The following is a 48,474-nucleotide window of genomic DNA, read 5'->3' as shown; positions in this document are numbered from 1 at the left end:
GCTGACCGCCCTACGCGGCGGATTGAGTGACGGCGGGCGTGGCGCTGAAGAGAGGCAGGGCAGTGGCAATCGGCCCCGGGCCGATCGCCGTTCGCGAAAAGGCAACGAACAACAGCCCGCCCAGGACGATTAAGGCCAACATGCACACACACAAAAAGGCGGCCAACCCAACCGCAATCGCAATCGTCGTTCCTCGTGATGACATTATCCAATCTCCAATTCTCTGCGTGAGGCGTCCAACTTCCAACCGCGATTATAGCCCATCCCTTGCCGCCCTCTGGTTCGTATGGTATCATTTGCCCATCCCGTTCTGCGGGAAATTTTCACGCCTCTTAGACTTTGCCAGTCGTGCCGCGTAGGCCACGCGGCTCTGGCCGAGAAAGAAGAGAGGCGGCCGACTAAAACGAAAAAGGAGATTCCTCAATGGCCGTCATTTCTATGAAAGCCCTGCTCGAAACGGGCGTCCACTTCGGCCACCGCACCAAGAAGTGGCACCCTCGGATGAAGCCCTACATCTTCACCGAACGCAACGGCATCCACATTATTGATTTGCAACAGACTCTCGCTTCACTCGACCAGTGCTACAACCTGGTGCGAGACACCGCCGCGCGCGGGGGAACCATTCTCTTCGTGGGCACCAAGCGCCAGGCGCAAGAGGCGGTTGCCAAAGAAGCCGAACGGTGCAACACGCCTCACGTCACCAACCGCTGGCTGGGCGGCATGATCACCAACTGGCGCACCATGAAAGAGCGTCTCGACGAAATGAAGCGGCTCGAGAACAGCCGCGACAAGGGCGACTTTGAGTTGATCACCAAAAAAGAAGGCCTGATGATCACCCGCGAGATCGCCAAGCTTCAGGAGCGGTTGGGCGGCATCAGCATCATGAAAAACGTGCCCGACCTGTTGTTTGTGGTGGACGTGCGCCACGAGCACACCGCCGTGCGCGAAGCCAACATCATGAGCGTGCCGGTCATCGCCCTGGTGGACACGAACTGTGACCCGTCGAACGTGGACTACGTCATCCCGGCCAACGACGACGCCATTCGCGCCATCAAACTCATCGTCGCCAAAATGGCTGATGCCGTCATTGAAGGCCGGGCGGCCTACAAAGAAACTCACGGCGAAGAAACCGACAAAGGCGAAGGCGGCCAGTATGCCGAGATTGAAGAGAAAGATGAATCACTTCTCGGCGCGGCTACTCTGGCCAAGCTGGCTAGCGGCGAACTGGCGTTTGAGGGCGAGGCGGCTGTCGCCGAGGCGGCCGTTGAGAATGAAGCCAACGACAATGTTGAAACGAGCGAGGGCGAGGCTTAACTTATGGCGATCTCTGCGGCTGATGTCAAGAAACTGCGCGAGGCCACCGGCGCGGCCATGCTCGACTGCAAAAATGCGCTGGAACAGAACAACGGCGACTTTGGCAAGGCGATGGAATGGCTCAAAGAAAAAGGCCTGGCCAAAGCCGCCAAGAAGGCCGACCGCCTCACCAAAGACGGGCGGGTGGAAGTCTACGTTCATCCCGGCAACCGGGTGGCGGTGATGGTGGAAGTCAATTGTGAAACCGACTTTGTGGCCAAGACCGAAGCCTTCCAGAACTTCACCCACGAACTGGCTCTGCACATTGCCATGGCCAACCCGAAGTACCTGGATGTCGCCGACGTGCCGCAAGCTGAACTGGAAGCGGTGAAAGCCGAAGGCCGCCCGGCGGAAAAATATTACGAAGAGGTCTGCCTGCTCAAGCAACCGTTCGTCAAAAACGAGTCGATTGCCATCGGCCAGATGCTCACCGAGGCCATCGCCGCCATCGGCGAAAACATGAACATCCGGCGCTTTGCCCGGTATGAGTTGGGGAATTAAAACAGGGACGGGTAACCACAAGTTACCCGTTCTTTATTATCTGCGCTGGCTCTGGAGACCGGAATGGCACTTCCCAAATATAAACGGGTGTTGTTGAAACTTGGCGGCGAGGCCCTCTCCAAACCCGGCGGCCAGGGCATTGACCCGGACGAGGCCGCCTTCCTGGCCGAACGCATCAAGGCCGTGAAGGCCGACGGCATCGAAGTGGCCGTCGTCATTGGCGGCGGCAACCTGTGGCGCGGGCGCGACGGCATCGAGCGCGGCATGGAACAAGCCACCGCTGATCACATGGGCATGATCGCCACCGTGATGAACGCCCTGGCCCTGCAAGACGCGCTGGAGCGGATCGGGGTGATGACGCGGGTGCAAAGCGCAATTGAGATGCGGGCCATCGCCGAGCCTTACATCCGCCGCCGGGCCATCCGTCATTTGGAAAAGGGGCGGGTGGTGATCTTTGCCGGGGGAACCGGCAACCCCTACTTCACCACCGACACTGCCGGGGCGTTGCGGTCAATGGAGATTGACGCCAACGTGATGGTGAAGGCCACTAAAGTGGATGGCGTTTATGACTCCGATCCCAAGACCAACCCCGACGCCGTCAAGTTTGACCACCTCACTTACATTGACGCCCTCAACAAACGGTTGAAGGCGCTGGATAGCACCGCCATTTCGCTGTGCATGGAAAACGACATGCCCATCCTCGTCCTCAACCTTTGGCACCCCGACAGTTTGCGGCGGGCCATGTTCGGCGAGCAAGTGGGCACGATCATTTCCCGGTAGCGCCGGCACAGGCGTCGAATTTGAAGGGTCTTTCCGGTTATTCGGATAGGCGCTTATTCACTTCCAGGAGGAGGAAGCATGTTCAACGAATTCAAGCAATTTGTCATGAGGGGTAATGTGCTTGACCTGGCCGTCGGCGTCGTCATCGGCGGCGCATTCGGCAAGATTGTGTCGTCTTTTGTCAACGACATTGTCATGCCGCCTATCGGCCTTTTGCTCGGCGGCGCGAATTTTAGCGATCTGTTTCTCACGCTCAAGGGCGGGCCGTTTGCAAGCCTGGCCGAGGCGCAGGCCGTTGGCGCGCCCACCCTCAACTACGGCTTGTTTATCAACAACATTATTGACTTTCTGATCATCGCCTTTGTGATCTTCATGGTTGTGCGCGTTGCCAACAGCCTCAAGAAGCAGGAAGAGGTCAAACCGGCCCCGCCGGCCGGGCCGACGAAGGAAGAGCAACTGCTCACCGAGATTCGCGACCTGCTCAAAGATCGACGCTAGAAAATTGTAGAGCGAGTTGTCAACTCGCTCCAACACAAATTAGAAAAGAGGCGGCCACCAGGCCGCCTCTCTGTTTGTGATACACTATCGCCGGGTTTGAAGCTGGCACGGCTTGTCTCGCAAAAATGCCCCTTTTGCGTTATGCTATGGCCTGCACGAAATCCCACTCTTTTATTCACAATTTGGAGAGACTATGGTCAAAGATGCCCTGCGTGAAACTGAAGATCGCATGAAAGGCGCATTGAAGTCGCTGGAAGAATCGCTGGCCACGGTTCGCACCGGGCGGGCCTCGCCGGCGCTGGTGGAAAAACTGCCGGTGGAATATTACGGCACGCCCACGCCTCTGATGCAACTTGCCACCATCTCGGCCCCCGAGCCGCGCCTGCTCACCATCAAACCATTCGACGCCACCTCCATCAAGACCATCGAGAAAGCCATTCTGGCCTCCGACCTGGGCCTCAACCCTTCCAACGATGGCAAGCTCATCCGGCTGGCCATCCCGCCGCTCACCGAAGAGCGCCGCCGTGACCTGATCAAAGTCGTGCATCACCGGCTTGAGGAAGCGCGAGTAGCCGTGCGCAATGTGCGCCGCGATGTGCACAACGACTTGCGCGACTTTGAGAAGGAAAAGATCATCTCCGAAGATGAACTGAAGCGCGGCGAGGAAGACCTGCAGAAGCTCACCGACAAGTATGTCGAGCTGATCGAAGCGACGGGGAAAAAGAAAGAAGAAGAGATCAAACAGATTTAATGGCCGACAAAAACGCCACACCCGTTCTTGAAAACGCCCCGTCTCACGTCGCCATCATCATGGACGGCAACGGGCGCTGGGCCAAACAACGCGGCCTGCCCCGCCAGGCCGGGCACAAAGCCGGAACCGACAACCTGCGCCGGGTGATCGAAGCCTGCGTCGAGTTCGGCATCCGCACCCTCACCATCTACGCCTTCTCCACCGAAAACTGGCGGCGGCCCGCCGAAGAAGTGAGCGGGCTGATGATGATCTTCGAGGAGGTTATTGATCGCGAACTCGATCAATTGAATCGCAATGGCGTCCAACTGCGCCACATCGGCAAGCTGGAAGGCCTCAAGCCCGCCTTTGCCGAAAAAGTGCGCCAGGCTATTAAGCTCACCAGGGGCAACAACCGCCTCGTCCTCAACGTCGCCTTCAACTATGGCGGGCGGAGCGAAATTGTGGAAGCCGTTCGGGCCATCGTCGCCGAGGGCACGCCGCCCGAAGCGGTGACGGAAGAACTGCTCAACAACCATCTCTACACCGCCGGCCAGTCCGACCCCGATCTGATCATCCGCACCAGCGGCGAGATACGCGTCAGCAACTTCCTCATCTGGCAAGGCGCGTATTCCGAATATTATATCGCCCCGGTGTACTGGCCCGATTTCGACAAAGAGCAACTACGACTGGCGCTCGAAGAATTTGCGAAACGCCACCGCCGGTTTGGCGGCCTCTAACGAACGGCCCGTTTCCTTCTTCATGCTTCGACAACGCCTGATTGTCACCCTTCTCCTCATCCCGCCAGGCATCTTTTTTATTTTTCAGGGAGGCTTTCTGTACTTTGGCCTCCTGCTTTGTTTCTTTCTGCCAGCCGCTCACGAGTACGCCCAGATCATGAGACGCGGCGGCTATCGCCCGGCTCAATGGCTGATCGTAGGCGGGACGTTTCTGTTGCTCCTGGCTCAATCGGCCCCCACGTTGTGGCCGGCTCTGGAACCCGAAGCGGCGGTGTTGAGCGGCGGGGCGCTGGCAATTTTACTGGTGGCGGCCACGGCCTGGCACCTGGTTGATTTCGAGCGCGGCGCTCAGGCCTCCGGCGCCGACTGGGCCATCACCGTGGCCGGTATGATCTACCTGGGCTGGATGGGCGGCTACTTTATGCTGGTGCGCGCTCTGCCCGCCGGCCTCTCGTGGACGATGACCATCCTGCCCGCCATCTGGTTCTCGGACTCGGGCGCGTATACCGTCGGCAGCCGCCTCGGCAAGCATCACATGTCGCCGCGCCTCAGCCCCAAGAAAACGTGGGAAGGATTCATCGGCGGCATCCTGTGGGGCGTGTTCTTCGGCGCCCTCTTCGGAGCGCTCGGCAGTTTCCGGGCTGGGCCAGACTCGGCGGTAGGGTTTCGCTCCGGCGCGGTGATCGGTTTGTTCGTATCGCTCGTCGGCACGTTGGGCGACCTGGGCATTTCTATGCTCAAGCGCCAGGTCGGAGTCAAAGACAGTAGCAACCTGCTCGGCGCGCACGGCGGCCTGCTCGACCGGATCGATTCGTGGATCGTCGCCGTGCCGCTTTCGTATTTTCTAATACTTCTATTTTTCCAATAGACGACGGACGAAAGACGATGGACGATAGCTTGTCGTCGGTCGTCTTGCCGCCCGCCGTCATCAGCGGAGCCTCTATGTCCCCGAACGAAGAACCCCAACGCAATCTGGCGCTTGAACTGGTGCGCGTGACCGAAGCGGCGGCCATGGCCGCCGGGCGGTTCATGGGCCGCAACGACAAAATCGGCGGCGACCGCGCCGCGGTCAATGCCATGCGTCTCGTCCTCAACTCGGTTGACATGGACGGCATTGTCGTCATTGGCGAAGGTGAGAAGGATGAAGCCCCGATGCTGTTCAACGGCGAACGGCTGGGCACGGGCCGCGCCCCGGAATTGGATATCGCCGTAGACCCGATTGACGGCACGCGCCTGCTGGCTCTGGGCCGGGCCAACTCGCTCTCTACTGTCGCCATCTCCGACCGGCACACCATGTGGAACCCCGGCCCGTTTGTCTATATGAACAAGATCGCTGTCGGCCCGGCGGGCAAGGGCATGATTGATATTGAGGCGACGCCGACGGTGAACCTGCGCTCAGTCGCCCGGGCCAAAGGTTGCGACGTGAACGACCTGACGGTGATGATCCTCGACCGTGAACGCCACGCCGGCCTGATCGCCGAAGTGCGTAAAGCCGGGGCGCGCATCCGGCTGATCACCGACGGCGACGTGGCCGGGGCGCTGATGACCGCCTGGCCGGACTCAGGCATTGACCTGCTCATGGGTGTGGGCGGCACGCCCGAAGGTGTCATTTCGGCTTGCGCCCTCAAGTGCATGGGCGGCGAGATCCAGGGCAAGATTTACCCGCGCAATCAGGACGAGATTGACCGGGGCGAGGCGCAGGGCTACGACCTGGACAAGGTGTTCACGATGGACGACCTGGTGGCCGGCGACAATGTTTTCTTTGCCGCCACCGGCATCACCGATGGCGAACTCTTCGACGGGGTGAAATATTACGGCTCGGGCGCGCGCACGCACTCGCTGGTCATGCGCTCCAAGTCTGGCACGGTGCGCGAGGTGACGGCCCGCCACCGTCTGGACAAGCTGATGCAGTTCTCGGCAGTAGCATTTGACTAATTGACACAGACCCGCCCTAATGCTACAATCGCCGCCAATCTAGGTAAATTGCTACAGCGTTCACCCCCATTCGCTGTTCGCCCCTCAAAATTTCAAGCAGGTTCTGTTTTTGTGAATTGCGCGTTACTACTCAATTGAGAGTTGAGGACACCAGCCTGATACCTGGCTGGTGCCCTACTTGTTGATTCCTGTTCAGGGCTTTGCCCATTCTTCAAACACACCCCGAGAACAATTTATGCCAGCCAAAGAAGACACAATTGATATTGCCAATCTTGAGAAGAAGACGCTTGACCAACTACGCGGCGTTGCCCGCGACTGGGAGATTACCAACTACAGTCGCCTCAAGAAGGATGACCTCATCATCCGCCTGCTGAGAGCCAACGCCGAAAAGCAAAACCTGGAACTGCGCGGCGGCGTGCTGGAGATTCTTGACGACGGCATTGGCTTTCTGCGCTCCGATCACTTCCTGCCCGGCGACGACGACATTTACGTCAGCCAGTCGCAGATCAGGCGCTTTGGCTTGCGAACGGGCGACATGGTGATCGGCCAGGTGCGCGCCCCCAAAGAGTCCGAAAAGTATTACGGCCTCATCCGGGTGGAGGCCGTCAACGGCGTTGACCCCGAGATTGCCAAACGCCGCCCCTCCTTTGAAAGCCTCACCCCGATCTTTCCGCTGGAACGTTTTGATCTCGAAACCGACCGCCACACCCTCGCCACCCGCTTGCTCAACCTCATCGCCCCCATTGGCAAAGGCCAGCGCGGCCTGATCGTTTCACCGCCCAAAGCCGGCAAGACCACGGTGCTCAAGCAGGTGGCCAATGCCATCTCGCATAACTACCCCGAAGTGCATCTCATGGTCGCCCTCATCGGTGAGCGGCCCGAAGAAGTGACCGACATGGATCGTTCGGTGGACGCCGAAGTAGTGGCCAGCACGTTTGACGACCCGGTGCAGTCGCACGTGCGCGTGGCCGAGATGGCCCTCGAACGCGCCAAACGGCTGGTGGAGGCTGGCCGACACGTCGTCATTTTGCTCGACTCGCTTACCCGCCTGGCCCGCGCCTACAACCTCGTCGTCAACCCGTCGGGCCGCACCCTCTCCGGCGGCCTCGACCCGGCCGCCCTTTACCCGCCCAAGAAATTCTTCGGCGCGGCCCGCAACATCGAAGAAGGCGGCTCGCTCACCATCGTTGCCACCTGCCTGGTGGACACCGGCTCGCGCATGGACGACGTGGTCTACGAAGAATTCAAAGGCACGGGCAACATGGAACTGCACCTCTCGCGCAAACTGCAAGAGCGCCGCATCTTCCCGGCCTTCGATATTGAGCGCTCGTCCACCCGCCGCGAAGAGCTACTGCTTGGCCCCGACATCACGCCCCGTGTCTGGCTCATCCGCCGCATGTTCGGCCAGATGATTGGCACGCCGCCCAACGGCGCCGGCATGGACATCACCAACGCCACCGAAGCCATCATCCAGAACATGGCCCAGACCTCGAACAACGTAGACTTCCTGGAAGGCATTGGCAAGAACGGCTTCTGATACCCGGATAACTTGAGAGGTCTCCGGCCCTGCTTTGAGCGCAAGAATCGGATAGACGACGAAGCGCCTTTGTTTTATGATGACGGTTGACGATGGACGAACGACGACTCCATCGTCAACCGTTTTTTCGTCTGTCGTCGAGCAAAGGTGAACGATGAACGACAATCAACGCTGGCAAGCCGTGCTAAACCGCGACTCTCGCGCCGACGGCAAATTTTTTACGGCAGTGCTGACCACCAAAATCTACTGCCGCCCGTCGTGCCCGGCCAGGCATCCACTGCGAAAGAACGTCGCCTTCTATCTTTCGCCCGCCGAGGCCGAGCGGGCCGGGTTCAGGCCGTGCCGCCGTTGCCGCCCGGACGAGCCGGACTCACAGGCCGAACAGGTTCAGCGGGTGTGCCGCTATATCGAGTCGCATCTTGACGAGCAGTTGACTCTCGACGAGTTGAGCCGGCAGGCTAACCTGAGTCCCTTTCACCTTCAGCGCACGTTCAAGAAGCTGGTCGGCGTCTCGCCCCGAAAATATGCCGAAGCCCAAAGGATGAAACGGCTGAAACAACAGTTGAAAGCCGGGGAAACAGTGGCGGCTTCACTTTATGAGGCGGGCTATCGTTCGAGCAGTCAGCTATACGCCAATAACCATTTGGGCATGACGCCGGGCGATTTCCGGCGAGGAGGAATGGGAATGAAGATCGGTTACACAATTGTCGGCTCGCCGCTGGGGCGAATGATGGTGGCTGCCACCGAGCGCGGCGTGTGTTTTGTGGGCTTCGGCGACTCGGATGAGTCGTTGATGTCGGAGTTGAGGAAGGACTATCCGACGGCGGAAGTTCAACGCAATAAGACCGGTTTCAGCAAGTGGGTGAACGCCATTGTGGAGAATCTCAACGGGCGGCGGCCTCACCTTGATCTGCCGCTTGACGTGCAGGGCACGGCCTTTCAACGGCAGGTGTGGGATGCGTTGCGGGCAATTCCCTACGGCCGCACTCGCACGTATGGCGAAATCGCAAAGTCGCTCGGCAGGCCAAACGCGGCGCGGGCGGTGGGCCGGGCCTGCGCCACCAACCCGGCCTCGATTGTGATCCCGTGTCACCGGGCGGTCGGCTCAAATGGCGACTTGACCGGTTATTACTGGGGCGTGGAGCGAAAGAAGAAACTGCTGGCTAAAGAGGCCGGGCTGGCAAAAAAATAAACGCCTCGTTGATAAAATTTATGGCGGGCAGACACCAAGCGTGCTTCGCAAAACACTTGGTGTCTGCCCGTTGGTTTAGGTTGACGTGACGGATTAGCTTCTTTAAACCTTATCGGGAATAACATTGTGACGCTCCCCAACCGCGCCCTTCGCGAAGCATCCCAGTGAGACGCGGTTGGCCGCCCGCGAGGACGCGGGCTATGAGCTTATTTCCAATAAGGTCTTTTGTTTTGTGATGGTCACCTTGAAAGGAAACGCAATGAATTCAATGAATTTGGGCCGGCGAAAGTCGGCAGGGGGAAACTTGGCTGAGGGACTGGCGGCGCTATTAGCGCCCATCCGCAACAACGGCGGCGTCCTCCTGGCTCTGCTGTCGCTCTAGATCATCTGGGGATCAACTTATCTTGGCATTCGTTTTGCGCTTGAGAGTTTTCCGCCATTTCTCATGGCGGCGATTCGATTTTTGATCGCAGGTGGAAGTTTGTTCTTCTTCCTGCGCTGGCGCGGCGAGCCGATGCCCACTCGCCAGCAATGGCTTGGCTCGGCGATTGTGGGCGCGTTACTGTTGGGCGGCGGCAACGGCGGCGTGACCTTTGCCGAACAGTGGGTGTCATCCGGTTTGGCCGCCGTGTGGATTGCCACCATGCCGCTCTGGGCGGCCCTGTTCTCCGGCCTGCTGGGGCGCTGGCCTACGCGCTGGGAATGGGTTGGGTTGACGCTGGGCTTTGTCGGCGTTGGCCTGCTGAACTTTGAAGGCAACTTGCGCGCCAACCCGATCGGCGCGATCTCTCTCACTGTGGCGACCATTTGCTGGGCGCTCGGCTCGGTGTGGAGCCAGCGACTCTTATTGCCCAAAGGCATGATGGCCAGCGCGGCCCAAATGCTGGCCGGTAGCCTCGTCTTGTTTGCTCTGAGCCTGATCGGCGGCGAACGCCTCGCCAGCCCGCCGACGATTCGATCTGCGTCCGCGCTCCTGTATCTCGTGGGCTTTGGCTCGCTCATCGGCTTCAGTTCGTATGCCTACTTGTTGCGCCGGGTGCGGCCCTCGCTGGCGACAAGTTACGCTTATGTGAATCCAATCGTAGCTGTAGGACTGGGCGTGGTCTTTGCCAAAGAAAGTATCAGCGGCATCGGCCTGCTGGCGATGTTTGTAATTTTGAGCGGGGTGGGGTTGGTGGTGCTAAAGCGACGATAGACTATGGACGACAGACGACCGTCGTCCATAGTCCGTCGTCCGTTGTCTGTCGTCTTATCCAGCAATCCGATTTCGAATCGTCCCCACTCCATCCACCTCACACTCCACCAAGTCGCCCGGTTTGAGGAACTCCGGCGGCGTCCGGGCAAAGCCGACTCCGCTGGGGGTGCCGGTGGCGATTACGTCGCCCGGCTCCAGCGTCATGCCACGCGACAGACTCTCGATCAGCGCCGGTATCTTGAAGATCATTTGCGAGGTGTTCGCCTCCTGCTTGATGACACCGTTCACCCGGCAACGAATGCCCAGAGCGTGAGGGTCGGCCACTTCGTCGGCAGTCACGATCCACGGCCCCATCGGACAAGCCCCGTCCAAACTCTTCCCTTTGAAAAACTGGCTGTGCGCCGATTGCAGGTCGCGGGCGCTCACATCGTTGATGACAGTGTAACCGAAAACGTAATGCATCGCTTCGGCCTGCGAGATGTTTTTGCCACGCCGCCCGATGATCACTCCCAGCTCGGCCTCCCAGTCAATCTGAGTCGAAACTGCCGGATCGAACGGAATGTCGCTGTACGGGCCGTTGACGGCGTGGGTGGCTTTGGTGAAGAACACCGGCACTGCCGGAATCTTTGCCTCGCGCCCGCGCGCCTCCGCTGACTCTTTGGCGTGCTCGACGTAGTTCAGGCCGACACAGATGATGTTGCGCCTCGGGTTTGGAATCGGAGCCAGCAATTGCGCCCCGGCCAGCGGCCCGGCCACCAACGCCCCGGCGGCCTGTGGCAGGGCGCTCAGGTTGGCATGGATGCCTGGCCCGGCGGCGATCAGGTCGAGCATCGAGAGGCCGTGCACGGCAGTGACCGTTTCATCGCGGACGAGGCCCAGAGCGGGCTGGTTATGATGGAGAAAGGTGACGAGGCGCATAGCGACTCCTTGATTGGTGCTACAATCTGCTTGGTAAGGCTATTATAAGACTGTAACCACAGATTACACGGATTTCACGGATTAAGAATCAAATCAGTGTAATCCGTGAAATCTGTGGCTCCTTTTCCATGACCGACTACCAAATCGTCGAATCCAAAACACTCTTCGAGTCTCCCCATGTTTGCGTCGTGATGGACACGCTGGAGCGGAATGGCCGCCGCTGGCCGTACTTTTACCTCGCCAGCCCGGTGGAAGCGGTGACGTGCGTGGCCCTGACAAACGACGGCCAAATCGTTCTCACCAAGCAATACCGCCACCCAATTCGAGCCGTGATTCTTGATCTGCCCGGTGGCGGGGTGGATGATGGCGAGCCGATTGAGGCCGCCGCCGCTCGCGAGTTGGAAGAAGAAACCGGCTTTCGCCCCGGGCGCATTGAACTGCTTTGCCGCTACAATCCCTTCCCCGGCTCGCTACAAGCCACAATGAACATCTTCTTTGCCGCTGACCTCACGCCGACAAAGCAGAATCTGGATCACGGCGAAGAGTTGGAAGTCGTGCTTCTGCCTGCCGCCGAAGTTTTGCAAATGATCGGGCGCGGCGAGTTCATTGACGGCTCGGTGCAGTTGGGGGTGTTGATGGCAGTGCAAAAAGGATTGATGCGTCTGTAGTCGTTGGACGAAAGACGACGGACGAAAGACGACGGCGCTTTCGTCCGCCGACCATCGTCCATCGTCATTTCCATGTGTGGCCGATTTACTCTCACCCTGAATCCTGACGTGTTGCGCGAAGTGTTTGAATTGGACAGTGTGCCAGCCGAGCTTGTCCCGCGCTACAACATTGCCCCGACTCAGCCGGTGGCCGCCGTGTTAGCTGGCGACGGCGGGCGAAAGTTGGAACTGCTCAAGTGGGGCCTGATTCCCTCGTGGGCCAAGGATCCCAAAATTGGCAATAGAATGATCAACGCCCGCGGCGAGACGCTGGCCGAGAAGCCGTCGTTTCGGTCGGCGTTCAAGAAGCGGCGGTGTCTGATCGTGGCCGACGGGTTCTACGAGTGGAAGAAAGAGGGCAAAACGAAAACGCCGATGTTCATCCAACTCAAAGACGGCCGCCCCTTTGCCTTCGCCGGATTGTGGGAAGCGTGGAAGTCGCCGGATGACACGTGGATCAAATCCTGCACCATCATCACCACCGAACCCAATTCGCTCATGGAAAAGATTCACGACCGGATGCCAGTCATCCTGCCGCCCAAAGCTTACGACCTGTTGCTGACGCCCGGCGAACTGCCCGCCGAGAAAACACTGCCGCTTCTCAAGCCGTTCGCCGCTTCGCAGATGAAGGCGGCGGCGGTTTCGACGCTGGTCAACAACCCGGCCTTCGACTCGCCGGAGTGTGTGAGGCCGGATAAAAACTTTCCGCTCTTCGCGCCTTCGCAGTGAATTTGGAGTTGCTATGCGCGCAATACGAGTTCATCAATACGGCGGCCCGGAAGTGTTGAGCCACGAAGAGATTCCAACGCCGCAACCGGGCGCGGGCGAAGCGCTGGTCAAGATAACGGCCATCGGGTTGAATTTCATTGACGTGTACCACCGCACTGGCCGCTACCCCGGCGCACTGCCGTTCACGCCCGGCGTAGAGGCCTCAGGTGTGGTGGAGGCGGTTGCCCCGGATGTGACCGAAGTCAAAGTGGGTGACCGAGTCGTTTACAGCCCGGTCCTGGGCGCATACGCCGAGTACGCCGTCGTGAAAGCCGCCAGCCTGGTCCCGGTGCCGGATTCTGTGGATGACCGGAAGGCGGTGGCGGCGATGGTGCAAGGGATGACAGCGCACTATCTCGCCTTCGACACCTATCCGGTGCAAAAAGGGGACACGGTGCTGGTTCACGCGGCGGCGGGTGGCGTGGGACTCCTGCTCACCCAAGTTACCAAGCGGCTCGGGGCGCGGGTGATCGCCACCGTTTCCACTGAGGCCAAAGCGCAGTTGGCCGGCGAGGCCGGGGCCGACGAGGTGATTCTGTATTCGCAAGCCGACTTTGAGGCCGAAGTGAAGCGCCTGACCGGCGGCAAGGGCGTGGCCTGCGTGTACGACTCGGTAGGCAAGACGACGTTCGAGAAAAGTTTGAATTGTTTGCGCCCGCGCGGTTATATGGTTCTGTACGGCGCGTCGAGCGGGCCAGTGCCGCCGCTCGACCCGATCACGCTGATGAACAAAGGCTCGCTCTTCCTCACCCGGCCCACCATCGGCCACTACAACCCCGACCGCGCCTCACTCCTCAAGCGGGCGAACGAAGTCTTCAACTGGATTGCTTCCGGCGAACTCAAGATTCGCGTCGAGCGGGCGTACCCGCTGGCCGAAGCGGCGCAGGCCCATCGCGATCTTGAGGCGCGATTGACAACGGGGAAGGTGGTGTTGGTACCAGGGTAGTTATGTGGTTTGGGCTTGGCTGTCAAAGGAGTAAGCTTTTCTTGCACGAGTAGCAGACCTCGCGGGTTTCCAAAACCCGCGAGGTCTTTTCATTCTCCCTCAATCATCCGCTCCACTTTCGCTTTGGCTTCGGCCAGACTATTCATCGGCTTCATCAGTCCGAAACTCAACGTCATACGACTTGACGTATTCCACTTCCTTTTTGCTCAACCCGTAAATCATCCCCAACAAGTCGTCAATCTGGTCAATGATGGCTTTGCTCTTGCGCGGGTAAAACTCTTGCAGGGTTATTTCTCCGGTTGGATAGCGACCGCGCCTGAGGGTCGAATGCTTCTTGTAGTCGCGCATCAATGCCTTCGCCAGTTTTTGAAGTTTTTCGTAAACAGGTTTGTGGCCGGCGTTGTGGGCAAACGGGAATGACGCAATCTCTTCGCGCATCAAGTGAAAGTCGTCTGAGTACAAGCTCCAAAACCAGAAGAAGAGCGACGAATTGAGAATGGCGATGATCGCATACTTCAGTTGATTGGATTGGGTCGAAAGCTCGAACAGGGTTGTAGAACGCCCTGCCTCGCCACCTTTGAGATACACAGGCGCAAAGTCGTAAGCCTTTAGCCAGTAGCGGCCAATGCCGTGATAAAAGAAAGGCGAGCCGCCTTCGAGATAATCGCCGATGCGATTCTTCTTTGCCGACAATTTTTGCAGGATCACCCGCCCTGCCTCGTCGCCCAATTTTGGCCAGCCGAGATCGCGCGGCAAATCCCCAATATCGGCGTAAGCGAGATTGGCGATCAGGCGCAGTTCCTGGCCCTCATGCCAGCGGTTGAAACGGGTGGATTTTAGGCTTGTTGAGGGTTGTTCAGAATCCGCCTTTCTCCGGGCAAACAATATCGTCACTCTTTGATCCACGTTCGGGAAAATCTTGGCGGGGCGGATTCCAAAGTTGGCGGCTATAACGTCCGAGAAGTTGTCCTCGACCCATTTGCGGAGTTTGCCCATCCGCTCAGAGCACACGAGCGACAGCGGCACAATGACTCCCAGCCTTCCACCATACGCCATTAATTTGCCGCTGATCTCCAGCATGTAGGCATAAAGGTTGCCAGACGACCCGCAGGCAAACGCTTTCTCATAGTAGCCTTTGGGGGATACGTCCACATAGGGCGGGTTAGAGAGGATGGCGTCGAAGCCCGGATTAGCGCCCCACTGCGAATTAGCCAAATCCACGAAGACTTCGGGAAATTCCAAGTCCCAATGAAAAAAACGTTGTTCAGCGTGGAAGTTGCGCGATTGATGAATAGCCTCGCGATACTGCGGCGATATTTTTGACTCATCCCCCATTACTGCACTTAGAGCGTCCTGGCCATATAACCGCAAAAAGTCTTTGGCATCTTTGACCCCGAATTGATGGCTGAGCCAGATGTCCAATACGCGCTTGTAGGGCAAAATCTCCTTTTCGAACAAAGCATACCTCTCGGCACTCTGCTCAACCTCCTCCAGCGTTGCATCAGTAAGTGTCGCGATATCGCGCATGAATGAGGTGGCGTTCAACATGCCTGAGAATGCGCTGCCAAACAAATGCCCCTGCGACAGCCCTTCGGAAACCCTTTTGCCATTGCGCGCCTTTGCCGGTTCGACTTCTAATTCTCTCTGAACAATTTCCGCTCGCGTGCCAATGAGCGAATTGCCGTGCCGCAGATGGTGATTCAAAAAAGACAGCGGCGCTCCAATGGTGAACGAGTCCAGCCATAACGCCAGTTTTGCCAGTTCAACCGCCATCAAGTTGAGATCAACGCCATAAATGCACCGCTTGATCACCATGCGCTTGAGCAAGTGTTTGTCGTCCAGTTGAGAAAGATCAGGTTCGATTCCCTGAGCGCGCAAGTTGTCGCAAATTTGTTGCCGCATTTGCTCTATCAATTTTATGATCGGGTTGGCCGGATACTCGGAGAGCAACATGGCAAACCGGTCGGTGAGGTAGCCAACCGCTTCAACAAGAAAATGCCCCGAACCCATTGCCGGGTCGCACACCCGGATATCCAACAAGGCGGAGATAGCCAATTCGCTTAGTTCGTTGCGCCGGTGTTGTAAATCACGGTTTCGCGCCGGGTTGGATTCGCGTTTTAGTTTCTTGCGCGTGCTTTCGAGTTTAGCCAGAATATCCCGAAACCGTTCTTCGCGGGCGGTCACAACCGGGCCGAGCGTGTTAGCGACAATATGTTTGACAATGTAATCGGGGGTATAGTACGAGCCGGTTGATTTGCGCTGGCCTTTATCATTCACCAGAACCGCTTTGTCCCGATCGAGGCGGGGTTGAAATTCAAGCAAACCTTCATAGATGCTACCCAGGTGTCGCACGTCTAAATCTTTGTAGTCAATAAAGCTTTCCTGGTCAGTCAGCTTGTCGTAACGCCGGGCGAGCAAGTCAATTGCGTCAGCCAGAAAACGATCAGCAACTTTCAGGTCTTGCAAGGTCACAGCGCCATTAAGCGGCTTGTCTGCAAACAACCCGCCATTGTAAACAGGCACGCGCAAAGCCGGGTCGCCCTTTGCCACCACTCGGAACAAACTTGCCAGGTTGTCCCAGATCAGCGTGCTGGTTTCGCCGAACGGCAACCCATCTGCCTTTTTCTGGGCGATGTTGCGGCACAACCGTGCCAGTGACAACTGCCCATAGCCGCTTGTATCTTGCATCGGCAGCAAGTTTCTCGACTCCGCATAAAACAGGAATAACAGGCGATACAGCACAACCAGCGTCGCCTTGTACAGCATGGCCAGAGCTTCTCTTGTGTCAGACTGGAGGCCTTTTTCGTTTTGCCGCCATGCCACAAACCCGGTGACAATGAGCGGCGCAACCTGCTCAAAGACAAGAGCCTTCAATTCGTCTTGAACCTTAACTGCGTATTCCACACTTTCGTTGAACACGCGATCGAGAAAACTCTTGTCCAAAGCTGGATCGATCCGATATGACTCTTCGCGAAAGAACAACACAAACAGGCGAAGCGCAATTTCGTCATCTGCTTCCAGAGCGGCAGATAGATCGATCTCCAAAAACGTCGTGGTGCGCGAACGCACCCGTTGGGCATACAACCGCCACGATTTGCCATTGGTGAGAATTCCCCAGGGCCGATCGGTGCTGACCAGATAGTTGATGATTTGAAAGCCGGGATTGGCGTTGCTGAGTGCGTCGCGGGAATCGTCAGGCGACTCGGCATCGAGCGAGCGCCCCCAATATTTTGCGTCGCAAATCGCCAATGCCAGCGAATAAAAGTCGGGCTTGCCTTTTCGGAGATAGGCCTGTTTTTTGGTTTCAGCATCGGCGAACAGGGCATAATCAGGGATGTTGCGCTTGCCGCTTTTTGCATACGACGCTTGCGTGATGTATTCCCAGCCAAGCTCATCAAGGACTGGTCGGATGAAGTCGCTTTCTGTCTGCGCTTCATTCCAGTTGTCTGCTACAGCCTTTGCTCTTGAATAGAGCTTTTTGATTTTGGCGATTGTCGCTGTCAAATCTGATTGCCATTCTGGAAACAAAGGCAAACGCTCGGCGAGGTAGTGGCTGGCAAATAGATTTTGGTTGTTGACCGAATCGGGGAGAAAAATTTTCGCGGGCGCGGCGCTGTTTCTTTTAGCCATATTTGAATGCCTTGCAACGAGAGGCAGAAATTGAATAACAGTTTGCTAGCATACAACAAAAATCAAATCTTGCGCGATTTTTATTTCTCGCGGAGGCGAACCTCCAACCCGCTAAACCTCTCCGCCACCGTCGCATTCCTCACCGCCATCGCCATCGCCTTGCGCGTGCCGACAAGCACGCACAGCTTTTTGGCCCGCGTCACCGCCGTGTAGAGCAGGTTGCGCTGGAGCATCAGGTAGTGCTGGGTGAGGAGGGGGATGACGACGGCGGGATATTCTGCGCCCTGCGACTTGTGAACCGAAACGGCGAAGGCGTGAACCAACTCGTCGGCCTCCAGCCAGTCATATTCCACCTGCCGCCCGTCGAAGTTGAGCATCAGCGTTTGGTCTTCCAGGTCAATTGCCGTCAGCCGCCCGATGTCGCCGTTGAAGGTGTCCTTGTCGTAGTTGTTGCGCGTCACCATCAGCTTGTCGCCCACGCGGAAGATGCGGCTCGCCAGCTTGCGCTCCAACTTTTTGGCCGTAGGCGGGTTGAGGGCCTCTTGCAGACGCGTGTTCAAATTCGCCACGCCCACCGCGCCGCGATACATCGGCGACAACACCTGCACATCGTTCACGGCATCCAATCCAAACTTGGCCGGGATCCGGTTTTGAACAACGTCCACCACCCAGTTGGCGGCTTCTTCCGGGTCTTCGACGGTGAACAGGAAAAAGTCTTTGGCGTCGTTCTGAATGATCGGCATCTCGCCCTTGTTGATGCGGTGGGCGTTGGTGATGATCAAACTATCTTGCGCCTGGCGGAAGATGACCGAGAGCCGGGTAACCGCCGCCGTGTTCGAGTCGATCACGTCGCGCAAAACGTCGCCCGCGCCCACGCTCGGCAGTTGATCCACGTCGCCCACAAGCAACAAATGTGTCAGCGGGTCGAGGGCCTTGAGCAGGTTGTTCATCAACAGCAGGTCAATCATGCTGGCCTCGTCCACGATCAGCATGTGGACGGGCAGGGGCTTCTCTTCGTTGTGGTTGAAGCCGATGCCGGGCTGAAAGCCAAGCAGGCGGTGAATGGTCTTGGCCGGGCGGCCGGTGGCCTCGCTCAGCCGTTTGGCGGCGCGGCCGGTGGGCGAGGCCAGAGCATACGCATGTTTCGTCGCGTCCAACACCTGGATGAGAGTCTTGAGCGCCGTCGTCTTGCCAGTCCCCGGGCCGCCGGTGATGACCGACACTTTGTTCTCCAGCGCCCGTTTGATCGCCGACTGCTGTTCTTCTGAAAGCTGGCCGCTGACTTTGGCGATCAGCGCGCTCAAGTCTGCGTCGCGCAAATCGTTGAGATAAGATGCGGACGACTGCATCATCTTCGTCAGGCGATTGGTGACGCCGATCTCGCCGAAGTAAAAGGGAGCCAGGTAAACCGCCTGCTCCTCCCGGACCGTTTTCGTGTTCCCACCCCTCAACTCTTCGATTCGCAACGCTTCTTTTTTGATCCGGCCCTCGGTCAACAAACGATCAATGGCCGCCCCGACCGAGTCGGCTGACACTTCGAGCAGTTCGGCGGCGGTCGTCGTCAGCTTTTCCAGCGGGCTGTAAACGTGGCCTTCGTCCGAAAGTTCGCCGAGGGCGTAAGCCACGCCAGCGTCCACGCGCGAGGGCGCGTCGGGCGGCAGGCCAAGCTGGCGGGCGATCTTGTCGGCGGTCTTGAAGCCGATGCCGTAAATGTCCCGCGCCAACCGGTACGGGTCATTCTTCACAATCTGCTCGGACATGTTGCCGTACTGCTTGTAAATTTTCACCGCCAGCCCGGTGGACACGCCGTGCCCTTGCAGGAAGATCATCACGTTTTTGATGGCCTTCTGCTGGCCCCAGGCGACTTCGATCAGGACCGCCTTTTTGGGGCCGATTCCCAGCACGTCGCGCAGGTCGCGCGGTTTTTCATCAATAACCTTGAGCGTCTCGGCCCCGAATTTTTTGACGATGCGCGCCGCCGTTTTTGGCCCGATGCCTTTGATGAGGCCCGACCCGAGGTAGCGCTTGATGCCCTCGACCGAGGCCGGGAGAATCTGCTCGCACTTTTCGGCTTTGAACTGCTTGCCATATTGAGGGTGAGCGGCCCAAACGCCCTCCAGCCGCAGGCTCTCGCCGGCGTTCACTTCGGGCAGGTTGCCCACCACCGTCAGCAGGTTGTCTTCAGGATCAGAAAAGGCCGACCGGGCACCGGACGGTCGGAGCCGCAAGACGGTGTACCCGGTTTCTTCGCTGTAATAAGTGATACGTTCGACAATGCCTTCCAGAGAGTCCATAAGCCGGCCTCAATTGTATACCGTCTGCAAGGCCGCGCTGACCTGCTTGACAGGGTCAGATGAGTAAAAATGGGCTGTAGGTTGCGATTCCATAGATTCCGCCTTATAATGCCGATCAACACCTATTGGATGGAGAAAATGAGTTAATGGAGCAAAGCCCACAAAACGTCGGGAGCGAGGGCGAGGCGCACCCGATGACTAGTCTCCTCGAGTCAGGGTTTGGCATGAGCCAACTGACAAAAGGAGAAGTTCGCGAAGGCAAGATCACACACATCACTCACTCTGAAATTTTGGTGGATGTTGGCGCCAAAAGTGAGGGTGTGATCAGCGGCAAAGAACTGGAGCAGATGGACGCTCGCATCCGCGAGAGCCTCCAGGTCGGCCAAGATTTGCTGGTTTATATCGTTGATCCAGAAGATGATAACGGCAATATTATCCTGTCGTTCAGCCGCGCCCAGCAAGAGCGTGACTGGCGGGACGCTGAAGACCTGCTGGACAGCCAGACGGTATACAAGGGCCTGATTGCCGGGTATAACAAAGGCGGCCTGATCGTCAAAGTGGGCAATGTGCGCGGTTTTGTGCCGGCGTCGCAAATGGGGCCAGCCCGCCGCCGCCGCATCGAAGGCGACACCCCAGAGCAGAAATGGGCCAAGATGGTAAGCGAGCCGATCATGGTCAAGGTAGTGGAAGTTGACCGTGAGCGCAACCGTCTCATTCTCTCGGAACGCGCCGCCGCCAAAGAAAGCCGCGAGGCGCAACGGGAGCAGTTGCTCTCTGACCTCAAAGAGGGCGACATTTGCACCGGGCGTGTAATCTCCATTGCCCCATTCGGCGTATTTGTGGATGTGGGCGGGGCGGACGGCCTGGTGCATCTGTCTGAACTGACCTGGAAGCGCATTGAGCACCCTAAAGAAATCCTCAAAGTCGGCCAGGAAGTCAAAGTGCAAGTTTTGAGCGTGGAGAAGGATCGCAAACGCATTGCCCTTTCAATGAAGCGACTGGAAGGTGACCCGTGGTCGCGCATCACCCAGCAATATAAGATCGGACAATTGGTCGAGGGCACGATCACCAAGCTCACCAAGTTCGGGGCGTTCGCCCGGATCAAGGGCAATGACGAAATCGAAGGCCTGATCCACATTTCCGAACTCTCGGATGGCCGGATTGCCCACCCCAAAGACGTGGTGCAGGAAGGCCAAACTTACGCCTTGCGTATCGTCAAAATCGAGCCGGACAAACGGCGGATCGGACTGAGCCTGAAAGAAGTTGGCTCCTCACGATACCTTGAGAGCGACTGGGAAAGCGCCGCAGATGACATCCCAGACGACGAGCAAGAGTAAGCCAAATAAGATGCAAACCGCGCGCGGGCAATTTCACCCGCGCGCGGCTTCTTTATACACAATATTAGAATTTCGTAAAAGAATCATCCAAATCCCCATCGCAGTACAATTGGCTAGATTAATCCGGGTTGATTGGCGGTACAATATACGCACCTTGAAATCACCCCATAAGTTTGCTTGCGCGGCGAGTTTGCATCAATACTCGCCGCCTCTCATCTAACCGAATGACATTGAAAGGATGAGGGGCGAAGATTACCATTGAAGCAGTTTTGTTTTTGAAAGTAACGGGAGGATAAATCCGTGACCGATAAAATGCAGCGGTTCACCCAACGAGCGCGCCGGGTGTTGAGCCTGGCTCAGGAAGAAGCCGAACGCCTGCGACATAACTACATTGGCACCGAGCATTTACTACTCGGCCTGATCCGCGAAGAAGGCGGCGTGGCCGGGCGCGTTTTGCGTGAGCTAGGACTTGAACAACGGCGTGTGCAGGAGATGGTCGAACGCCTCAGCGGCCCCGGCCAACGCAACAAGCCGGCCAGGATCGATCTGGCCCCCGGAACCCGCCGCACCCTGGAATTGGCCATTGACGAAGCCAAACGCATGGGCCAGCATTACATCAGCACCGAGCACATCCTGCTTGGCCTGGTGCGCCACAATGAAGGCGTGGCCATTGATGTCCTCAATAAACTTGGCATCTCGCCCGAACAGATTCGCCGCCAGACCCGGCGCGTTCTGCAAGAGAATCCCCAGCAACCTGCCACGCCCAGTTCAACCACCCCGCAAAAGCAAACCGCCGGCGGCGCGCCTGAGAAGAAGAAAGACACCAAGAGCAAAACGCCGCTTGTCGATCAGCTTGCTACCGACCTCACCGCCCTGGCTGAGGACAACAAGCTTGACCCGGTCATTGGCCGCCAGAGCGAGATCGAGCGCGTCATTCAAATCCTCGCCCGCCGCACCAAGAACAACCCGGCCCTCATCGGCGAGCCAGGCGTGGGCAAGACGGCCATCGTCGAAGGTTTGGCCCAGCGCATCATTGCCGGCGACACCCCCGAACCCCTGCTTGGCCGCCGCGTCCTGCAACTCGACGTCGGCTCGCTCGTGGCCGGAACCATGTATCGCGGCCAGTTTGAAGAGCGACTCAAGCGCGTGATCGAAGAAGTCAAGATCTCGAACTCGATCTTGTTTATTGACGAAGTTCACATGCTGGTCGGCGCCGGTTCAGCCGGCTCTTCCGTGGACGCCGCCAACATCCTCAAGCCCGCCCTCTCACGGGGGCATATTCAAGTCATCGGCGCGACCACCCTCAACGAATACCGTAAGCACATTGAAAGCGACGCCGCCCTTGAGCGCCGCTTCCAGCCAGTCACCGTGGACGAGCCGACCATCGAAGAGACGATCAGCATTTTGCACGGCATCAAATCGCGCTACGAAGATCACCACAAGCTCACCATCACCGACGACGCCATTGACGCCGCCGCTCACCTTTCGGCCCGCTACGTGCCCGACCGCTTCCTGCCCGACAAGGCCATTGACCTGATTGACGAAGCCGGGTCGCGGGTGCGAATGTACAAGAGTCCCGAAGCCAAGAGTTTCAAAGACACCATGTCCGACCTGCGCCTGGTGCGTGAAGAGCGGGCCATTGCCGTCGAAGAAGCGCGTTATGACGACGCTCAGGAACTGCTGGCTCGCGAAACCTCACTTGAAGAAAAACTCAGCCAACTGCGCGCCGGCTGGGATCAAGCCTCCATGCCGGTCGTCAGCGCCGCCGACATCGCCGAAGTGTTGGGCATGTGGACGGGCATTCCGGTAGTTCAAATTGCCACCGAAGAGTCCGAGCGCCTGCTTCATATGGAAGAGGATCTGCATAAACGCATCATCGGCCAGGATGAAGCCATCAGCGCCATTTCTCGCGCCGTCCGCCGCGCCCGCGCCGGCCTCAAAGACCCCAAGCGCCCCATCGGCTCGTTTATTTTCCTCGGCCCCACCGGAGTCGGCAAAACCGAGCTGACCAAAGCCCTGGCCGCCTTCATGTTCGGCAGTGAAGATGCTATTATTCAATTAGACATGTCGGAATTCATGGAGCGGCACAGCGTCTCCCGCCTCGTCGGCGCTCCCCCCGGCTACGTGGGCTACGAAGACGCCGGCCAGTTGACCGAAGGCCTGCGCCGCCGCCCGTATTCGATCGTCGTCTTTGACGAGATCGAAAAGGCCCATCCCGAAGCCCACAACATGCTTCTGCAAATCATGGAAGAAGGCCAGCTTTCGGACGCGCGCGGCAAGAAGGTGAGCTTCCGCAACGCGATGATCGTCATGACCTCCAACGTCGGCGCCGACATGATCAAGCGCCAGGCGGCGCTGGGTTTTTCGATGAAGCGCGACGAGGCCAGGGCCGAGCAAGAGTCGTACACCGACATGCACAAGAAACTGACTGAGGAACTTAAGAAGAGTTTCCGCCCCGAGTTTCTCAACCGGGTGGACGGGGTGGTGGTCTTCCGCTCGCTCAACAAGGCCGAGATCGTTCAAATCGTTGACCTGGAACTTGACAAGGTGCGCGAGCGATTGGCCGAGCGCGAACTTAAGTTGGAAGTGTCGGACGAGGCCAAACAGCATTTGGCCGACGCCGGTTACAACCCCGATTACGGCGCTCGCCCTCTGCGCCGGGTGATTCAGAACAAGGTGGAAGACGGCGTGTCGGACGCCCTGCTTCGCACCCACGCCACGTCGGGGAGCACAATTTACGTTGACTTCAAGGATGGTGAGATCTCGATCCGGGCTGAAGGGGCGACCGACGGCGGCGAAGAAGGAAACGCTGAGAGAGAGATCGCGGATATTCTTTCACCCCTTTAGTCTAAAATTCGGTTTTCAATTCCGAAAAACAAAGGAGCGCAGAGTTTCTGCGCTCCTTTGTTTTGACGCATTTGGGCCAAAACCAGGTCGAACAGATTGTCTTCTTTGCTTATGTAGCCCATAGTTGATGCCGCCGCATGGCCCAGCCGATGCTCAATGGAATGCAGAGCCAGGGCAGCATGTAGAGCGAAAACGTGGCTGTCATAGAAAGGCCGGCCACTTTTGGCAGGCGCAGGTCGGGAATGAGCGCCAGGGCGACGGCAATTAGGGCGAACCCAGCCACAGCTCCGGCGAACCCGGCTACTGTCCAACGTGTTTGTCGTCGTTCTTCGGCGGAAATGAGTTGGCGATAGCGTTGCACCTGCGCCGCCACCCCGGTTATGAGAAACAGAGCCAGGATCGTCAGGGTGACCGACTCCGGCCAAAGGGCAGTGGCGGCGGCCCAGGCCATCGCCCACAATAACCAGAGGACGGCCAGGGGGCGAGTCCAGGCGATCGTGAAACGGCCATTCGGGAAAACGTATAGCAGAATCAATAGACAGGTTGCGCCGGCCACTTGCAGAATGTTGAAAACTATTTGTAGGAAGGTGACATCGTGCACGAGGCGGGCATAGTAGGTTGCGCCGGTGTTGAACAGCGCGCCGCCGAAGAGAAGGAGCGTGATGGCGGTGAAGCGGGCCATGGGCGAGCGGGTGCGCTGCCAGAAGATGAGGCCGGACAGGCCAAAGTAACCGAGGGCGGTAAGGCTGACCAGCCACACATTTCCGTCACGGGCGAAGGCGAACGGAATGTGCGCGTCGCGCAGGACGCGGACAATCCCGGGCGGGATGCGCGGCGAGTGATTCAGAATTGAGACCGTGCCCAACACCGCGAGTTCGAGCAGGACGGCGAACACGACGAACCACAACCCTTGCGATAGGGCTGAGGGCAACTCAGTGGCCGACAGCGGCTGGGCAGAATCATCGCGCCGTTCAAGGCGCATCACCGTGAACTGCACCGCCAGGCCGTAGGTAAGCGTGATCGGGCCGAAGAGCAGGACCGTGACCAGCGGTGAGGCGAGGGTCGCTTCGCCTTCGCGATAAAAGAGAAAAGGCGGCGCCAGGAAGATGACGAACAGCAAGACCCCGTAACTCAAGCCCTGCCAGAGGCCGGCGCCGGGGATGAAGCGCCGCAGGGCAACAAAGGCCAGACCGCCAGGGATGCCAAGTATCACACAGATGACGAGGATGACGAATGTGCCTTCGAGGGTGAAGGCCGGCCTGAGGCCGCTGGCAACCACCACCCCGCGCATGGCCAGCCGCGCACCAAGCCCGGCGACGAGGCCGCCCACGACTCCGGCGATGAGGCCGGTGATGACGCCGCGCAGGTAACGACGCGGGCCAGAGCCGTCAGCCAGGCGTTCTCCGATCGCAGTCACGATGAGATCGATCAGCGTGGATAGCCAGAAGCTAATCAGCCGGGCGGCAGTGCCTTTGCGACAGGTCTCGCGCAGCGTGTCGCGAAACACGATCGCCATTTCATGCGCGTACTCGTCGCGGAAGTGGCGCGGATAAGCGGCGAGGAGCAGGCAATAGAACTGGCTGGAGAAGGCGACGATCCGGTCGGGAGAAGTTGCGCTGATCTGGTTCATAGGAGTCGGGCCGAACTCTTGAGGTGGGTCGAGGCGCGAGTCAGGCCGCCACCGGCGGTTCGTTCTGGCCGTTGAGTGATCCGTCCAGCACCTGGGCAGAGATCGCAATGACCAAAGCGCCTGCCACCACGCCGAACAATGCGCGCCAGTCTTCAGTGTTGAACATAAACATGGCGGCGGCAAGGCCGATGAACAAGACCGCCCACTGCCGCGATGCCGATTGCGCCAGCAATAGCAGGCCGGCAAGGGCCAGGCCGCCAACCTGCACCAGAAAGCCGGCCAGCATGATATAGAAGCTGTTAGTGAATGCCGGACTGATTACGGCCCACAAACCTCCTGCTACTCCCAGCAGCAACATCAATCGTGACAAGATAGGCCATTGACGGCCAGGCCGCAGATACGCGCCGAGCAAACCAGCCGTGCCCAGCCCCACCCCAAACAAGAGCAACGGCGTAAAGTCACTGGCTTCCTGAGAAGCGCCGCCGGGAATGCCGGGCGGACGCATGAACAGAATGACACTGAAGGCAACCCACAGCGCCCCGCCCACGATACCGGCGACTGCCAAGATGCGAACCAGATTCGTCTTTGCCATTTGAAAGTTCTCCTGTGAGTGTTCGTCAAGGACGCTGACGATGAAATCAGGAACGGTCTCAACCCACCGGCCGATGACACCGGCCGCGCCATGCCGCCGGTATTCCGCGCGGCACGAATCGCGGAAGGTGAGCGCCATCTCGTCGCCGTATTCGGCATAGAACGACGGCGGATAGGCCCGCAACAGGAAGCGATACAGGCGATGGGATAGCGACACCGAGTCCTTCATGGGCGTTTCATGTTCCGCGTGGTTTCGGAACAAGCCTTTTGGATCGCGCGGCGTCCACCAGCCGGGCGAGACGGGCCGCTTCGGCGCGCACGACTTTGCCGCCGAAGTCGGTCAGCCGGTAGTAGCGCCGCCGCTCGTCGTCGAGTTCGGGGTCGGGGCGCTCGTCGCTCTCTTCGATCCAGCCATCGGCCAGCATCCGTTTGAGGGTGCCATAGAGCGTGCCGGGGCCAAGCTTGATCTGTCCGTCGCTAATGGCGGCCACTTCCTGCATCAGGCCGTAGCCGTGCTTCTCGCCGTCGGCGAGGGCCAGCAGAATGTGGAACGCGGCGGGCGTGAGCGGCAACAACGATTCAGGGTCAGCAGTCTGAGCCATATCAGTCTCCGATATATCAACGATTGATATAATAGAGAAAAACGCAGGCTTTGTCAAGAGGCGAAACCTGGGGCAGAGGGTCGGGGAGACGGGCGAATTGTTTATCTGTGTTTGAGCGCCGTTCTCACAACGTGTCGCAACATGACAAAAGTCACCAACAAGAAGTGACTTCCGTGTCTGTTTGGCCCTGGGGAAACCGGGCATAAGTAGTCAAGTAATTATTGGATGGCCTCCAGGCGAGTCCCGACCAGTCACCAGCGGATGTTTCGATCCATTAAAGCCCAACTCGGCGCGGTCTTTCTCAGCTTTCTGTTGCTCGTCGGCGGCTCGGTTGCCGCCACCTTCGTCGCCATACGGGCGCAGGTCAGCGACGCCACAGTCATCAACCTGGCGGGCCGCCAGCGCATGTTGACTCAAAAAATGATCTGGCTGGCCCTCGCCCAGCCCGACAGCCCCGAACTCGACGCCGCTATTCAACTCTTTGATCGGACCCTGCTCGCGCTCCGCGATGGCGGGCCGACTCTCGATCCGGGTGGCCGTGTTGTTACCCTTTCCCCTGCCCCCGACATGGCCGTCCGCGCGCAACTCGACGAGGTGGCGCAAACATGGTCAACATTTCGCGCGCATCTTCAGCCGGTGGATGCTGTAGCCCTGCAAACAGAATCGCCCCTGATCCTTGCCCAGCTCGATTCGGCAGTGAGCGTGTTCGAAACTCGCGCCCAAGCCAAAGTGACCCGCCTGCAATTCATTCAACTTTTCTTCTTTGTCGCCGCTCTGCTGTTGCTGGCGTGGAGCTACCTTCTCACCTGGCAACGCATCATCAGCCCGCTGGCCCTGCTCGGCGTGACCGCCCGGCGCATGGCCAGCGGGCAACTCGCCGACCCAGTTCCGTTGACAGACGGCGGTGAACTGGGAGAATTGGGTCAGGCCCTTGAAACCATGCGCGCCGAGATCGCTATTGCGCGCGATCAGTTAGAGTTGCGCGTGGCCCAGCGCACGAGTGAACTGGCCTCAGCCTTTGAACTTAGCCAGGAAATCGTTGCCCAACTTGATCTGGGGCGCCTCTTGCAATCTGTAGCCGACCGCGTCAGTTCGCTGATGCACGCTCGGGCCGTTTCGCTTTGCCTGCTGTCAACCGACGGCGAGTACCTGGAACTGGTAGCCAGCAACGATGAAGCCGTTGGCCGCGCCGGGCTACGGCAATCTGTCCAGCGCGGGCTGGCAAGGCGGGTGGTAGGCGCAGGAGAAACAACCGTCGTCGAGGCCGTTTGTTCCGGTTGCAGTTTCCTGAGTACCCATGCGCCCGGCCAGTGTGTCGCCGCGCCGCTCCGGGTGGGTGAACATACCCTCGGCGCGTTGTGCGCCATTCATCCAAACGACATCCCTTTCGATGAGGATGAAACACGCGCCCTCACTTTGCTGGCGAACTCGGCGGCCATTGCCATTGCCAACGCGCGGTTGGCCGAGATGGAGCGGCGGCAGGCCGAACAGACGGCCATACTGGCCGAACGCGAGCGCCTCGCCGCCGAACTCCACGATCACCTTGCGCAAACACTCGGCTTTCTCAATCTCAAGGCCGATCGAGTCAGGGAAGTTTTTACAATCGGGCACGCTGCCGTCGCCGAAGGTGAACTCAATTTGATGAAGTCGGCCATTGCGACGGCTTACGGGCAAGTGCGCGCCGCTCTAGTCAACCTTCGCGAACCACTGCGCCACGGAGAAAAGCCGTTGACGAGCACCGGGCCGGCGCTTTCTCAAAACCTCGATACCTGCATCGCCGATTTCCGTGAGACCTCAGGCCTCCCCATCGAATTGATCATGGCCGACTCGGCGGCACTGGCGTTGCCGCCGATCACCCAATCCCAAGTCGCGCATATTGTGCGCGAGGCGCTTACCAATGTCCGCCGGCACGCCTCAGCCAGGCACGTCTGGGTGCGAGTCGAACGAGTGAATGGCGAGGCGTGCTTCACTGTGGAAGACGATGGCTGCGGGTTTGATCAGGGAGCAGTCGAGACCGATCAACATTTGGGGCTGGCGATCATGCGGGCGCGAGCCGAACGTAATGGCGGGCGGCTGGCCGTCAATTCTGTCTGCGGAGCTGGAACCAAAGTCGTCGCTATTTTTCCGCTGGCCCGGCAAACTGCCAACTCGCCCCATTCAGAGGTGATTCTATGACCCGGGCTCGCATTCTTCTTGCCGACGACAACGACCTTCTCCGTGAAGGGCTGGCCAGTCTAATCAATGCTCAACCGGATTTGGAAGTAGTAGGTCAAGCCGCCGATGGACTTGAAGCCCTGACTCTGGCCCGCAACCTGCGCCCCGATCTGATCGTCATGGACATCAAAATGCCGGTGTGCGACGGCCTGGAAGCCACACGCCTGATTCGGGCCGCATGGCCGGAAGCGCGCGTTCTCATCCTTACCGTGCACGACGAGGATGAAAAATTGTTTGAAGCGATCAAGTCGGGCGCGAGCAGTTACTTGCTCAAAGACACACACTCGCCCGATTTCTTGCGCGGCTTACATAGCGCCCTCAAGGGCGAAGCCGCCCTGCCGCCAAAACTGGCCACGCGCCTCCTCGACGAGTTTGCCTACCTGGCTAACCGACCGGCGGCGGACGCTCCGTCTACCTCTGTCCCTGATCTCACCCCCCGCGAGCGAGAAGTGCTCAACCTCATTGCCACTGACGCGACCGACAAAGAAATTGCCCGGCAACTCTCACTGAGTCTGCACACCGTCAAAACTCACGTCCGAAGCATTTTGAGCAAACTGCACGCCGTCAACCGGCGGCAGGCGGCGAAGCTTGTGGCGCGAGAGGGGTGGGCGAAGCGCTGAGGTTCTAAGAACCTGTTTCATAAATGCTCCCCAACCGCGTCCTCGCGGTTGGCCCGAAGGGGCCTGCGAGGACGCGGGCGAAGAGCAATTTTCAAACAAGCACTAAGCCGCCCGTCAACGACCTAATGCTCCGCCTCAAAGAGCGATCCGCAGATCGCTCTTTTTTCATTCTTTGTGCCAACTGTGACGGATAGACTGACTGCCCTTCTCTGCCGTATGCTGGCGACATGGAAACGCGCAAAGTTTTCGTAGTTGGCGATTCTCTCTTTGCCGAAGCCCTGACCCAGATACTGGCAAAGACCGCAGTGGAAATCGTCGGCTCTGCGCCGACGCCCGAGGCCGCCCTGCCCCGGCTCAAAACCAAATGCCCGGACGCAGTGATCATTGCCAATGCCAGCGCCGAACCCACGCTGCCGGCGGTTTTCGGCCAGTTCCTCGCCGCCTATCCCAACCTCCCCATTATCTGCGCCAACCTCGGCGCTAACGATATCCAGGTGATCACCAGCCAACGAGCTGGCACGGGCAGTTCTGATCTGCTGGCCGCGATTGCGGCCTTACCTAAACGGAGTTAGCCAATGACCAAACTTACTCGCCGTGATTTTCTCAAACTTTCTGGAGCCGCCGCCCTCGGGGTGGCGGCCACACGCCTGGGTCTGCAATTGCTCGATCCGGTGAATGTGGACAACCCGCTCGCCGGTTACCCCGATCGCGACTGGGAAAAGGTCTATCGTAATCAATACGCCTACGACTCGACCTTCACCTACGTCTGCTCGCCCAATGACACGCACGCCTGCCGCCTGCGGGCCTTCGTCCGCAACGGAGTCATTCTGCGCTCGGAGACGAACTACGACGTGGCGAACTACGGCGACTTGTACGGCAACAAAGCCACCGCCCACTGGCACCCGCGCGGGTGCAAGAAAGGGCAGACGTTTCACCGCCGGATGTACGGGCCGCACCGTCTCAAGGGGCCGCTGATGCGAAAAGGCTGGAAAGCGTGGGCCGACGACGGCTTCCCCAGCCTTGATGAGGACGGCAACCGCTCCAAATATAAATTTGATTCGCGCGGCCTCGACGAACTTCTGCCGGTGAAGTGGGAAGAAGCCTACGACTACATTGCGCGCGGCATGGTTGCCATCACCACGCGCTACTCCGGCGAGGAAGGCGCGGCCCTGCTGCGCAATCAAGGTTACCCCGAAGAAATGATTGCCGCGATGGGCGGCGCCGGCACGCGCACGATCAAATGCCGGGGCGGCATGGGCCTGCTGGGCGTGATCGGCAAATACGGCATGTACCGCTTCTCGAACACGCTGGCCCTGCTCGACGAGCAGGTGCGCAAGCTGGAAAATCACGAGAATGCAAAGGGCGGGCGGTTGTGGTCGAACTACACCTGGCACGGCGACCAGGCCCCCGGCCACCCCTTCACCACCGGCCTGCAAGCCTCCGACGAGGACTTCAACGACCTGCGTAATTCGCGCCTGCACATTCAGTGCGGCAAAAATCTGGTCGAAAACAAAATGCCCGAGTCGCATTTCTTCATCGAGGCCATGGAACGCGGCGCGAAGATTGTCACCATCACCCCCGAATACTCGCCGCCGGCCACCAAGTCCGACTATTGGATTCCGATCCGCCCGGCCACCGACACCGCACTGTTTCTCGGCATCACGCGCTGGCTGATGGACAATGAGAAGCACGACGCGGCCTTCGTCAAACGCTTCACCGATCTCCCGCTCCTCGTCCGCGTGGATACGCTCCAGCGGGTGAGCGCCGCCGACGTGTTTCCCAATTACCAGTTGCAACTTACGCCCGACAGCGCGAGTTTCAAGTTGCATGGCTTGAAACAGGAGCAGTACGAAAAACTCGGCGATTACGTGGTGTTCGATGCAAAGACGAATGCGCCGGTGGCGATCACCCGGGACGATGTCGGGGCGGCGATGGACGCGAAAGGCGTTGACCCCGCCCTCGACTGGTCGGGCAAGATCAAGCTGGCCGACGGAACCGAAGTTGAAGCCATCACCATCTGGGCGATGTACCGGGAACATCTGAAGGATTACGACCTCGACACTGTGGCCGACATCACCCACGCGCCGAAGGCGATGATTGAGCAGTTGGCGAACGACATTGCCACGATGAGTCCGGTCGCCATTCACATCGGCGAGGGCATCAATCACTGGTTCCACGCCACGCTCGCCAACCGGGCGCAGTTCCTGCCGCTCATGCTCACCGGCAACATCGGCCGGCCGGGGGCCGGGTGTTACACCTGGGCGGGCAACTACAAGGCGGCGCTCTTTCAAGGCGCGCCGTCGGTCGGCCCCGGCTTCAAAGGCTGGGTAGGCGAAGACCCCTTCGAGCCGAACCTGGACGAGAACGCGCCCGGCAAAGACATTGTGGCCCACTCGTACAGCAAAGACGAAGAGCCGGCCTACTGGAATCACTCCGAGCGCCCGCTGATCGTGGACACGCCCAAGTACGGGCGCAAAGTCTTCACCGGGCAGACACACATGCCCACGCCCAGCAAGGTGCTGTACTTCACCAACGTCAACCTGATCAACAACGCCAAGCACCACTACGAGATGATCAAGAACGTCAACCCGAAGATCGAGTTGATCATCTCGCAGGACATCGAGATGACGGCCAGCATCGAGTACGCCGACTTCGCGTTGGCGGCCAACTCGTGGGCCGAATTTCAAACGCCCGAAATCACGGCCTCTTGCTCCAATCCCTTCCTGCAAATCTGGAAGGGCGGCATCCCGCCGCTCTATGACACCCGCGACGACGTCAGAATACTTGCAGAACTCGCCGCCGCGATTGGAGACAAGATTGGAGATCAGAGATTTAGAGATTACTGGAAGTTCGCGCTGGAGGGGCGGCCCGAAGTCTACATTCAACGCCTGCTCGACTCGTCGCTCACGACCTCCGGCTACAAATATACCGACATCATGAACGGGAAATATGGCGAACCGGGCGCGGCCCTGATGCTCTTTCGCACTTACCCGCGCATCCCCTTCTGGGAACAGGTGAACGACTCGGTGCCGTTCTACACCGCCAGCGGGCGGCTGGACGCCTACTGCGACATCCCCGAAGCGATTGAGTACGGCGAGAACGTCATCAGCCACCGCGAAAGCCCGGAGGCCACACCGTATCTGCCGAACGCCATCGTCACCACCAGCCGCTTCGTCCGGCCCGACGATTACGGCATCCCGCTCGATCACGAAGGCTGGGACGAGCGCACGGTGCGAAACGTGGCGCTGAGTTGGGAGCAGGTCAAAGCCAGCAAGAACCCGCTCTGGGAAAAGGGCTTCCAGTTCTACTGCCTCACGCCCAAGAGCCGGCATCGCGTCCACTCGTCGTGGAGCACGGTGGACTGGACGATTATCCTCGACTCCAATTTTGGCGACCCGTATCGCATGGACAAACGCCTGCCCGGCCCCGGCGACCACCAGGTTCACGTGAACCCGCAGGCGGCCAAAGACCTCGGCATCGAGGACGGCGACTACGTGTACGTGGACGCCAACCCTGCCGACCGCCCGTACATTGGCTGGAAGCCCGACGACCCGTTCTACAAAGTGGCGCGGCTGATGTTGCGGGTAAAGTACAACCCGGCCTACCCGTATCACGCGGTGATGATCAAACACTCGCCGTTTATGGCGACAGAGAAATCGGTGCTAGCGCACGAGACGCGGCCCGACGGGCTGGCAAAGTCCGAAGGCACGGGTTACATGGCGAATCTGCGCTACGGCTCACAGCAGTCCGTCACCCGCGACTGGTCTATGCCGATGCACCAGACTGACACCCTCTTCCACAAACAGAAGACGGGGATGCAATTCATCTTCGGCGGCGAGGCCGACAACCACGCCCTCAACACCGTGCCGAAGGAAACGGTGGTGAAGATCACCAAGGCCGAAGATGGCGGCTTGAACGGGGTGGGCAAGTGGGAGCCGGTGGAGACCGGCTTCACGCCGGGGCACGAGGGCGATTTCATGCAGAAGTATATCGGCGGTGGAACGGTGGAAGTGAAAGGGTGAAGCGTGGAGAGTGGAGAGTGAAGTGACGGTTACGCTTCACGCTCCACGCCCCACCCTCCACGGGAGCACAACATGCCACACGATGAATTTGTTGACGAAGACCCGATGGGTCTGATTGGAATGGTTCTGCCCGGCGAGCCGGGGCAACTGGAGGCGATGGCCGAGTGTGTGGTCGAAGAATACATCAGGCTGGGTTGGAGCGAGCAGAGACTGATGACGCTGTTCGTCAACCCGATGTTTCTCGCCACCCACCGCATTTATCGGTTGAAGGGCGAGGGCTATGTGCGCGATCTAATTCGGCAGACTTGCGTGAAGTGGGGGGTAGCGGTCAGGCCTGTAGAAGCCATTCTACCGTCACCAACGACTCGACCCTGCGGAATTCCGGATCACCCGTGAGGAGAACGGCTTGTTTCTATTGAGCCAGCGCGACGGCGAATGCGTCGGCGTAGGAGATGGGATGATGGGCTTTGAGATGCGCGGCGGCGAAGGTGAGTTTTCTATCGGCCTCGACGACCATGACGGGCAACTGGTCCACTGTGGCAATCAGGTCTTGGGCTGTCATCAACCCTTCTTCGCGCTCAAGAATGTAGAGCGCCTCGCCATAGTTGATGATGGACAAATAAACGTCTGCTTGCTGTTTTTCGGCCTGCGCCAGCACGACTTTGACGCGCGGCCCGCCAGGCTCGCTTTGATAATGCGCCAACAGCGCGTAACTATCCAGAACGAAAGTCCGGTTACCGTTCACGCTGACGCTCCCGGGCTCGCTCTTCCAGCAGGGCTTTCACCAGTGAGCGGGAGCTCTTCAGTCTTCCAGCCGACTCCTCAACCGGATTGTCCATCGCCGGCACAAGTGCGACCACACCGCCGTAGTCTACGAACACGACACGCGCTCCCGGACGGAGGTCATACTTTTTGCGAAGTTCGGCAGGGATTACAACCCAGCCTTTTGAGGAGACGGTTGCAATAGTCATACAAATCTCTCTTTCTGTTATACACCAGCCAGGCGGAGTATAGCGAGCGAGGGAGAGCCTGTCAACCAACAATTAGACAATGAAAATCATTTAGCACTCAAGGAGTTCTTTATGGCTGAAGTTTACAACTGGCAAATTGGCCGCAAGATGGCTTATGTCTTCGACGAGGCCCATCCCCAAAAGCAGTTCGCCGCCGTGTTCAACATCAACCGTTGCATCGGCTGCCAGACCTGCACCGGCGCCTGCAAGGCCACCTGGACATTCTCCAAAGGCCAGGAAGCCATGTGGTGGAACAACGTCGAGTCCAAGCCTTACGGCGGCTTCCCCCAGCACTGGGATATCAAGATTCTCCAAAAGTTGGACGAGGCGCACCAGGCCGCCGGCAAGAAAGCGGAGTGGGACGCGAACGGGGCAAGCGACTCTGCCCCGTATGGCGTGTACAACGGGATGACCATCACCGAGGCGGCCAGCCCGGAGCAACAGGCCCTCGGCTACATTCCGCCCGACACCGAGTGGCGCGCCCCCAACTTCTACGAAGACACGTCCACCGGTTACAAAGGCGACAAGCTCGGCATTAGCACTCAGGGCGCGTCTTTGCCGGAGCATCAAACGTGGTTCTTCTATCTTCAACGATTGTGCAACCATTGCACCTACCCGGCCTGCGCCGCCGCCTGCCCGCGCAAAGCGATCTACAAACGGCAGGAAGACGGCATCGTGCTGATTGATCAGGCGCGCTGTCGCGGCTACCGCAAGTGTGTAGAGCAGTGCCCGTACAAGAAGACGATGTATCGCGGCACGACGCGCACCAGCGAGAAATGCGTGGCCTGCTACCCGCGCGTGGAGGGCAACGACCCGCTCAGCGACGGCGTGCCGATGGAAACGCGGTGCATGGCGGTGTGCCCCGGCAAGATTCGCATGAACGGGCTGGTGGACATCGCCGAGGACGGATCGTGGGCCGAGAACCCGAAGCACCCGCTGTATTTCATGATCAAGATGGAGAAGGTGGCCCTGCCGCTCTACCCGCAGTTTGGCACCGAGCCGAACATCTACTACATCCCGCCGCGCTGGGCCCCACGCGCCTACCTGCGACAAATGTTCGGCCCCGGCGTGGAGGAAGCGATTGCCCGTTACACCGCGCCCTCGCGCGAACTGCTGGCCGTCCTACAACTCTTCCGCACCACCCAGAAGATGATCTTCCGCTATGAGATCGAAGAAGGCCCGCTGGTACTGGAGACCGAAGTCAACGGAAAGCCGTGGAAGATGTACAACGACACCGTGATCGGCTTCGACGCCAAAGACCGCGAAGTGAGCCGGCTGACAGTGGTGGAGCCGATTCATGAGAGGCCGGTCGAAAGGTTGAACTCTATTTAGCGAGTGGAGATTCGAGGATTAGAGAATTGGAGAATTGGAGATGAACACTGAGATTGCCATCCGCCGCGCACAGGTTTACCGTTTTCTTGCCGACGTGTTTCTCTACCCGACTGAGAACTGGTTAGAGGATCTGCCTCTCCTGGCCGACATTGTGCGTGATTTGAATGCGCCAGCTTTGGAAGTTGGACGCCTGGACTGCGGCGGGGATTTTGGGATTTTGGATTTTGGGATTTGGGATTTTCCTGCCTTGCAGGCCGAGCACCGCCGCGCTTTCGGCCTCACCGGCTCACTGTGTTACGAGACCGAAGTCGGCCTGCCGCACGAGTTCCGCCAGAGCCAGGAGATGGCCGACATCGCCGGGTTCTATCGCGCCTTTGGCTTCAACCTTGGCGGCAAAGTGCGCGAGCGGCCCGATCACCTCTCTGCCGAACTTGAGTTCATGCACATTCTGGCGCTCAAAGAAGCCTACGCCGCCGAGCGGGATGTGCTGGAGCACGTCGAAATCTGCATTGACGCTCAGAGCAAATTCCTGCAAGAGCATCTCGGACAATGGATCGGCTTGTTCGCCGACTCTCTCAAGCAGTCGGCCACCGGCGGGCCGTTTGTGGCCCTCGCCCGTTTCGCCTCCACTTTTGTGTTGGCCGACGCCAAACGGCTGGGCGTGACGGTGGAGCAACGGCCACTGGCCGGAATCAAGCCCACGCCTCTCGTGCCGGAGATTTCGTGCGAGGCGTGCCCGGTTACGGAGCAGTGGACAGTAAACAGTGAGCAGTAAACAGTGATCAGCGAATCGTGATTACTGTTCACTAACCCTGGAGCAATCCCATGAATAAACGTTCTCTTGTTTCATTTGGTCTGCTACTGGCCGTTGCCGCCGCGCTCACCTTCTTCAAAGTGCCCATCGCCGGTTCGCAGGGCCTCACCCTCCTCGCCGCTCAAGTGTCGGGCGATCTGCCAACGACCGACCCGAGTTCCGCTCTCTGGCAACAGGCCACAGCGGTCGAAGTGCCGTTGAGCGCCCAGAACGTCACCCGGCCTATGCTCCTCGAGGCCAGAGTCAAATCCGTCACTGCCCGCGCTCTGCACAACGGATCGCAAATTGCAATTCTGGTTGAGTGGGCTGACGAGACGAAAAACGATTCGATGGTGCGGGTTCAGGATTTCCGCGACGCGGTGGCCGTGCAGTTCCCGCTGGCCGAGGGCCAGCCGTTCTTCTGCATGGGGCAACAGGGCGGCAACGTCAACATCTGGCACTGGAAGGCCGACTGGCAGGCCGACATCACGGCCCGAAACGACACGAATACGCTGTATCCCAACATGTACGTGGATCAATATCCGTTCACCAGCGCCGCCGAGCCGGTTCTCGCCGCTCCCGCCGATTACACCGACCCGAACTATCTTCCGGCTCTCCCCTCGGGCAATCTCTTCGCCGCCGCCCACCAGTCGCCGGTTGAAGACCTCATCGCCGGCGGCTTCGGCTCACTCACCGCCCAACCCGCCGACGGCCAAAACGTGCAAGGGGTTGGCGCCTGGGCCGAGGGCAAGTGGCGGGTCATCTTCAGCCGCGACCTCACTTCAAAAGAAACCGACGACGTGGCCTTTACATCGGGCAAAGTGTATTCAATGGCCTTTGCCGCCTGGGACGGCGCGAACAACGAGCGCAACGGGCAGAAGTCCACCTCGCAGTGGGTGTCACTGCAAGTGGAAGGCGCCGCGCCCGCTCAAGCTTCACCAGCCAAACCGACGGCCACACCGGCCAATATCGAAGGCTTCTGGTGGGCGGTTATCCCGATGATCATGATGGCCGGACTCATCCTCGGCCTAGTGGCTGTTGTCTTCCTGTTCTCGAAACTGCCGGGCAAGAAATGAGCCGCTTCCCGCTTTTCTTCCGTTGGCTGACGATTGCCGCCCTTGCTGACTGGCTGATTACGCGGACGATCACTCGCACGGCGATCTTCATGCCCAAGCCGCCGCAGGTGGTGGCCGCCTACCAGGCCCTCACCCTGATCGGCCAACTGGCTTTCACCCTCACTGGCCTGCTGGCGCTGGCCGCCGTGTTCTGGATTGCGTGGCAGTCGCGGCGCTCAGTCGTGTTGCCGTTTGTGTTGTTGAGTCTCGCGGTCTTCAGCATCGCCTCTGTTTTCGTCGCGCCGGGCGGCTGGCTGGCCGTCGGCTACCAATTGCTGGTGATGGTTGCGGTGGGAATAGTTGGCAAACACATGTGGCAAGAAACCGGCGGCCTCAAAAATAAAATCGCCTGGTCGGCACCGGCGCTGGCGTTGATGCTCGGCGGGCTGTATCAACTTCTGCCCGCCTTGTACACCGCCCTGCGCTGGCCCGGCCCGCCGCCGCTCACCGAAACGCTTTTCAATCTTGGCGAACTGTTCGTCGTCTTGACTCCGATTGTGTTGTGGTGGGCTGTAGGGCGCGCTTCGCGTGTCATCTCGCCCTACAAGTGGGCGGCGATTCCGGTGCTGGCGTTTGTTGTAGCCTACCTCGCCAACCCGGCCATGACAGCCATCATCGCCATCTGGTCAACCGGCTTGACTCTTTATCTGCCGTGGCCGCTGTACGCCGTGAGTCTGTGGTTGGCGGGTGTAACCGTGATCGCCGCTCTGCGCCAGGGAAATCCAACGGGATGGGCAATGTTATTATTGATCGCTGGAGGTTATACGCCGCAACTCAGCGCCCAAGTATTTCTTGGGTTAATTGCCCTCTGGTCGTTCGCCGTGTCTGACCCGCAACCAGCCTTTCCCCTCAGGCAGCTACGACTGCCGATACCTGTTGCCCCGTTGAACTCATAAGCAGTCGCGTTGCTTCACCATGAAGCCCTCGACGATCTCCCTGCTCGGCGGGGCCATCATCCTCTTCGCGTGTGGCTTGTCAACCGGCCTGCGAGCTGAGACAATGGATTTAGCGAATGCAACGGATAAAGATATAATCCGTTCAATTCGCGCGAAGCGCCCGTTGCCAAAAAAGAGGAAGTGAATGCCCAAAGACTATAGTCTCAACGTCACCCCGGCCAACGCCCAGCGGCGGCCTGAAAATGCGCAGGACGACGAGTGGATACGCCGGTTTCTACGCCGCGCCCGCATCGGCCACATTGCCACCCGCTGGGACGACCAGCCCTTCATCAACCCCACCACCTTCTGGTACGACGCCGAGCGCCATCAGATCATCTTTCACTCCAACATCGTGGGCCGGATGCGGGCCAACAGCGAGCGGCACGAACGCGTCTGCTTTGAAGCCAGCGAGTTTGGCCGCTTTCTGCCGTCCAACATCGCGCTGGAGTTCAGCGTGCAATATGAAAGTGTGGTTGCCTTTGGAACGATTCGGGTGCTGGAAGATTTCGATGAAAAGCGGCAGGCACTTTCCAGCCTGATCGCCAAATGCTTCCCGACAATGACGGCGGGCAAAGAATACCGCCCGATTACCGACCAGGAGCTAAAGCGCACCAGCGTTTATGCCATTGCGATTGAAAGTTGGAGCGGCAAACGCAACTGGGCCGGGCAGGCCGAGCAGAGCGAGGAATGGCCGGCGCTGGAGGACGAGGCATTGAATTTTGAGCACGGCCCTTCCTAGAGCGCGATCACAGCGCCACTGTTTGTGAATCGCCCTCAAATATGCCACAACCTTGCAAGGAAGTGCTACTGGCCATCAGTAGCCAGAAGCGGGTCAATCAGGTTTTGGAGAGTCTCCAAAGATGGCGGGCCGGCGAGCGGCTGTTCGTTCACCAAAAATGATGGCGTGCCACGAAAGCCGCGCCGGAAAGCATCCTGCTCGTCACGGGCAACCGTTGCCTGATGCTGGCCTGAGTCCAGGCAACTGTCGAAGCGCGCCGTATCCAATCCAAGCTCGGCGGCGTAGGCTTTGAGGTCATTCACACTCAGCGCCGGGGCGCGGTCGTAAAGCAAGTCATGGTACTCCCAGAACTTGTGCTGATCGTAAGCGCATTGTGCGGCTTCGGCGGCTTTAGGCGACTGCGCCGTGATGACCGGAAAGTCGCGCCAGACGAACCGCACTTTATCCCCGTACTTCTCAAGAATCTGATTCAAGATGCCGGCCTGGTGCCAGGCGCGGCAGGACGGGCAACCAAAGTCGCCGTATTCGACAATTGTCACTTCGGCCCCCGCCGAACCGAGCGCCGGGTCATCCGCCAGCCGCGCCTCCGAAACCGGCTCGGCTTTTGGACGAGGCCACAAAATAAATGCGCCGAGGAGCACTACGGCAAGAACACCGCCGCCGATCATCAACCAGCGATTGCGTTGAAGCGCAACCTCACGGCGGCCTCGCAGTTTTTGTCTGGCCTGTCGGGCGTGGCTTCGTTGTTCTTTCGTCATCGTGATGAGTTCACCTCACGGTTGATAAATGCGCGTCTCCGGTTTGAAGGCCGCCCACGAAAACCAGAAATGGTTGACGGCCACCACCGGAGTCAGTTGTTTCCCAGTCAGCGGCCCGTTTACCGCCTGACCCAACACATCCCACTCACTCCCCGTCTCGTCGTCTACAATCTTTGAACTGTCGAGCGCAAAGGTGAGAGCCTGGCCGTCGAGTTCACGCTCATAGGCATTCGCCGCCCCCACGTCGCGGCCTCCGGCGACGGTGTCGCCGTCCAGTGCCGACGCTGTGCCAGCGGCCCATAACACCACCACCTCGGTTCCACCCACCGTGTCGTTGACGACGCTCATTTGTTGCAAAATGTCATATGGATAGGCGACGGCCTCTCCGTTGAGGTTAATCGTCAGCACGCGCGCCACTGGCGGCAGTTCGCCGGGCGTCTTCGGGCCACGATAGAGAAAGGGTGGGTTGTTCACGTCGTCGTAACCGACGTAAGGGTTGTCGCCATAGGGGCGGCTGAACCCGGTGTCGCGAGACAGGACTTTGCCGTCTGGATAATTTGCCTTGAAGTCCGCCCAGGAAATGATGGAAGCCGGGCGGAAGACCAGTTGGGCGCCGGTCAGTTCGCCGGCGATGGCCTGGCCCGTGGCCTGTTGCCACCAGGTCTCGGTCTGGCGGTCGTACATGATGAGGTTGCTGTAGCGCAGGCGGCCCGTCGTGCCAAAGTCGAAGACTTGCCCGCCTGCGGCCGTGCGCTCGAAGGCGATGGCGGTGTTGCACAGCGGACAGAAGGAGATCACTACCGGCACATCGCCGACGGTGTCATTGACAATCTCGTGCCACATGAAAATCTGAATGGGATAGGCTCGGGCATCATCGCCGATTTGGAAGAAGATGACCGGCTCGACGGATTTCAGCCAGGCGTCGGCCTCGGACACGGCCACAAACGTCGGGCTGTCTATCGCGGGGATGCCGTCTTTGGGCGGCCCGCCGGACAGGATGTCGCTGTAGGGAACCGAATGTTTGCTGAAGTCGGTCTTGAACTCAAAGGTTGCGCCCGACGGTGGCGGCTCGGCGGGTAAAAGGGTCGGCGTTGCTTTCGGCAGAGGCTCCTGAGCGGAAATCGAAGTTGGTTGAGGTGATTGGATGGCTACGACCGCTGTCGGCGGAGCAGTGGCTCCGGCGCAGGCCGAGAGCAGAAGGGTGATGATGATCGAACCGACCGTCGAGCGTGTTGCAGTGTTCATGGTGACCTCTCCAGAAACTTTTTCAACCTTTGCCGCCTGCCAGGCGAACGGCAAAAGGCGAGCGACGCAATGTGCTCATCGCCCAAATGCCGACCGCCGGGCCGAGAGCCAAAAACGCAAACGCCCACCGCCATCCTACTTGTCATCATTTTGGCCTGTCAGTTGATAGACGCGGCAACCTGCCAGATTCTTACCCTGCCCCGGTAAGATTCTCGCCGCCCGGCGCGTCCATAGACATGTGCGACTCATTCACCGCCTGCTTCTGTTTCGTTACGGCATTTCTCCACGCCTCGTTTTGAATTCCGGCCCAGAGCCGGATGCGACGATGGCTTCGGAGCCAGTGGCCGCCGACCTGCGGCGCATCGTCAATGCGCTGAAGGCCGAGGCTTACGACAGCCAACAAGGCCGGGTAGATTATGCCCACCTGTGCGCCAGCCCGACTTACGCCGAGTATTGCCAGTGCGCCCGCCGCTTGCAATCCTTCGATCCAGGAATGCTTGGCAGCCGTGAAGAGCGCCTCGCCTTTTGGATCAATCTGTACAACGCACTCATCGTGGATGCGGTAATTCAGTTTGAGGTGAAGCACTCGGTTAACGAAACGCCAGGATTCTTCTGGCGGGCGGCGTACGACATCGGCGGGCAACGCTATGGCTCGTTTGACATTGAATACGGCATTCTTCGCGCGAACGCTCCGCATCCTGCCATCCCCGGCGCGCACTTCGGCGCAAGCGATCTGCGCCGCAAGCACAGTCTCGACCGCCTCGACCCGCGCATTCACTTTGCGCTGGTGTGTGCCGCGCGTTCCTGCCCACCTATTGCCGTTTATGATGCAACATGCATTGATGAGCAATTGAACATGGCGGCGCGAACGTTCATCAACCATGGCGGTGTGGAAATAGATCGCGCCGCTGGCGAAGTCCGGCTATCGCAGATTTTTCAGTGGTATGCCCCGGACTTTGGCGGCCATCCCCTGGCGCTAGGCGACAAACGTTCGTTACTGGAGTTCGTTGCCAGCTATCTGAACAACGAGGCTGAACGCGAATACTTGCTGCAGGGCAAGCCTATAGTTCGATTCCAGCTTTATGATTGGTCGTTAAACAATTAGACGACGCTACTTTCTGGACACCGGGTGCGGCCAAGAACTTAAGCAGGCGACGCGTCGGAAGGGGAAGCGCGCAAAATTCGGAGCAGCGCCTCGAACTCTTCGCGGCAGTCCGGGCACATGTCGAGATGTTTCTGGACGAGCGGCATCAGTTTGGCGGCATCCTCGCCGCGCAGAACGGCTTCGGCAAATTGGTCGAGCAGACGCAGAACGTCATCGCAGGTGTATTCCACCTCGTCCGTCATCTCAACCTGCCGGGCCACTTTGCGCATGATTGTCGGCGGCAACGGGGCCAAACGAGCACGGTTGCCGGGCCGCATCCCACGTTTAATTGTCTCTAGCCAATGTTTCATAGTCGCCCTCGCTTACCTTCCATAGACGCCTTTGGAAGTGTGGTTCTTACCTGCGCTCGAACACAGCCAACAGCTCTGCCGGGGTGAATCCCTCGCGGGCCAGGCGGCGCTTGAGCCGCCGCCGGGCATCGTGCAACAACTTATACAGCGCGTTGCGCTCCATCCCCATCTGGCGCGCGACTTCCTCCAATGGCATTTCTCCGATTCCCACCGCCAGCATCGCCCGCAACTGCTTGGCGGTTAATTCTTCCATCATCAGGCGTTGCAGTTGGGCCAGCAGATCGGCTTGTTCGGTTGCTACTTCCGGGCTGGGCGCGCGGTCTGCTGGCACGGGCGAGGCGGGCTCGCCGTCTGTGTTTTCCAGCAAGCCATCCAACGAGACATCTTTCCAACGGCGGCGGCGCAATTCGGTGAGGGCCACCCGCACGGCGATTTTGTGAACCCAGGTGGTGAACTGGCTGCGGCCCTCAAACGAGTCCAGATGCTCCAGGGCACGCATCAGCGTTTCCTGCGCCACTTCCTCGACCAGGGCCGCGAAGTGTGGATCATCCGGTGTGAGCCAATCGCGCAGGGCGTACGGCAGGCCGTATAAGATTTCTGCGCGGAGGTCAACCAGCGCCGTTTCGCGCCGTAACCCGCTCGCGTGCAAGTCTGAGAGCCATTGCTCATTCGTCCGCTTGGTCATTGGCGGCATTATACATGCTCCGGCGAAGGCAACTGACGCGATCCGCAAGTAAGAAATCGGCGACTCTAAGTAAGAATCTTCATCTGCCCCGCGTCTAAACGGGTGAAAGAGCAATCCGCTCTCAACACACTCACTCAATGGAGATTTACAATGAATATCATCGGCGCAATCGTAGCAGGGGTAGTTGGAACTATCGTTATGAGCATGATCATGTTGATGGCTCCTATGATGGGCATGCCCAAAATGGCGATTTGGGAAATGCTCGGTTCCATGTTCAGCAAAGACGGCAACAACGCTCTCGGCTGGGTCATGCACTTTATGATGGGCGTGATCTTCGCCGTCATCTATGCCGCCCTGTGGGCCGCCGGACTTGGCTCGGCAACCTGGGCCGGCGGTCTGGTCTTCGGCGCGGCGCACTGGCTCATCGCCGGGCTGATGATGGGCGGTGTGCCCATGATGCACGCCGGCATCAAAGCCGGAACCGTCAAGGCTCCCGGAGTGCTGATGCTGAACATGGGTGGGATGATGGGCTTCATGGGCGGGCTGATTGGCCACGTCATCTACGGGTTGGTTGTCGCGCTGGTCTACGGATTCTTCATCCGCTAGTCCGCGCCTACGACCCGCCTGTCTTGCCAGGCCGGCTGCCCACCCGGCCTGGCCCCTCATCTTCGTCGAAACCCGGGCCATGATGCAAAGCTTGCCGTCCCTCACCACCGCCCAAATGGCCGATGTGGATCGGCTGATGATTGAAGAGTATAGTATCTTACTGATCCAAATGATGGAAAACGCCGGGCGCAATCTGGCTGAGCAGGCGCGGCGGATGTTAGACGGGCAACTGGCTGGCCGCCATATCGTCGTGTTGTGCGGCGCGGGCAACAACGGCGGCGGCGGCATGGTGGCCGCCCGTCACCTCCACAATCGCGGCGCAAGCGTGCGGGTGAAATTCGTCGGCGATCCGGCGCGGCTGAAGGACGTTCCGGCGCATCAATGGCGAATTTTGCAAGCCATGGACTTGGCGAAGAACGACGACCCTGACCTTGCCCAGGCCGACTTAATTATTGACGCTCTCATTGGCTATGGTCTCAGCGGCGACCCGCGCCGGGCAACGGCGGAGTGGATTGTTCAAGCCAATCTGTCGGGCCGCCCGATCCTGGCCCTGGACACACCGTCGGGTCTCGACGCGACGACGGGAGTTCCCGGCTCCCCGTGCATCCGCGCCAATGCGACTCTGACATTGGCTTTGCCCAAAGCCGGACTATTGCAGGTGAACGCCCGGCACTTCGTCGGCGGCCTGTATTTGGCTGACATCAGTGTACCGCCAGAACTTTACCGGCGGATCGGCGTTGAAGTTGGCCCACTGTTTGCGGAAGACATAGTCATTCGCGTCAACTGAAGGAAAATGGTAACTGCTCAGGGCCAAAAACCGGAACGCAGATTTCGCAGAAAAAACGCTGATGGACGCGGATACAAACAAAAAGAGATCAGCGAAAATCTGCGTTGTATCAGCGTTCATCTGCGTTCTGAAAGGCCTGAGTAGTTACAAAGAAGCCAACTATTTCACCAACCTGATTACTGAAGTCTGGAACAACACCTTCCGCCTCCTGACGGCAAGCCGCCTACACTCCCAAACGATTCCGCCTGAGAACTTCATCCATACTCTGAGCCGTGCTCGACGTGTGGCCGGGGAGAGGGAACACGCGCTCGTGGATCGTGTCAATGATCCACTCCTTCTGCGGAAAGAAGGCCTCTTCCATTTCGGCGGGCGGCGTGATCCAGTTGCGCGCGCCGACGACGGCCACCGGCCCGTCGAGATAATCGAACGCCAGTTGACTGATGTTGGACGCCATCGTGTGCAGGAACGATCCGCGCTCACAGGCATCCGAGGCGAGGATGATCCTGCCGGTCTTCTTCACCGAAGCGACGATGGTTTCGTAATTCAACGGATTAATAAAGCGCGCGTCAATCACCTCCGCCGAAAGGTTGTGCTTCGTCTCCAACTCGGCGGCGGCCTCCAATGCCCGATACAACGTCGCCCCGATGGTGACGATGGTGAGGTCCTGGCCTTGACGACGGATAGCCGGTTCGCCCAGCGGCACTTCGTAATAGTCTATGGGGACGCCGCCTTCCACGAGTTTCTCCGGTTCAGTGTATAGCCGTTGACTCTCAAAAAAGACGACCGGGTCTGTGCCGCGCAGAGCCAGGTTCAACATCCCTTTCGCGTCGTAGGGGGTGGCCGGGAACATGACTTTGAGGCCGGGGATGTGGGCGACGAGCGCCGTCCAATCCTGCGAATGTTGCGCGCCATACTTCGAGCCGACTGAGACGCGCAGGACCAGTGGCATCGGCAAGGCATTGGCTGACATCGCCTGCCACTTCGCCATCTGGTTAAAAATCTCATCCCCGGCCCGGCCTATGAAGTCGCTATACATCAACTCGGCCACGGCGCGCCCGCCGGAGAGGGCATAGCCCACTGCTGTGCCGACGATGGCGGCCTCCGAGATGGGCGAGTTGAACAGGCGATGATAGGGCAAGCATTCGGTCAGTCCGCGATACACGGCGAACGCCCCACCCCAGTCGCGGTTCTCTTCGCCGTAAGCGATCATCGTCGGGTCTTCGTAGAAGCGGTGCAACATCGCCTCAAACAGGGCTTCGGCATACGTCACGCACTTCAGCTTCGACAGGGGTTGGCCGCCCGGAGCGTCAAGGCCGAAGCGGCTCTTTTGTGAAGTGACTTTGAGCCGCGTCTCTTCTTTGGGCAGAAGCACTTCGGGTTCCCCGTCGGCCATTCGATCCTTGAATTGATTGGAGAACATCATCGCGCCGATGGCGTCGGTGCGGGTGTCCAGGCGCGGGGAGATTTCCAACGAGGCGGCGGCCCCGACGATTTTGATCAACCGTTCGACGATGTCGTGCTGGAAAGAGTCCAACCGGGCGTCGTCGGCGTGGCCGTTGTCTTTGAGATATTGGCGGTAACTCGTCAGCGAGTCGCTCTGTTGCCACAGCTCCACTTCTGATCGGTCGCGGTAAGAGGAGGCGTCGGACGGCGAGTGGCCGCTGAAACGATAGGTCACGGTGTCGAGCAGAACCGGGCCGCGCCCCTCCAGCAAAATCTTTTTCTTGCGCTCAATGGCCTCGGCGACGGCGAGTGGGTTGTAGCCGTCCACGCGCTCGGCGTGCATTGCTTCGGGATTCACCCCCAGGCCCACGCGCGCCAGAACGCCAAAGCCCATCGTCTCGCCGACGGTCTGGCCGCCCATGCCGTAGAAGTTGTTCATGAAGTTGAAGAGGATCGGCGGCGCGCCGCCCACTTCTTCCGCCCACAACGTGTGATACTGATCCATCGCCGCAAACATCATAGCTTCCCAAACCGGGCCGCATCCCATCGCGGCGTCGCCGATGTTGGCGATGACGATGCCGGGCCTGCGGTTGACGCGCTTGAAGAGCGCGGCCCCGGCGGCGATGTCCGCCGAGCCGCCGACGATGGCGTTATTGGGCATGACGCCGAACGGCGGGAAGAAAGCGTGCATCGAGCCGCCCAGGCCCTTGTTGAGTCCGTTCTCGCGGCCAAAGATTTCGGCCAGCGTGCCGTACAAGATGTAGTTGACGGCCAAGTCTTTGACCGCGCTCGACGAGAACTTCTCGACTACACGCAAAGCCGCGCCGCCCATGGTGTCGCGCATGAGTCGCAGGAGAGTCTCGTCGTCGAGCTGGGCGATGGCGGCGAAACTCTTGGCCAGAATTTCGCCGTGACTGCGATGCGAGCCGAAGATGAAATCGTCGGGCGTGAGGGGATAGCACTGCCCGACGGCCACCGCCTCCTGGCCGATGGACAGGTGGGCCGGGCCGAGGTGGTTGTATTCGATGCCTTGATACCGCCCCTCTTTCTTAATGCGATCCAGCATCGTCTCAAATTCGCGGATGTAGACCATGTCGCGATACATCCGCACCAAATCCTCCCGGCCAAACTTCTTGGCTTCGGCCGGCGGGTCAGGGATATAGGCATTGAGGGGGATTTCTGGAGTCGTGAGGATGGAACGCCGCCGTACTTCCGACGGGTCTATGGTGATTGATTTTGGCATTTGATTCTTCTTGGTTGGGGCCGCCGGTTTTACTTTAGATTCTGGTCAAAGAAATCGCCGACCATTGTCGCAATTTCCGGGAGCGACGGGTCCGGGGCCCCTGCGAAGCAGTGGCCGGCGCCTTTCACCACCACCAGCGTGGCGGGCACTCCCGCGGCGGTCAACCCATCGTACAACCGCTGGATGTCGCTCTTCGTTTGGCCCGCCGGCACATAATTGTCGGCCTCGGACACGAAAAGCAAGAAGGGCGGATCGTCCTTCGAGATATGGGTTAGAGAACTGACGTTGGCGATTAGTGGGTCTTGGGGCGAGATATCGCCAAAATAAAACTTCAAGCCAGAGGGGAGGTCGGAGAAATCAACCCCGGCGCCATCCATCGACACCGCTGCCTGCACGCGACTGGACTGTTCGGCGAACCCGCCCGTGCCCTCCAGCCCCGCACTGACATCGGTCAACGCAAGCATTTCCGCGAGCCAGCCTCCGGTGCTGCAGCCCCACGCGCCAATCCGGTTGGGGTCGAGGTGGTACGCAGCTGCGTTGGCGCGCAAATAGCGAACGGCGCACTTCGCGTCCTCGATCGGCGCCGGAAACTTGTATTTGGGGACGTCGCGTCGATCGGAGGAGGCGACGATATACCCCCTTCGGAGAAGTTCCTCGAGTTCAGAATACCTGACCCCTCCTTTGCCCGTCAAGCTACCTGAGTATGGGGACTGGCTGACGATGACCGGGGCAGGGTCGCTCTTG

Annotated in this window: 43 protein-coding genes and 1 pseudogene; 29 read left to right on the top strand and 15 right to left on the bottom strand. The window is 59.2% G+C overall.

The genetic code is table 11. The features are described 5' to 3' along the window. Positions 1–10: 10 nt before the first annotated feature. Positions 11–205 carry a hypothetical protein gene (locus HYZ49_20760; protein MBI3244717.1) on the bottom strand — a complete coding sequence of 65 codons (195 nt, stop codon included), beginning with the start codon at positions 203–205 and terminating at the stop codon, positions 11–13. 218 nt (positions 206–423) lie between these two features. Here HYZ49_20760 and rpsB point away from each other — a divergent pair, with 218 nt between their 5' ends. From rpsB to yedA, 11 genes and pseudogenes are all read left to right on the top strand, one after another. Next, positions 424–1,314 carry a 30S ribosomal protein S2 gene (rpsB, locus tag HYZ49_20755; GenBank protein ID MBI3244716.1) on the top strand — a complete coding sequence of 297 codons (891 nt, stop codon included), beginning with the start codon at positions 424–426 and terminating at the stop codon, positions 1,312–1,314. 3 nt (positions 1,315–1,317) lie between these two features. Continuing rightward, positions 1,318–1,854 (top strand): translation elongation factor Ts, encoded by a 537-nt coding sequence (gene tsf, locus HYZ49_20750; protein MBI3244715.1) that lies wholly within the window; start codon positions 1,318–1,320, stop codon positions 1,852–1,854. Positions 1,855–1,917: 63 nt separating this feature from the next. After that, a complete protein-coding gene (locus tag HYZ49_20745) occupies positions 1,918–2,634 on the top strand; it encodes a UMP kinase (protein ID MBI3244714.1) in 717 nt (238 codons plus the stop codon). A gap of 78 nt (positions 2,635–2,712) precedes the next feature. Then, the gene (gene mscL, locus HYZ49_20740; GenBank protein MBI3244713.1) at positions 2,713–3,132 is read left to right on the top strand and encodes a large-conductance mechanosensitive channel protein MscL; all 420 of its coding nucleotides are present in this window, start codon (positions 2,713–2,715) and stop codon (positions 3,130–3,132) included. A gap of 193 nt (positions 3,133–3,325) precedes the next feature. Further along, positions 3,326–3,883 carry a ribosome recycling factor gene (gene frr / locus HYZ49_20735; protein ID MBI3244712.1) on the top strand — a complete coding sequence of 186 codons (558 nt, stop codon included), beginning with the start codon at positions 3,326–3,328 and terminating at the stop codon, positions 3,881–3,883. Continuing rightward, positions 3,883–4,599 (top strand): isoprenyl transferase, encoded by a 717-nt coding sequence (locus HYZ49_20730; protein MBI3244711.1) that lies wholly within the window; start codon positions 3,883–3,885, stop codon positions 4,597–4,599. The genes frr and HYZ49_20730 overlap by 1 nt, the downstream gene beginning before the upstream one ends. Further along, positions 4,565–5,467 (top strand): CDP-archaeol synthase, encoded by a 903-nt coding sequence (locus tag HYZ49_20725; protein ID MBI3244710.1) that lies wholly within the window; start codon positions 4,565–4,567, stop codon positions 5,465–5,467. The genes HYZ49_20730 and HYZ49_20725 overlap by 35 nt, the downstream gene beginning before the upstream one ends. Positions 5,468–5,541: 74 nt before the next feature. Further along, on the top strand, positions 5,542–6,534 hold the full coding sequence (gene glpX, locus HYZ49_20720; protein MBI3244709.1) for a class II fructose-bisphosphatase: 993 nt from the start codon (positions 5,542–5,544) through the stop codon (positions 6,532–6,534). A 235-nt stretch (positions 6,535–6,769) separates the two neighbouring features. After that, positions 6,770–8,071, top strand: coding sequence for a transcription termination factor Rho (rho, locus tag HYZ49_20715; GenBank protein MBI3244708.1), 1,302 nt, complete (start codon positions 6,770–6,772; stop codon positions 8,069–8,071). Positions 8,072–8,225: 154 nt separating this feature from the next. Next, entirely contained in the window at positions 8,226–9,263 is a 1,038-nt protein-coding gene (gene ada, locus HYZ49_20710; protein ID MBI3244707.1) for a bifunctional DNA-binding transcriptional regulator/O6-methylguanine-DNA methyltransferase Ada, read from the top strand. A gap of 268 nt (positions 9,264–9,531) precedes the next feature. Beyond that, positions 9,532–10,458: pseudogene (gene yedA, locus HYZ49_20705) on the top strand (drug/metabolite exporter YedA). 54 nt (positions 10,459–10,512) lie between these two features. On the opposite strand, the gene HYZ49_20700 reads toward yedA, so the two are convergent. Further along, positions 10,513–11,376, bottom strand: coding sequence for a fumarylacetoacetate hydrolase family protein (locus HYZ49_20700; protein MBI3244706.1), 864 nt, complete (start codon positions 11,374–11,376; stop codon positions 10,513–10,515). A gap of 128 nt (positions 11,377–11,504) precedes the next feature. Between HYZ49_20700 and HYZ49_20695 the strand changes: the two genes are divergently transcribed. From HYZ49_20695 to HYZ49_20685, 3 genes are all read left to right on the top strand, one after another. After that, entirely contained in the window at positions 11,505–12,044 is a 540-nt protein-coding gene (locus HYZ49_20695) for an NUDIX hydrolase (GenBank protein MBI3244705.1), read from the top strand. A 72-nt stretch (positions 12,045–12,116) separates the two neighbouring features. Then, entirely contained in the window at positions 12,117–12,812 is a 696-nt protein-coding gene (locus HYZ49_20690; protein ID MBI3244704.1) for an SOS response-associated peptidase, read from the top strand. Between the two features lie 13 nt (positions 12,813–12,825). Further along, a complete protein-coding gene (locus HYZ49_20685; GenBank protein ID MBI3244703.1) occupies positions 12,826–13,797 on the top strand; it encodes a quinone oxidoreductase in 972 nt (323 codons plus the stop codon). Between the two features lie 138 nt (positions 13,798–13,935). Here the strand turns inward: HYZ49_20685 and HYZ49_20680 are convergent, their stop codons facing one another. Beyond that, complete coding sequence (locus tag HYZ49_20680; GenBank protein ID MBI3244702.1) at positions 13,936–17,427, bottom strand: restriction endonuclease; 3,492 nt, start codon at positions 17,425–17,427, stop codon at positions 13,936–13,938. A gap of 80 nt (positions 17,428–17,507) precedes the next feature. Further along, positions 17,508–19,721, bottom strand: a complete 2,214-nt coding sequence (locus tag HYZ49_20675; protein MBI3244701.1) for an ATP-dependent RecD-like DNA helicase — start codon at positions 19,719–19,721, stop codon at positions 17,508–17,510. Between the two features lie 125 nt (positions 19,722–19,846). Between HYZ49_20675 and HYZ49_20670 the strand changes: the two genes are divergently transcribed. Together HYZ49_20670 and HYZ49_20665 are read left to right on the top strand one after the other, a co-directional pair. Next, positions 19,847–21,058 (top strand): S1 RNA-binding domain-containing protein, encoded by a 1,212-nt coding sequence (locus tag HYZ49_20670; GenBank protein MBI3244700.1) that lies wholly within the window; start codon positions 19,847–19,849, stop codon positions 21,056–21,058. A 312-nt stretch (positions 21,059–21,370) separates the two neighbouring features. After that, entirely contained in the window at positions 21,371–23,905 is a 2,535-nt protein-coding gene (locus HYZ49_20665) for an ATP-dependent Clp protease ATP-binding subunit (GenBank protein MBI3244699.1), read from the top strand. A 109-nt stretch (positions 23,906–24,014) separates the two neighbouring features. Here the strand turns inward: HYZ49_20665 and HYZ49_20660 are convergent, their stop codons facing one another. The 3 genes from HYZ49_20660 to HYZ49_20650 are packed head-to-tail and all read right to left on the bottom strand — an operon-like array spanning position 24,015 to position 26,728. Next, complete coding sequence (locus HYZ49_20660; protein ID MBI3244698.1) at positions 24,015–25,535, bottom strand: hypothetical protein; 1,521 nt, start codon at positions 25,533–25,535, stop codon at positions 24,015–24,017. A gap of 40 nt (positions 25,536–25,575) precedes the next feature. After that, positions 25,576–26,355 carry a hypothetical protein gene (locus HYZ49_20655; protein MBI3244697.1) on the bottom strand — a complete coding sequence of 260 codons (780 nt, stop codon included), beginning with the start codon at positions 26,353–26,355 and terminating at the stop codon, positions 25,576–25,578. A 7-nt stretch (positions 26,356–26,362) separates the two neighbouring features. Beyond that, positions 26,363–26,728: a helix-turn-helix transcriptional regulator gene (locus tag HYZ49_20650; protein MBI3244696.1), complete on the bottom strand. Its 366-nt coding sequence runs from the start codon at positions 26,726–26,728 to the stop codon at positions 26,363–26,365. Positions 26,729–26,989: 261 nt separating this feature from the next. On the opposite strand from HYZ49_20650, the gene HYZ49_20645 reads away from it, so the two are divergent. The 5 genes from HYZ49_20645 to HYZ49_20625 all read left to right on the top strand — a co-directional run bounded on the left by HYZ49_20645 (position 26,990) and on the right by HYZ49_20625 (position 33,980). Next, positions 26,990–28,903, top strand: coding sequence for a type IV pili methyl-accepting chemotaxis transducer N-terminal domain-containing protein (locus HYZ49_20645; protein ID MBI3244695.1), 1,914 nt, complete (start codon positions 26,990–26,992; stop codon positions 28,901–28,903). Beyond that, positions 28,900–29,562, top strand: coding sequence for a response regulator transcription factor (locus HYZ49_20640; GenBank protein ID MBI3244694.1), 663 nt, complete (start codon positions 28,900–28,902; stop codon positions 29,560–29,562). Before HYZ49_20645 ends, HYZ49_20640 begins: the two co-directional genes overlap by 4 nt. Positions 29,563–29,789: 227 nt before the next feature. Beyond that, positions 29,790–30,134 (top strand): hypothetical protein, encoded by a 345-nt coding sequence (locus HYZ49_20635; protein ID MBI3244693.1) that lies wholly within the window; start codon positions 29,790–29,792, stop codon positions 30,132–30,134. Positions 30,135–30,137: 3 nt separating this feature from the next. Beyond that, on the top strand, positions 30,138–33,584 hold the full coding sequence (locus HYZ49_20630; protein ID MBI3244692.1) for a molybdopterin-dependent oxidoreductase: 3,447 nt from the start codon (positions 30,138–30,140) through the stop codon (positions 33,582–33,584). A gap of 72 nt (positions 33,585–33,656) precedes the next feature. Next, on the top strand, positions 33,657–33,980 hold the full coding sequence (locus HYZ49_20625; protein ID MBI3244691.1) for a hypothetical protein: 324 nt from the start codon (positions 33,657–33,659) through the stop codon (positions 33,978–33,980). Positions 33,981–33,996: 16 nt separating this feature from the next. Here the strand turns inward: HYZ49_20625 and HYZ49_20620 are convergent, their stop codons facing one another. Continuing rightward, positions 33,997–34,329, bottom strand: coding sequence for a type II toxin-antitoxin system VapC family toxin (locus HYZ49_20620; protein MBI3244690.1), 333 nt, complete (start codon positions 34,327–34,329; stop codon positions 33,997–33,999). After that, complete coding sequence (locus HYZ49_20615) at positions 34,319–34,555, bottom strand: AbrB/MazE/SpoVT family DNA-binding domain-containing protein (protein ID MBI3244689.1); 237 nt, start codon at positions 34,553–34,555, stop codon at positions 34,319–34,321. The genes HYZ49_20620 and HYZ49_20615 overlap by 11 nt, the downstream gene beginning before the upstream one ends. A gap of 111 nt (positions 34,556–34,666) precedes the next feature. On the opposite strand from HYZ49_20615, the gene HYZ49_20610 reads away from it, so the two are divergent. The 5 genes from HYZ49_20610 to HYZ49_20590 all read left to right on the top strand — a co-directional run bounded on the left by HYZ49_20610 (position 34,667) and on the right by HYZ49_20590 (position 39,508). Then, positions 34,667–35,926 (top strand): nitrate oxidoreductase subunit beta, encoded by a 1,260-nt coding sequence (locus tag HYZ49_20610; GenBank protein ID MBI3244688.1) that lies wholly within the window; start codon positions 34,667–34,669, stop codon positions 35,924–35,926. A gap of 40 nt (positions 35,927–35,966) precedes the next feature. Next, positions 35,967–36,701 (top strand): molecular chaperone TorD family protein, encoded by a 735-nt coding sequence (locus tag HYZ49_20605; GenBank protein ID MBI3244687.1) that lies wholly within the window; start codon positions 35,967–35,969, stop codon positions 36,699–36,701. Between the two features lie 50 nt (positions 36,702–36,751). Next, positions 36,752–37,795 (top strand): hypothetical protein, encoded by a 1,044-nt coding sequence (locus tag HYZ49_20600; GenBank protein MBI3244686.1) that lies wholly within the window; start codon positions 36,752–36,754, stop codon positions 37,793–37,795. Then, entirely contained in the window at positions 37,792–38,730 is a 939-nt protein-coding gene (locus HYZ49_20595; protein ID MBI3244685.1) for a hypothetical protein, read from the top strand. Before HYZ49_20600 ends, HYZ49_20595 begins: the two co-directional genes overlap by 4 nt. 184 nt (positions 38,731–38,914) lie before the next feature. Next, on the top strand, positions 38,915–39,508 hold the full coding sequence (locus HYZ49_20590) for a pyridoxamine 5'-phosphate oxidase family protein (protein MBI3244684.1): 594 nt from the start codon (positions 38,915–38,917) through the stop codon (positions 39,506–39,508). 65 nt (positions 39,509–39,573) lie between these two features. On the opposite strand, the gene HYZ49_20585 is transcribed toward HYZ49_20590, so the two are convergent. Continuing rightward, positions 39,574–40,266 (bottom strand): DsbA family protein, encoded by a 693-nt coding sequence (locus HYZ49_20585; protein MBI3244683.1) that lies wholly within the window; start codon positions 40,264–40,266, stop codon positions 39,574–39,576. Between the two features lie 15 nt (positions 40,267–40,281). Continuing rightward, a complete protein-coding gene (locus HYZ49_20580) occupies positions 40,282–41,511 on the bottom strand; it encodes a DUF3179 domain-containing protein (protein MBI3244682.1) in 1,230 nt (409 codons plus the stop codon). A gap of 238 nt (positions 41,512–41,749) precedes the next feature. Here HYZ49_20580 and HYZ49_20575 point away from each other — a divergent pair, with 238 nt between their 5' ends. Continuing rightward, positions 41,750–42,616, top strand: coding sequence for a DUF547 domain-containing protein (locus HYZ49_20575; protein ID MBI3244681.1), 867 nt, complete (start codon positions 41,750–41,752; stop codon positions 42,614–42,616). Positions 42,617–42,654: 38 nt separating this feature from the next. On the opposite strand, the gene HYZ49_20570 is transcribed toward HYZ49_20575, so the two are convergent. Together HYZ49_20570 and HYZ49_20565 are read right to left on the bottom strand one after the other, a co-directional pair. Beyond that, positions 42,655–42,966 carry a zf-HC2 domain-containing protein gene (locus tag HYZ49_20570; GenBank protein MBI3244680.1) on the bottom strand — a complete coding sequence of 104 codons (312 nt, stop codon included), beginning with the start codon at positions 42,964–42,966 and terminating at the stop codon, positions 42,655–42,657. A gap of 46 nt (positions 42,967–43,012) precedes the next feature. After that, positions 43,013–43,660: a sigma-70 family RNA polymerase sigma factor gene (locus HYZ49_20565; GenBank protein MBI3244679.1), complete on the bottom strand. Its 648-nt coding sequence runs from the start codon at positions 43,658–43,660 to the stop codon at positions 43,013–43,015. Positions 43,661–43,801: 141 nt separating this feature from the next. On the opposite strand from HYZ49_20565, the gene HYZ49_20560 reads away from it, so the two are divergent. Together HYZ49_20560 and HYZ49_20555 are read left to right on the top strand one after the other, a co-directional pair. Further along, complete coding sequence (locus tag HYZ49_20560) at positions 43,802–44,257, top strand: hypothetical protein (GenBank protein MBI3244678.1); 456 nt, start codon at positions 43,802–43,804, stop codon at positions 44,255–44,257. A 79-nt stretch (positions 44,258–44,336) separates the two neighbouring features. Continuing rightward, positions 44,337–45,044, top strand: coding sequence for an NAD(P)H-hydrate epimerase (locus HYZ49_20555; protein MBI3244677.1), 708 nt, complete (start codon positions 44,337–44,339; stop codon positions 45,042–45,044). A gap of 223 nt (positions 45,045–45,267) precedes the next feature. On the opposite strand, the gene HYZ49_20550 is transcribed toward HYZ49_20555, so the two are convergent. After that, positions 45,268–47,730 (bottom strand): dehydrogenase, encoded by a 2,463-nt coding sequence (locus HYZ49_20550; GenBank protein MBI3244676.1) that lies wholly within the window; start codon positions 47,728–47,730, stop codon positions 45,268–45,270. Positions 47,731–47,759: 29 nt separating this feature from the next. Beyond that, a partial coding sequence (locus HYZ49_20545; GenBank protein MBI3244675.1) for an alpha/beta hydrolase occupies positions 47,760–48,474 on the bottom strand: 715 nt, incomplete at its 5' end.

This window comes from Chloroflexota bacterium (genome assembly GCA_016197225.1).
Lineage (GTDB): Bacteria > Chloroflexota > Anaerolineae > Anaerolineales > VGOW01 > VGOW01.
This window is presented reverse-complemented; position numbering and strand designations above follow the sequence as displayed.

Coding starts and splice junctions, on each gene's coding strand:
- HYZ49_20760 (MBI3244717.1), bottom strand. CDS start 205: ATGTCATCACGAGGAACGACGATTGCGATTGCGGTTGGGTTGGCCGCC.
- rpsB (MBI3244716.1), top strand. CDS start 424: ATGGCCGTCATTTCTATGAAAGCCCTGCTCGAAACGGGCGTCCACTTC.
- tsf (MBI3244715.1), top strand. CDS start 1,318: ATGGCGATCTCTGCGGCTGATGTCAAGAAACTGCGCGAGGCCACCGGC.
- HYZ49_20745 (MBI3244714.1), top strand. CDS start 1,918: ATGGCACTTCCCAAATATAAACGGGTGTTGTTGAAACTTGGCGGCGAG.
- mscL (MBI3244713.1), top strand. CDS start 2,713: ATGTTCAACGAATTCAAGCAATTTGTCATGAGGGGTAATGTGCTTGAC.
- frr (MBI3244712.1), top strand. CDS start 3,326: ATGGTCAAAGATGCCCTGCGTGAAACTGAAGATCGCATGAAAGGCGCA.
- HYZ49_20730 (MBI3244711.1), top strand. CDS start 3,883: ATGGCCGACAAAAACGCCACACCCGTTCTTGAAAACGCCCCGTCTCAC.
- glpX (MBI3244709.1), top strand. CDS start 5,542: ATGTCCCCGAACGAAGAACCCCAACGCAATCTGGCGCTTGAACTGGTG.
- rho (MBI3244708.1), top strand. CDS start 6,770: ATGCCAGCCAAAGAAGACACAATTGATATTGCCAATCTTGAGAAGAAG.
- ada (MBI3244707.1), top strand. CDS start 8,226: ATGAACGACAATCAACGCTGGCAAGCCGTGCTAAACCGCGACTCTCGC.
- HYZ49_20700 (MBI3244706.1), bottom strand. CDS start 11,376: ATGCGCCTCGTCACCTTTCTCCATCATAACCAGCCCGCTCTGGGCCTC.
- HYZ49_20695 (MBI3244705.1), top strand. CDS start 11,505: ATGACCGACTACCAAATCGTCGAATCCAAAACACTCTTCGAGTCTCCC.
- HYZ49_20690 (MBI3244704.1), top strand. CDS start 12,117: ATGTGTGGCCGATTTACTCTCACCCTGAATCCTGACGTGTTGCGCGAA.
- HYZ49_20685 (MBI3244703.1), top strand. CDS start 12,826: ATGCGCGCAATACGAGTTCATCAATACGGCGGCCCGGAAGTGTTGAGC.
- HYZ49_20680 (MBI3244702.1), bottom strand. CDS start 17,427: ATGGCTAAAAGAAACAGCGCCGCGCCCGCGAAAATTTTTCTCCCCGAT.
- HYZ49_20675 (MBI3244701.1), bottom strand. CDS start 19,721: ATGGACTCTCTGGAAGGCATTGTCGAACGTATCACTTATTACAGCGAA.
- HYZ49_20665 (MBI3244699.1), top strand. CDS start 21,371: ATGCAGCGGTTCACCCAACGAGCGCGCCGGGTGTTGAGCCTGGCTCAG.
- HYZ49_20660 (MBI3244698.1), bottom strand. CDS start 25,535: ATGAACCAGATCAGCGCAACTTCTCCCGACCGGATCGTCGCCTTCTCC.
- HYZ49_20655 (MBI3244697.1), bottom strand. CDS start 26,355: ATGAAGGACTCGGTGTCGCTATCCCATCGCCTGTATCGCTTCCTGTTG.
- HYZ49_20650 (MBI3244696.1), bottom strand. CDS start 26,728: ATGGCTCAGACTGCTGACCCTGAATCGTTGTTGCCGCTCACGCCCGCC.
- HYZ49_20645 (MBI3244695.1), top strand. CDS start 26,990: ATGTTTCGATCCATTAAAGCCCAACTCGGCGCGGTCTTTCTCAGCTTT.
- HYZ49_20640 (MBI3244694.1), top strand. CDS start 28,900: ATGACCCGGGCTCGCATTCTTCTTGCCGACGACAACGACCTTCTCCGT.
- HYZ49_20635 (MBI3244693.1), top strand. CDS start 29,790: ATGGAAACGCGCAAAGTTTTCGTAGTTGGCGATTCTCTCTTTGCCGAA.
- HYZ49_20630 (MBI3244692.1), top strand. CDS start 30,138: ATGACCAAACTTACTCGCCGTGATTTTCTCAAACTTTCTGGAGCCGCC.
- HYZ49_20625 (MBI3244691.1), top strand. CDS start 33,657: ATGCCACACGATGAATTTGTTGACGAAGACCCGATGGGTCTGATTGGA.
- HYZ49_20615 (MBI3244689.1), bottom strand. CDS start 34,555: ATGACTATTGCAACCGTCTCCTCAAAAGGCTGGGTTGTAATCCCTGCC.
- HYZ49_20610 (MBI3244688.1), top strand. CDS start 34,667: ATGGCTGAAGTTTACAACTGGCAAATTGGCCGCAAGATGGCTTATGTC.
- HYZ49_20605 (MBI3244687.1), top strand. CDS start 35,967: ATGAACACTGAGATTGCCATCCGCCGCGCACAGGTTTACCGTTTTCTT.
- HYZ49_20600 (MBI3244686.1), top strand. CDS start 36,752: ATGAATAAACGTTCTCTTGTTTCATTTGGTCTGCTACTGGCCGTTGCC.
- HYZ49_20595 (MBI3244685.1), top strand. CDS start 37,792: ATGAGCCGCTTCCCGCTTTTCTTCCGTTGGCTGACGATTGCCGCCCTT.
- HYZ49_20590 (MBI3244684.1), top strand. CDS start 38,915: ATGCCCAAAGACTATAGTCTCAACGTCACCCCGGCCAACGCCCAGCGG.
- HYZ49_20585 (MBI3244683.1), bottom strand. CDS start 40,266: ATGACGAAAGAACAACGAAGCCACGCCCGACAGGCCAGACAAAAACTG.
- HYZ49_20580 (MBI3244682.1), bottom strand. CDS start 41,511: ATGAACACTGCAACACGCTCGACGGTCGGTTCGATCATCATCACCCTT.
- HYZ49_20570 (MBI3244680.1), bottom strand. CDS start 42,966: ATGAAACATTGGCTAGAGACAATTAAACGTGGGATGCGGCCCGGCAAC.
- HYZ49_20565 (MBI3244679.1), bottom strand. CDS start 43,660: ATGCCGCCAATGACCAAGCGGACGAATGAGCAATGGCTCTCAGACTTG.
- HYZ49_20560 (MBI3244678.1), top strand. CDS start 43,802: ATGAATATCATCGGCGCAATCGTAGCAGGGGTAGTTGGAACTATCGTT.
- HYZ49_20555 (MBI3244677.1), top strand. CDS start 44,337: ATGATGCAAAGCTTGCCGTCCCTCACCACCGCCCAAATGGCCGATGTG.
- HYZ49_20550 (MBI3244676.1), bottom strand. CDS start 47,730: ATGCCAAAATCAATCACCATAGACCCGTCGGAAGTACGGCGGCGTTCC.